At 59.9% G+C, this 57,671-nt stretch carries 39 protein-coding genes (1 of these 39 cut by a window edge); 30 read left to right on the forward strand and 9 right to left on the reverse strand.

The features are described 5' to 3' along the window. Positions 1-13: 13 nt before the first annotated feature. The 7 genes from PYK22_RS00700 to PYK22_RS00730 all read left to right on the forward strand — a co-directional run bounded on the left by PYK22_RS00700 (position 14) and on the right by PYK22_RS00730 (position 12,643). The gene (locus PYK22_RS00700) at positions 14-1,567 is read left to right on the forward strand and encodes a sensor histidine kinase (RefSeq protein ID WP_041973166.1); all 1,554 of its coding nucleotides are present in this window, start codon (positions 14-16) and stop codon (positions 1,565-1,567) included. 153 nt (positions 1,568-1,720) lie between these two features. Further along, entirely contained in the window at positions 1,721-3,019 is a 1,299-nt protein-coding gene (locus PYK22_RS00705) for a TolC family protein (protein WP_041973169.1), read from the forward strand. A 21-nt stretch (positions 3,020-3,040) separates the two neighbouring features. Then, positions 3,041-4,354: an efflux RND transporter periplasmic adaptor subunit gene (locus PYK22_RS00710; RefSeq protein ID WP_157770587.1), complete on the forward strand. Its 1,314-nt coding sequence runs from the start codon at positions 3,041-3,043 to the stop codon at positions 4,352-4,354. Between the two features lie 58 nt (positions 4,355-4,412). Continuing rightward, a complete protein-coding gene (locus PYK22_RS00715; protein WP_211197565.1) occupies positions 4,413-7,487 on the forward strand; it encodes an efflux RND transporter permease subunit in 3,075 nt (1,024 codons plus the stop codon). Positions 7,488-7,508: 21 nt separating this feature from the next. Beyond that, the gene (locus tag PYK22_RS00720; RefSeq protein ID WP_157770588.1) at positions 7,509-8,096 is read left to right on the forward strand and encodes a DUF4337 domain-containing protein; all 588 of its coding nucleotides are present in this window, start codon (positions 7,509-7,511) and stop codon (positions 8,094-8,096) included. 394 nt (positions 8,097-8,490) lie between these two features. Then, positions 8,491-11,955, forward strand: a complete 3,465-nt coding sequence (locus PYK22_RS00725) for a glycosyltransferase (protein ID WP_099606143.1) — start codon at positions 8,491-8,493, stop codon at positions 11,953-11,955. Between the two features lie 118 nt (positions 11,956-12,073). Further along, a complete protein-coding gene (locus PYK22_RS00730; RefSeq protein WP_041973177.1) occupies positions 12,074-12,643 on the forward strand; it encodes a DedA family protein in 570 nt (189 codons plus the stop codon). A gap of 39 nt (positions 12,644-12,682) precedes the next feature. Here the strand turns inward: PYK22_RS00730 and PYK22_RS00735 are convergent, their stop codons facing one another. Together PYK22_RS00735 and PYK22_RS00740 are read right to left on the reverse strand one after the other, a co-directional pair. Next, positions 12,683-13,840: an RNA-guided endonuclease InsQ/TnpB family protein gene (locus PYK22_RS00735; RefSeq protein WP_157770589.1), complete on the reverse strand. Its 1,158-nt coding sequence runs from the start codon at positions 13,838-13,840 to the stop codon at positions 12,683-12,685. 202 nt (positions 13,841-14,042) lie between these two features. Beyond that, positions 14,043-14,633: a hemophore-related protein gene (locus PYK22_RS00740; RefSeq protein WP_041973179.1), complete on the reverse strand. Its 591-nt coding sequence runs from the start codon at positions 14,631-14,633 to the stop codon at positions 14,043-14,045. Positions 14,634-14,786: 153 nt separating this feature from the next. Here PYK22_RS00740 and PYK22_RS00745 point away from each other — a divergent pair, with 153 nt between their 5' ends. The 11 genes from PYK22_RS00745 to PYK22_RS00795 all read left to right on the forward strand — a co-directional run bounded on the left by PYK22_RS00745 (position 14,787) and on the right by PYK22_RS00795 (position 26,829). Next, the gene (locus PYK22_RS00745) at positions 14,787-16,196 is read left to right on the forward strand and encodes a chromate transporter (protein ID WP_041973180.1); all 1,410 of its coding nucleotides are present in this window, start codon (positions 14,787-14,789) and stop codon (positions 16,194-16,196) included. Positions 16,197-16,594: 398 nt separating this feature from the next. Then, entirely contained in the window at positions 16,595-17,605 is a 1,011-nt protein-coding gene (locus tag PYK22_RS00750; protein WP_041973612.1) for a zinc-dependent alcohol dehydrogenase family protein, read from the forward strand. A 75-nt stretch (positions 17,606-17,680) separates the two neighbouring features. Then, on the forward strand, positions 17,681-18,730 hold the full coding sequence (locus PYK22_RS00755; protein ID WP_041973182.1) for an NAD(P)-dependent alcohol dehydrogenase: 1,050 nt from the start codon (positions 17,681-17,683) through the stop codon (positions 18,728-18,730). Positions 18,731-18,799: 69 nt separating this feature from the next. Then, positions 18,800-19,786 (forward strand): aldo/keto reductase, encoded by a 987-nt coding sequence (locus PYK22_RS00760; RefSeq protein ID WP_041973184.1) that lies wholly within the window; start codon positions 18,800-18,802, stop codon positions 19,784-19,786. Between the two features lie 92 nt (positions 19,787-19,878). After that, the gene (locus tag PYK22_RS00765; RefSeq protein WP_041973615.1) at positions 19,879-20,808 is read left to right on the forward strand and encodes an NADP-dependent oxidoreductase; all 930 of its coding nucleotides are present in this window, start codon (positions 19,879-19,881) and stop codon (positions 20,806-20,808) included. Between the two features lie 54 nt (positions 20,809-20,862). Continuing rightward, positions 20,863-21,927 carry an NADH:flavin oxidoreductase/NADH oxidase gene (locus tag PYK22_RS00770; RefSeq protein WP_041973186.1) on the forward strand — a complete coding sequence of 355 codons (1,065 nt, stop codon included), beginning with the start codon at positions 20,863-20,865 and terminating at the stop codon, positions 21,925-21,927. Positions 21,928-22,096: 169 nt separating this feature from the next. Then, complete coding sequence (locus PYK22_RS00775) at positions 22,097-22,789, forward strand: HAD family hydrolase (RefSeq protein WP_041973188.1); 693 nt, start codon at positions 22,097-22,099, stop codon at positions 22,787-22,789. Between the two features lie 431 nt (positions 22,790-23,220). Then, positions 23,221-25,137 carry a glycoside hydrolase family 88 protein gene (locus PYK22_RS00780; RefSeq protein WP_041973191.1) on the forward strand — a complete coding sequence of 639 codons (1,917 nt, stop codon included), beginning with the start codon at positions 23,221-23,223 and terminating at the stop codon, positions 25,135-25,137. Between the two features lie 49 nt (positions 25,138-25,186). Beyond that, positions 25,187-25,717, forward strand: coding sequence for a cupin domain-containing protein (locus PYK22_RS00785; protein WP_157770590.1), 531 nt, complete (start codon positions 25,187-25,189; stop codon positions 25,715-25,717). Between the two features lie 510 nt (positions 25,718-26,227). Continuing rightward, a complete protein-coding gene (locus PYK22_RS00790; RefSeq protein WP_041973621.1) occupies positions 26,228-26,455 on the forward strand; it encodes a DUF433 domain-containing protein in 228 nt (75 codons plus the stop codon). Then, positions 26,452-26,829, forward strand: coding sequence for a DUF5615 family PIN-like protein (locus PYK22_RS00795; RefSeq protein ID WP_041973193.1), 378 nt, complete (start codon positions 26,452-26,454; stop codon positions 26,827-26,829). The genes PYK22_RS00790 and PYK22_RS00795 overlap by 4 nt, the downstream gene beginning before the upstream one ends. 78 nt (positions 26,830-26,907) lie before the next feature. On the opposite strand, the gene PYK22_RS00800 is transcribed toward PYK22_RS00795, so the two are convergent. The 7 genes from PYK22_RS00800 to PYK22_RS00830 form a co-directional block, all read right to left on the reverse strand. Continuing rightward, positions 26,908-30,093: a TonB-dependent receptor gene (locus PYK22_RS00800; RefSeq protein ID WP_041973195.1), complete on the reverse strand. Its 3,186-nt coding sequence runs from the start codon at positions 30,091-30,093 to the stop codon at positions 26,908-26,910. A gap of 207 nt (positions 30,094-30,300) precedes the next feature. Beyond that, a complete protein-coding gene (locus tag PYK22_RS00805; protein ID WP_211197568.1) occupies positions 30,301-31,131 on the reverse strand; it encodes a rhamnogalacturonan acetylesterase in 831 nt (276 codons plus the stop codon). 1 nt (position 31,132) lies between these two features. After that, complete coding sequence (locus tag PYK22_RS17710) at positions 31,133-31,342, reverse strand: hypothetical protein (protein ID WP_041973198.1); 210 nt, start codon at positions 31,340-31,342, stop codon at positions 31,133-31,135. Continuing rightward, positions 31,339-33,459: a TIM-barrel domain-containing protein gene (locus PYK22_RS00815; protein ID WP_060635185.1), complete on the reverse strand. Its 2,121-nt coding sequence runs from the start codon at positions 33,457-33,459 to the stop codon at positions 31,339-31,341. Before PYK22_RS00815 ends, PYK22_RS17710 begins: the two co-directional genes overlap by 4 nt. A 28-nt stretch (positions 33,460-33,487) precedes the next feature. Further along, complete coding sequence (locus PYK22_RS00820; RefSeq protein WP_041973200.1) at positions 33,488-34,774, reverse strand: rhamnogalacturonan acetylesterase; 1,287 nt, start codon at positions 34,772-34,774, stop codon at positions 33,488-33,490. Positions 34,775-34,864: 90 nt separating this feature from the next. Continuing rightward, positions 34,865-37,492 carry a beta-galactosidase GalB gene (gene galB / locus PYK22_RS00825; RefSeq protein ID WP_211197569.1) on the reverse strand — a complete coding sequence of 876 codons (2,628 nt, stop codon included), beginning with the start codon at positions 37,490-37,492 and terminating at the stop codon, positions 34,865-34,867. A gap of 113 nt (positions 37,493-37,605) precedes the next feature. Further along, positions 37,606-40,905, reverse strand: coding sequence for a discoidin domain-containing protein (locus tag PYK22_RS00830; protein ID WP_060635186.1), 3,300 nt, complete (start codon positions 40,903-40,905; stop codon positions 37,606-37,608). Between the two features lie 193 nt (positions 40,906-41,098). On the opposite strand from PYK22_RS00830, the gene PYK22_RS00835 reads away from it, so the two are divergent. From PYK22_RS00835 to PYK22_RS00890, 12 genes are all read left to right on the forward strand, one after another. Beyond that, positions 41,099-43,285 carry a bifunctional rhamnulose-1-phosphate aldolase/short-chain dehydrogenase gene (locus PYK22_RS00835; protein ID WP_041973631.1) on the forward strand — a complete coding sequence of 729 codons (2,187 nt, stop codon included), beginning with the start codon at positions 41,099-41,101 and terminating at the stop codon, positions 43,283-43,285. Positions 43,286-43,312: 27 nt separating this feature from the next. Continuing rightward, positions 43,313-44,605 (forward strand): L-rhamnose catabolism isomerase, encoded by a 1,293-nt coding sequence (gene rhaI, locus PYK22_RS00840; protein ID WP_041973202.1) that lies wholly within the window; start codon positions 43,313-43,315, stop codon positions 44,603-44,605. Positions 44,606-44,740: 135 nt separating this feature from the next. Continuing rightward, the gene (locus PYK22_RS00845; RefSeq protein ID WP_041973204.1) at positions 44,741-46,234 is read left to right on the forward strand and encodes a rhamnulokinase; all 1,494 of its coding nucleotides are present in this window, start codon (positions 44,741-44,743) and stop codon (positions 46,232-46,234) included. Between the two features lie 119 nt (positions 46,235-46,353). Continuing rightward, positions 46,354-47,640 (forward strand): class II aldolase/adducin family protein, encoded by a 1,287-nt coding sequence (locus PYK22_RS00850; RefSeq protein ID WP_041973205.1) that lies wholly within the window; start codon positions 46,354-46,356, stop codon positions 47,638-47,640. A 20-nt stretch (positions 47,641-47,660) separates the two neighbouring features. Then, entirely contained in the window at positions 47,661-49,148 is a 1,488-nt protein-coding gene (locus PYK22_RS00855) for a sugar ABC transporter ATP-binding protein (RefSeq protein ID WP_041973207.1), read from the forward strand. A gap of 136 nt (positions 49,149-49,284) precedes the next feature. Then, positions 49,285-50,238, forward strand: coding sequence for an ABC transporter permease (locus PYK22_RS00860; protein WP_041973210.1), 954 nt, complete (start codon positions 49,285-49,287; stop codon positions 50,236-50,238). Between the two features lie 10 nt (positions 50,239-50,248). Then, complete coding sequence (locus tag PYK22_RS00865) at positions 50,249-52,309, forward strand: substrate-binding domain-containing protein (RefSeq protein WP_041973213.1); 2,061 nt, start codon at positions 50,249-50,251, stop codon at positions 52,307-52,309. 577 nt (positions 52,310-52,886) lie between these two features. Further along, the gene (locus tag PYK22_RS18270; RefSeq protein ID WP_408003157.1) at positions 52,887-53,360 is read left to right on the forward strand and encodes a peroxiredoxin family protein; all 474 of its coding nucleotides are present in this window, start codon (positions 52,887-52,889) and stop codon (positions 53,358-53,360) included. 132 nt (positions 53,361-53,492) lie between these two features. Then, the gene (locus PYK22_RS00875; protein WP_157770592.1) at positions 53,493-54,311 is read left to right on the forward strand and encodes a hypothetical protein; all 819 of its coding nucleotides are present in this window, start codon (positions 53,493-53,495) and stop codon (positions 54,309-54,311) included. A gap of 93 nt (positions 54,312-54,404) precedes the next feature. Further along, positions 54,405-55,832, forward strand: a complete 1,428-nt coding sequence (locus PYK22_RS00880) for a TonB-dependent receptor (RefSeq protein WP_157770593.1) — start codon at positions 54,405-54,407, stop codon at positions 55,830-55,832. Beyond that, positions 55,829-56,929, forward strand: a complete 1,101-nt coding sequence (locus PYK22_RS00885) for an outer membrane beta-barrel protein (RefSeq protein WP_456238926.1) — start codon at positions 55,829-55,831, stop codon at positions 56,927-56,929. Before PYK22_RS00880 ends, PYK22_RS00885 begins: the two co-directional genes overlap by 4 nt. Before the next feature lie 217 nt (positions 56,930-57,146). Next, positions 57,147-57,671, forward strand: partial view of an MBL fold metallo-hydrolase gene (locus PYK22_RS00890; RefSeq protein WP_041973225.1) — the 5' portion only. It continues 249 nt past the right edge of the window; the window shows 525 of its 774 coding nt (coding positions 1-525); the start codon lies at positions 57,147-57,149; its stop codon lies off the right edge, out of view.

Raw genomic sequence — 57,671 nt, forward strand, 5'->3', positions numbered from 1 at the left:
CGTCCGAGAGGTTATGCCGCTCTCTTTCCGCTCTCGTTTGACGGCTTGGTACATCGCCGTGCTCGCCACGTTGCTGGCGGGTGCCGCAACGCTCATCATCCTCATCTTGCAAGGCATGGCCGAGCGACGGCTCGACGCCACGCTTTGGGTGTTAGGTGCGACTGAAGCGGAAGGCGTCGTTGCGCGGTTGCGTGACCGTGGTTTGCGCGCTCCCGATGATGCGACGGTCAGCGACATAGATTACCGCATGCTTCCCGGTTACGGCGCTTTTCGTATCCAGAAGTATGTCACGGTTGTCAATCGCGAAGGCCGCATCGTCGATTTCTCGATCAACCTGCCGAAGCCTCTGCCGATCAGCGATGAGTTGGTGCGACGGGCGATGCGCGGCGAGATCGGCTATCAGACGGCGGATGTCCCTGACGTTGGGCGTTTGCGCATGATCTATATCCCTGTCTTGCGCCCGCAGTTCGAGCCGTTCGTCGTCATCGTCGCCGTCCCGACCGAATTCGTCGGGGCCGAAATAGGTACGCTCTCGCGTCGAATCGCGGCGATCATCATCGCCGTGCTCGTCTTGGCTGGAGTGAGCGGCTTGCTTCTGGCGCGGCGGGCGCTGCGTCCGATTAGCGAGATCTCGCTTGCCGTGCAGCGCCTCACCGAACGCAATTTACATGAGCGGCTGCCTGAACCGAGGACCGGCGACGAGATAGACGAACTGGTCAAGGTGTTCAATCAACTGCTCGCGCGCCTCGATCATGCTTTCGATGCGCAACGTCGCTTCACTGCCGATGCTTCCCATGAACTTTGCACCCCTCTTACCGTCTTGAAGGGCGAGACGGAAGTTGCTCTGCTCGAACGGCGCACGCCGGAAGAATATGAGGCTCTCCTGCGGAGCAACCTCGAAGAGATCGAGCGCCTCTCGCGGTTGGCGGCCAACTTGCTGTTGCTCGCTCGTTCTGATGCCGGAGAGCAGCAGATCGTCAAAGATCTGATTGTTCTCAACGACCTGATCGCCGAGGCGTGTGCGCGCCTTTCGCCGCTCGCCAAAGAACGCGAGATCGAAGTTTACGTCAACGCCCCGCAGCTTATCCTGCTCGAAGGAGATCGTCTCGCGCTCGAACATGTGATCATGAACCTGCTGAGCAATGCGCTGCGCTATACGCCGCGCGGCGGGCAGGTTTCGATCGAGGCGGCTTTGACGGCGGATGGTTTTGCGCGGCTCGACGTATGCGATACGGGGATCGGCATCCCCCCTGAAGCTCTGCCGCATATCTTCGAAAGGTTCTACCGCGCCGACAACGCGCGCGCCCGCGAACCTCAGGGCTCCGGATTGGGACTGGCGATCTGCCAAGCGATCGCTAAAGCCCACGGCGGGAGGATCGAGGTCGAAAGCGAGTTAGGTAAGGGGTCGCGTTTCACGCTCTTCATCCCACTGGCACCGGCTCTTCACTCAGCGCAAACCCATGAGGGGAAGGGATGCGCTTCGGTGTGTGCGGCGCAAGAGGAACGGATCGCTGAATCGCCGGCGCGCCGATGGATGAAAGTTTTTTCATCTCTTCTTCATCTTTGACTCATCTTCAGCCGGTTAAACTGAAAAACTTAACTGAGCGGCATTAGCGCGAAGCTTGGATTTTCGGGGCAGCGTGTGGGTCAGAAGATGCGTTCTGCGAGCGGAAAGGGAGAGTTTGCGTCTCGGGACGCCAGGTTCTGCTTTTGCGTGTTGATGGTTCTCTTCCTTGAGATGGGGGCTGCCGCGCAGTCAGTGCCGACGAAATTATCGCTTGCGGCGGCGACCGATCTGTTGATGAAAAGGAATCTGGCCGTACTGGCGGCGCGATATAACGTCGATGCCGTGCGCGCGCAACGCATCGCGGCTGGGTTGCGCCCCAACCCGACGCTCAGCGTCAGCGCGACGCAATTGACCATCCCGCGCCTATTCGCGAATCCATCGCTCGCTCTCAGGACGGGCGATAACGTCGCGGCGAATTCGACCTATACGGTCGAAGTGGACCAGTTGATTGAGCGGGGGAATAAACGCGGATTGCGCGTCGCACAAGCCGAACTGAATGTCCGGGTCGCCGAAGCGCAACTAAGAGATGCTTTGCGTCAACAACTTTTCCAACTTCGGCAAGCTTTCTTTAGCGCCGTCCTCGCGCGCGAGAATCTGCGCGTCGCGCGTGAGAACCTCGCGCACTTCGAGCGGACGGAGCAGATCCTACAGGCGCAGTACAGGGAAGGGTACACGGCGGGCGTTGATCTGCGGAGAATCGAGATTCAGAAATTTGAGTTGGAGCATGAAGCGGCGACCGCTGAACAGGGCTATCAACAAGCTGTGCGCGATGTTCTGAACCTGATCGGCGTCGGAGATGCGCCATCGAATGCTAGCGTGCAATTGACCGGCGGGCAGTCGGCGAACGATGCGGATTTGCAGATCATTGATGGAGATCTCGATGTCATCCCGGTGCTTCTGTGGATAGACGATCTTCGCCAGATGGCGCTCGCCAACCGGCCCGATGTACAAGCGGCGCGTCTTGCCGTCGATGCCGCCAAGATCGGGGTGCAATTGGCCGCCGCCCAGCGCGTGCGCGATGTGACGATCGGAGGGCAATATGCGCGCAACGGGAGCGATAACACCGTCGGCATAGTTTTGAGCGTCCCGCTAAAGGTTGGTCCGCGTGCGCAAGCGGCCATCGAACAAGCGACGGCACTCGAACTGCAGGCGGAAGCGCAGTTGAGGCAAGCTGAAACGCAAGCTCTGACCGATGTTGAAAAGGCTTTCATCGCCTACCGCACGAGCCGCGATCGTTTGCGCGCTTTCAGCAGCGATGTTCTGCGTGCTGCCGAAGATGTCCGGCGGACGGAAGAGATAGCTTATCGCGAAGGTGCGAAGGGCTTGCTCGATTTCCTCGACGCGCAACGCGCCTACAATCAGGTTCGCCTCGATTACAACCAAGCGCGCTACGATTTCCTGATGAGCCTCTATCAACTCGAGTATGCGACCGGAACTTCGATCGTGAAGTAGAAGATTCGGCGAGGTATGGATATGAGCCAAGGCGTGATCGAACCGGAAGTGGAACGCGAGGCCCCCTTCGATCAGGAGGAGCGGCGGGACATCGCAGATACAGGGCGAAAGCGGGCGAGAAAACGCCGTGCGATGAAGTTGATAGGATCGCTGGCGCTCTTTTTGCTGTTACTCGCGATCACATGGTCGGTGTTGCACCGGCGACCGGCGGCCAGGGAGCGAGCGACAGAGAAGGTCGAGGTGGGGCCGGCTTCAACGGTCAAACTCGCGCCGGCCCAACTGGCAAACGTCGCGACGGAGATCGTCTTGCGGCGGAGCATGTCACAAGAGATCACCACGCCGGGCAAAGTCGCCATCCGGCGGATGACGCCGGTCTTCTCGCAATTTTCCGGTCGCCTCGTTCAACTGAGGGCTGAGATCGGCGATCACGTGCGAGTTGGGCGAGTGCTTGGCGTGATCGACTCGCCCGACATCATCGGGCTGGAATCCGATTATCAACAGGCGTTCGCTTCGCTTTCGACGGCGCGCACTTCGTTCGATCTGGCGCGCCGGACTAGGGAACGGGCCGAGCGGCTTGCGAACGTCGATGCCATTCCGAAGCGCGAACTGCAGCAAGCGCAAGCTGACGAAGCGCGCGCCGCGGACGATTTAAGGCGCGCGCAGGCGGCGCTCATCGCTGCGCGCGAACGGTTGCGGAACGCTGGCGTAAGCGAGGCGGAGATCGAGCGTCTCGAATCAGGAGCGCGCGCGGTGTCGCGGCTCGTCCCGCTCGTCGCTCCGATCAACGGAGTCATCATCGAAAGGCACGTCGGACTGGGCCAGATGGTTCAATCAAACGGCGGCGATCCGCTCTTCATGATCGCCGATCTATCGTCCGTTTGGGTCAACGCCGATATCTATGAGGATCAGCTAACCTACGTGCGCGTCGGGTCTCCGCTCAAGATCAAAGCCGCGGCCTATCCGGATCGCATCTTCAACGCGCGCGTCGATCAAATCGGTAGCGTCGTGGACCCCGAAAAGCACACGATCCCGCTCCGCTGCGTCGTCGCTAATCCGGGCGAGTTGTTGAAGCCGGGGATGTTCGTGACGGTCATCCTGCGCACGGCGACGTTGGAGGACGTTCTGACTGTGCCGAACACAGCGATCGTGACAGAGGGCGAGCGCCACATCGTCTTCGTCGAGACTTCGCCCGGCGAATTCGTCAGACGCGAAGTTCAAGTGGGCGAGGAACGAGAAGGGAGAGTGATCATCAGATCCGGTTTGCGCGAAGGGGAGCGCGTCGTCACCAACGGCAGCTTGCTGCTCGATGCCGAAAGGCGAATGGAGGGGAGTTGAGACGCGGGTCGCGGACTTGCGCGTTTGCGAGGATGTGATCGGTTGAGGTGAGCGAAACGTGATCGCACAGCGGATAGTCGCCTTTGCTCTTCGGCAGAAGTTCCTGATCGTCGCCTTAAGCTTCTTGATCGCGCTCGGTGGCGCGCTCGCTTTCCGCGCTCTGCCGGTGGAAGCTTTCCCGGACGTCATCGACACGCAGGTGCAGATCATTACGCAGTGGCCCGGACACGCCGCTGAAGAGGTCGAAAAACAGATCACCTTCCCGATAGAGACCGAGGTCAATGGCACTCCACGGCTGGCCGTTCTGCGTTCGATTTCGCTCTTCGGTCTTTCGATCGTCACCGCGACCTTCGAAGATGGAACGGATGACTATTTTGCGCGCGCGCAGATCGTCGAGCGTTTGCAGAATGTGACTTTGCCCGAAGGCGTCCAAGCGCAATTGGGGCCGCTCGCGAGCGCTACCGGCGAGATCTATCGTTATACGATTCAGGCGCCGCCCGACATGCCGCTCATCGAAGTCAAGGCGTTGCAGGATTGGACGCTTGAACGCGCCTATCGGTCCGTCCCCGGAGTCGCCGACGTGGTCAGTTTCGGGGGCGGGACGAAACAGTTCCAGGTGCTCGTCGATCCGGCAAAGCTACGTCGCTTCGGATTGACGCTCGGGCAAGTCTTTGCCGCCGTCAAAAACGGCAACGGCAATGCGGGTGGGAATTTCATCCAACACGGGGCCGAAGAGTACGTCGTGCGCGGTATCGGATTGATCCGCGACGAAGATGATATCCGCAACATCGTCATTACGGCGCGCGACGGCACGCCGATCAGGGTTGGACAGATCGCCGAAGTGCGCGTCGATGCTGGCGTGCGGCGCGGCATCGTCGGTCGAGACGACAAGCCCGATGTCGTCGAGGGGATCGTGTTGCTGCGTCGCGGCGAAAACGCGCTCGAAACCCTGAAGCGCGTGGAGGCCAAGACCGAAGAGTTGAATGCCTCTCTGCCCGCCGGCGTGCGCATCGTGCCGCATTACGATCGCACGGAATTGATCAACCGCACAGTCCATACCGTCGAACGCAATTTGATCGAAGGGGCGCTGCTCGTCGTGTTGGTCCTCTTCATCTTCCTCTTCGACGTGCGCGCCGCTTTGGTCGTTGCCGTCGTCATCCCGTTCGCGTTGCTCGTGGCCTTTGGCCTCTGCTACCTGTTCGGCATCCCCGCTAATTTGATCAGTTTGGGGGCCATAGATTTCGGCATCATCGTCGATGGCGCGGTCGTCATGGTCGAGGCGATCTTCGGGAAACTGGTCCATGAACCGAGCGATGAGCGAAGTATAGATGAACGCATCACCGAGGCGGCGGGCGAAGTTGGCATCCCCATCCTCTTCTCGCAACTGATCATCATCCTCGCGCTCATCCCCATCTTCACCTTGCAGCGCGTTGAAGGGAAGCTCTTTCGCCCGCTCGCCTTCACGATCTCGTTCGCGATGTGTGGAGCGCTCCTCTGCTCGCTCACGCTGATCCCCGTGCTTTGCTCGCTCGTCTTACGTCGGACGCAGGAGAGGGCCAATCCTTTGATGCGCATCGCGCAGCGGATTTACGCGCCGGTGCTCCGCTACTCGCTCCTGAATCGGGCGGCGACGTTTGCAGTCATCATCAGCGCTGTGCTGATCGGCGCGATCGTCTTCTCGCAATTGGGAACCGATTTCTTGCCCAAACTTGACGAAGGGGCGATTTGGGTGCGCGCTACCATGCCGAATTCGATAAGCCTGGCGGCGGCGGCTGAATTGACGCCGAAGATGCGGCAGATATTGCGTTCCTTCCCAGAGGTGAAGACGACCGTCACACAACTCGGACGTCCCGACGATGGAACCGATCCGGCGGGCGTCAACAATGCCGAAACCTTTGTCGACTTGCGCCCGAAAGATGAGTGGCGGCCAGGCATGACGAAGGAGAAGCTGATCGCCGAGATGGAGGCGAAGCTGAAGACCATCCCCGGCGTCATCTACGATTTCTCGCAACCGATCACAGATAACGTGGATGAAGCGGTTTCGGGAGTCAAAGGGGCGCCCAACTCGATCAAGATCTTCGGCGATGATCTTGGCGAACTGCAGCGACTTGCCAACGAAATCAAAGCCGCCATCGCCGACGTTCCAGGTATTGCGCAGCTTTCAGCCGATCAACTCGCCGGACAGGCGCAATTGCAGATCGAGATCGATCGCGCACGCGCCGCGCGTTACGGATTAAACGTCTCTGACGTTCAAGATGTCGTCGAGACGGCCATCGGCGGCAAGGTTGCTTCCCAAGTCGTGCAAGGCGAACGCCGCTTCGATCTGGTCGTTCGTTTGATACCGGAGGCGCGAATCGACGTCGAGAGCATCGGCAGCATATCGGTTGCAACGCCCGACGGACAACAGGTGCCTTTGCGCGATATCGCTAATCTCGTCGTCAAGCAGGGGTATACGTACATCAATCGCGAGGCGAATCAAAGGCGCACCGTGGTCCGCTTCGACGTGCGCGGGCGTGATTTGGGAAGCGCGATCGCCGATGCGCAGCGCGCCGTTCGCGAGAAGGTGCGCATCCCGCCCGGTTATAGGATAATCTGGTCCGGTCAGTTCGAAAATCAGCAGCGGGCTGTCGCCAGATTGAAGGTGATCTTGCCGGTCACGGTCTTGATGATCTTCATGGTGCTTTACGCTGCCTTCAACTCCGTTGAAGATGCGCTCATCATCTTGCTCTGCGTCCCGTTTGGCGCTGTGGGCGGAGTGCTTGCGCTCGAGTTGACCGGGCAGACGCTCTCGGTTTCAGCGATCATCGGCTTCATCGCGCTCTTTGGGTTCTCTGTCCTGATCGGGATGTTGCTCGTATCAGCTTTCAACCATAAAAGGCGCAGAGCCTTCAATCTGCGCGAGGCGGTGATGGCTGGCGCGCGCCAGCAATTGCGCCCAGTGTTGATGACGGCGAGTTTAGCGATGCTCGGATTGCTTCCGGCAGCCGTTTCGACCGAACCGGGCTCCGAAGTGCAGAAACCGCTCGCGATCGTGATCATCGGCGGTTTGTGCACGGCGACCGTCTTGACATTGATCGCTATGCCGCTCATCTATGAATTGGTCAAGCGACCGCGTAGAACGCAGAGTCGATAAATGGCATAGGCTATGGATGAGATGGAGATCAGAGAGGTAAGCGTCGAGCGAGTAGCTGAAGAGGTTCAAGAGGAGGTTCTACGCGAAGAGCGCACCTCGTGGAAAAGAGGGCTTGCCCTTTCGACGGCGCTCTTCGCCGTGCTGACGGCGATCGCCGCTTTGCAATCGGGTAGCTTGGCGAATAAAGCGCTGCTCGAGATGGATGAGGCGGTGCTCAAACAGACGCAAGCTGCCGACCAATGGGCCTACTATCAAGCTAAGAGCGTCAAACAAACGGTCCGCTTAAGCGAAGCCGAGCTTTTGACCGGGATGCGGGTCGCAGGCGAAGAGGTCGATAATGCGCGCAAAGAGGCGGCGCGTTTGCGCGCTGAGCAAGAAGAGATCCAACGCGAGGCGACCGCTCTGGAAGCGGAACGCGCGCGGCTCGAACGCGAAGCCGAAGCGAACCTCGAACGTCACCATCACTTCGCTCTGGTCGTGACCGTATTCCAAGTCTCGATCGGGCTCGCCGCGATCGCCGCGCTCGTCGAACGCCGTATGTTGTGGTTCGCTGCGCTTGCGGTCGGGATCGCGGGGTTGGTCCTGCTGATCGCCGGTTTTATGCGTTGATCGAGCGGCAACTGGTTCCCGTCTCCCAAGTGGATCAGCAGGGATGGAAGCCCCGCGGTTTGCGCCACCTCCGAAAATCTAATCATCACCGCTTCATACCATGCGCTTATGAGGATGGTTTCATGGCTCCCTAGACTGTGGCATTGTGGACCGGGAAGCAAAGACGCCACACGCTTCGAGTAGATCGCGAGGCGAAGATCGTTGGATGGAGCCGCGTCCGCCGATTGGCACGAAGTTTGCTCAAGAGATTATGCGCGGCATCGAGTTCTTGGCGATGTCGCGCGCGAAGATGAGGAGAGGGATGAAAGAATGGGGGAAGAGGCTTCTGCTCTCTTTCCCCATTGATTTGCCGGGCTGAGCGTTTGGCGCATGCAAAAAGGGGGCAGATTGACCTTTGATTGAGGGCGAATACCCGATCTTCTATGATCCGCGAGAAAGGCGTTGGCGGCGCGTGCGCCTTATCGGGTTGATCTTCGCCGTTTCGAGCACACTGTTAGCCGCATTGTTCATCGCCAGCGTGCTCGTCAATCCGATCCTTCCGCAGCTCGAACTTCATCCGGCGAGGGCTTTACCTCAGATGCCGGATACGAAGTTGAAGCCTCCACGCCTGATCCTCACGCGCCGCGAAGCGCGCGCTCATCGTGCTGTCCGTGAGCTTAAAGGGGCGTTGCGGAAGACCAAATATGTGCCTGGAGCATATCCTGCGCGGATCGTTACGTTGCCATCGCGCGTGGCGCTCAGCGCAAGTTCGAGCTCCCCGCTCGCCATCGGCTTTTACGTCAATTGGGACGATTCGAGTTACGCTTCGCTCAAGCGTAACTTAAACGATCTCGATTGGCTCGTCCCGGCTTGGTTTAAACTGACGGAAGGTGCGGATGCGGTCAGAGTCGAAATCGATCCGCGCGCTCTCGATCTCATTCGCCGCGAGCGACCGCAACTGGCCGTGTTACCGCTGATTCAAAATTACAGCGAAGATCATTGGGATGGCGCGCTCGTCGCGCGCGCGGTCGCTACGGAAGACGGACGTAGAAAGCTGATCAGCGCGCTTGTCGATCTGCTGGAGCGCAATGGTTTCGCTGGACTCGTCGTGGATTTCGAAGAGGTTCCAGCGGGCGCGCAGGCTGATCTTTTGCGCTTCGTGCGCGCTCTGCACGCTGAGTTGGGCGCGCGCGGTCTGACGTTAGCGCAAGCCGTCCCTTTCGATAATCCCGATTGGGACTATCAGGCTTATCAGGCGGCGACCGATTACTTGATGCTGATGGCTTATGACGAACATTGGGCGAGCGGCGCGCCCGGCCCGGTGGCGAGTCAGCGTTGGTTCGAAAAGACGCTCGCGCATAGGATGCGCGAATTAGATCCAACGCGAACGGTCATCTGCCTTGGGAATTATGGTTACGATTGGTCGGATGGTGATACGGAAGCGACGGAGTTGACTTTCCAAGAAGCGGTGCTCGCGGCGCGCGATTCCACTGCGCACATCGCTTTCGACCGCCAGACGCTCAATCCCTCTTTCACCTACGAAGATGAAGACGGCGCAGCCCATACCGTTTGGTTCCTCGATGCCGTCACCGCCTACAACCAGATGCACACCGCCGGTCAATACCATCCAGCCGGTTTCGCTTTATGGCGTTTGGGATCAGAGGATCCTTCGGTATGGAATGTTTTCGGGCGGACCAAAAGATCCTTCGATGGGGCGGAATCATTGCGCCTGATCCGCTACGGCTACGACATAGATTTCGAAGGAGTGGGAGAGATCTTGCAGATCGAAGCTGCGCCGCAGGATGGCGAGCGCGATCTGCAAGTGGATGCGCAAACCGGTTTGATCGTCAAGGAAGATTACACGGCCATCCCTTCGAGCTACGTTATCCGGCGAGTCGGAGATCGCCCGGGATACGTCGCTTTGACTTTCGATGATGGGCCGGATCCGAAGTGGACTCCGCTCATCCTCGATATCTTAAAGCGCGAGGGGGTGCCGGCGACCTTCTTCATCATCGGCGAGAACGGACAGGCGCATCCTGACCTCGTGCGCCGCATCTTCCAAGAGGGGCACGAGATCGGCAATCACACATACACGCACCCGAATCTCGGTGAAGTCCCGGCTCGTATCACGGAGCTTGAGCTGAACGCGACCGAGCGTTTGATCGAAGCGCTCACGGGACATTCGACGCTGCTATTTCGTCCGCCATATTTCGGCGATGCGGAACCAACCACGCCAGATGAGATCGAACCGATCGCCGTCGCTAAGCGTTTGGGCTACATTACGGTGGGGCTACATGTCGATCCGGAAGATTGGAAGTTGACCGATGAGGACGGGCATCGGCGGACCGCCGCGGATATCGCCCGCGAGACGATCGAAGGGGTCACCTCCTCAGACCCTGAGCGGCGCGGAGAAGTGGTCCTGTTGCACGATGGCGGAGGCGACCGGTCCGAGACGGTCAGGGCGTTGCCGGAGATCATTCGCGAGCTGCGGGCGCGAGGATACCGCTTCGTTACCGTCTCTGAGTTGGCGGGGCTGAAAAGGGAGCAGACGATGCCACCCATCGCCGAGCGGCGTGATCTGTTCGCCTACGCTGACGGCGTCGCTTTCGCGCTCCTTTCTGCTGGCGGCTGGCTATTGCACTGGCTTTTTCTCATCGGGATCGCGCTCGGACTGGGACGCTTGCTGTTCATCGGCGCGCTCGCCTTCGCGCAATGGGTGCGAGCCCATCGGCGCGAGCGCCAACGCGCGGGAATCGCCTACGAGCCCTTCGTCTCGGTGCTCGTCCCGGCGTATAACGAGGAGCGAGTCATCGTGCGCACGATCGAGAGCTTGCTCGCTTCGAACTACCCATCTTTCGAGGTGATCGTCGTTGATGACGGATCGAGCGATCGAACTTACGAGGTTGCGCGCGCGCGGTTCGCCTCCGAATCGCGTGTGCGCGTCTTTCGCAAGGGGAATGGCGGCAAAGCAGATGCGCTCAACTTCGGCTTGCGACGTGCCCGCGGCGAGATCATCGTCGCGCTCGATGCTGACACGATCTTTGCGCCCGAGACTCTGCGCGCGCTCGCGCAGCGCTTCCACGATCCGCGCATCGGCGCGGTCGCGGGCAATGCCAAAGTCGGCAATCGCATCAATCTCATCACGCGCTGGCAGGCGCTCGAATATATAACTTCACAGAATTTGGATCGGCGCGCGTTCGCTTCTTTGAATTGCATCACCGTCGTGCCCGGGGCTGTCGGGGCGTGGCGGCGCGAGTTGATCGCACGCGCCGGAGGTTTTTCTGGCGACACGCTTGCTGAGGATCAAGATCTGACGCTGCGCATCAGGCGGCTCGGGTGCAAGATCGGTTACGAGGAAAGGGCCATCGCCTGGACGGAGGCGCCCGACACCATTCGCGGTTTAGCGCGCCAACGCTTCCGTTGGTCATTCGGCACGTTGCAGTGCATGTGGAAGCATCGCGATGCGCTCTTCCGTCTACGCTACGGCGCGCTCGGTTTCATCGCGCTGCCGAACGTATGGATCTTCCAGATCATCTTCCCGCTCATCTCACCGGTGATGGACCTGGTCCTGATCTGGGACCTCGTTTCGGCGTTACTCGATCGCTTCGCACACGGTGCTGAATACGCCTCCTCTTCGTTGCAACGAACGCTCTTTTACTACGCGCTCTTCCTCGCGCTCGATTGGATCGCTTCAGCTTTCGCTTTTCTGCTCGAAAAGCGCGAGCAGTGGGGATTGCTCTGGTGGCTTTTCTGGCAGCGTTTCGGTTATCGTCAGATGATGTACTACGTCATGCTGAAATCTGTGCTGACGGCGTTGCGCGGTGCGCTCGTCGGTTGGGGGAAGCTCGAAAGGAAAGCGACGGTCGAAGCGCCGTACTAAGAACGCCCCGCTCGAACGTGCCGCGTAATAATGGGGCTTTCGGTTGAAAGTTCATGATAGGGAGTTTCGCAAATCAAGGGCTTGCCGTCGAATACCTGGTCCTTTCGGTTGAAAGTTCATGATAGAGAATTTCTTGATCAACTACGGTCTAATTGCGGTCTTCCTCATCGCTACGGTCGAGGTGGACGTCGCGCCAATCATGGCTGGGGTCGTCGCTCATCTGGGATATTTCGATTTCTTCGCCGCGACGTTGGTGGCCGCTTGCGGCGCGTTCGCTAGCGACAGCGCCTGGTATTGGCTCGGTCGTTGGCGCGCCGATTCGATACGCGCTAGCCGCCTCTATCAGCGAACGGGCGCGCGTGTCGAACGACTCATCCGACGATTCGGTTGGTGGCAGTTGCCCGTATGCCGTCTGTTCTACGGGACGCGCGTCGTGACGATGACTTTCTTTGGAATCCAACGCCGCCCTTTTCGGGCTTTCTTGCTCGTGGATGCGGCGAGCTGTCTGTTCTGGTCAACGTTGCTGACAGGCTTGGGGTTTATACTGAGCGGAAGCGCGGAGTTGATCATCGGGCGCCTCAAGCGCGTCGAACTCTGGCTGCTTCTCATCTTGCTCGTGGTCATCTCGGGAGCCATAGCGATTCAACGACTGGTCCAGCGCGGCGAAAAGAAGCTGATTGGTGAATGATGGGTCAACTACCCCACGGCTGAAGCCGGGGGCTTGCACCTAGCCCGCTTGCGCGGGCTGGCACGCGAGGCCGGTTGACGGCGGCCCGCCAGCGGCAGGCATGCCACCGCTGGCAAGGTACTTCCGGGCTATATTGCGGGCAGCGTTGAGATCGGCGTTTAGCTCGAACCCGCAAGCCCGGCACAGAAACCGTGATTGGGAGCGTCGATTTCGACGATGGACATGTCCGCAACGGGAGCACATCTGCGACGTGTGACGGGGATCGACACCCACAACCTTGCACCCCTTAGCTGCTGCCTTGTATGCCAGGAAGCTTCTGAGTCGCGCGAAGCTCCAGGAGTGCAGGCGACGGCGCGATTCCCTGCCGCGCTGCTTAGTGCGGGTGCGGATGTCCACCAAGTTCTCCACGACGATCACGGTGCCGGGCTGGACGGAATCGACGATACGCCGACTGAGTACGTGGTCGCAGTCGCGCCGGAAGCGGTTGACCTTCCCGGCCAGCTTACGCAGGTGCCTCTTGGCCGAGCGGGTGCCTTTGCGCTGGAGACTGCGACGGAGCCGGAAGTACCGGCGCTCGATCTCCTTCCAGCGGCGTTTCCCAAAGAAGCGATTGTGGGAGCAGACGGCAGGGCGCGAAAGGCCCATGTCCACCCCAACGACATCTCCAGACGGCTGAAATTCCACGTCCGGGATCGTAACGACGACATGCAGCCAGAATCGGCCCTTGCGGTAGATCAGGTCGGCGCTATCGAAGCCGACGGCTCGGCCCAGGGTGTGCTGAGCGTGGGGGTCGGCGGCGAATGGCACTTTGAGTCGTCCGGCTACCGAAGACAGGCTGACGATGCCCTGCGGAAACTTGATGGAATAGGTGCGTGCGTCGTAGCGAATCGGTGTGAGGACTGCATTTGGACAGGACGCCTTGCGCCCCTTCTTTTTCCGCGCGAGAACGGACTTTATCGCCTCCGTCGCCCGGACACGGGCCGCGATGACCAACTGCGCGGGGAGGCTGGGAAATCGCTCACGCAGACCGTGGTACGTGGCGTGGTGCAGCCGGACGCCGTTCTTCTCCCTATTCTCCCAGCCATAGGCCGCAACGGCGTTGAAGCACGCTGTGTGTTGGCGCAGCGTCTGCAGGAGGGCACTGGCCTGTTCGGATGTTGGGCCCAGTCTAAGCCGGATAGTCCGCTGCATGTTCATATAGTACAACATTTTGCAAAAAGAGGAAAGCGGCGCCTCCTCCCCATGCCTAAAGGCAGGGGTCTCCGCGCCGCCAGGAACTGATGAGAGGTCGAAAATGAGGCGGGTCGAAAGCGTTGGGCTTCGTAAAACCCAACAGTGTGCTCCACCGTGAGAGGTCGAAAATGAGGCGGGTCGAGAGGATCGACCCGCCTCTCGGCCTTTAGGTGGAGCGTTTCGCAGTTCTCTTGATCCTCTCGTGCCGCTCAAAACGGCGCTCGCGGCGCATGAACAGGCGTGGGTTTTCGGCGACCTCTTTACGCACACCCGGGTGTTTGGCGAGGAAATCGTTCAACGCCGGATGATTTGCCAAGTAGTTCTGATCATCGATGAGCTTCGGGTTTTTCCTGAGATCCTCAGCGATTTCGGGATGCGCGTCGAGAAAGCGGTCGAAGTTGCGCAGCTCTTGTCGCGTGATGTCTCCGCCGTGGCGCTCGAAGCGGCGCTCGCGCAGCATGAAATAGCGCGGCGTCTCTTTCAGCTCCTCGCGCACGCCCGGATGTTTGGCGAGAAAGTCACGCAGCGCCGGATGGGCATCCAAGTACTGTTGGTTATTGACGAGCGTCGGATCCTTTTGCAGATCCGCATCTATTTCCGGATGGACGTCGAGGAAACGATCGAAATTGCGCAACTCGCGCCGTGTGATATCAGAGTTGCGTTGCCCGTAGACTTGCTCGCTGGCTGCGAGAGCGAGCAGCGAGAGGGCGAGCGACATAGCGAGCATAAAGGTCTTTTGCCGGATCTTAAGGACCATTCTCTTCGGCTCCTTTCAAGATGAAGGATTTCGCGCGAAGATAAAGATCGGAGAGGGTGGGGAGAAGGGGATTCGACCGTTTGGCGACGGTCACTCGTTTAGACGATCGATCTGTCTGAATGGTTGAAAAATCTTCTCCGCGGGGCGAGAGTAATGGAACAGCCCGTTTCTGAGGTCGAGAGGGTTAGGGAATTGAAAGGGCGCGCCGGTCGCCTCGGCGCGCGCGTGCGCTATGGGCGGCGGAAACTCAGACGCCTTTCGCGCACGGCGACGCTCGGTGGATTGTTCCTTTCGTTTCTGCGAATAGGAGCTATCGGGTTCGGCGGCGGCTTGGCCGTGCTTGCGCAGATCCGAACCCTCGTCGTCACCAAACGGCGTTGGTTTACCGAGAGGGAGTTCGCCGAAGCTTTAGCATTGGCGCAGAGCCTGCCCGGAACGAGCGCTGGCAATGCGGTCACGTACGTCGGGTATCGCCTGTTGGGTTGGCGCGGCGCGGCGGTGGCGATGAGCGGATTCATCTTGCCTTCGATGGCGATGATGATCGGACTGGCGATCCTCTATCGCCACTTTCGCGCGTTGCCTGATACGGATCGGCTCTTCCACGGCCTTAATGCGGCCGTCGTCGCGCTTATCGTCGTGACCGCATGGCAGATGGGCAAGGCCATTCTCCACAAACGCTGGCAGAGGTGGTTGGCTATTTCGGCCTGTCTGGCTGTCGTGTTCTTCAAAGCGACGGTCATCGAGGTTGTACTGTTGGCCGGGATTATCGGGATCTACGTCGATTCATATGCCGAGAGGCGATGGCAGAAGTGGCGTCGCATCAGACGGTTGGCCGAAAAGCGGCGCGCGTTGTTGGCAAGATATGAGGCCGATGGCATGATCAGCGGGTATTTGACGATGCCGCTCGCTGAACTTGAGGCGCGGCGTTCCAAAGCGAAGGAGCCATCTCCGCAAGAGACCGGGCGGAGAACGGGCGAAAGAGCGCGGGCCGCGGCGACCGCATCGCTTCTCCTGCTTTCGCTTTTCACCAAGCTAACCCTTTTGCTCTCCTTGGCGGTCGCTTTTCTGCGCATCGGCGCGGTCGCTTTCGGCGGCGGTTTCGCGATGATACCGTTGATCGAAGCGGAAGTGGTCGAAGCGCGCCATTGGTTGACGCGGCAAGAGTTTGCCGACGCTACAGCGCTCGGGCAGATCACGCCTGGACCGGTATTGATCTCGGCGACTTTCATCGGTTATCGCGTGGCTGGAGTGATCGGTGCGCTGGTGGCCACTTTCAGCATTTTCCTGCCGGCCTTTTTGATGACGATCCTCGCCGGATCGAGTTTGCGACGGTTCCGCTCGAATCGGCAGGTTCAGGCGTTCTTGCGCGGCGTGGCTCCCGCGGTCGTCGGATTGCTGATCGCTTCGGCGTGGAGCATCGGGCGCGCGGGGATACATACGTGGATCGGGGTGAGCATTGCGGCATTGGCCATCATCGTTCTGTTGCGATTTCGCCTGAACGCGGCATGGATCGTCTTCGGCGCCGGACTGTTGCGTTTCTTGATAGGCCTTATCTTGTGGTGACGATCGGTGGCTTGGAATTTCGGCGTAGCGCCGCGCCCGTTGGGCGGCTCGAATTCGGGATGATAGGAGCGCGCAAAAAAGAGGGCGCTAATGCGCCAGCCAGATGCCTCTGGCCGTTGACAATTGTAATGACGCTGGTTACAATTCATGGCTCTCGCATTTTCGGGGCGTTTGGTCTTCAGTGGGAGGCGCAGAGATGATCAGTCTGAGGTTGGCGGGCGAATGTGGCGGTAAGCAGCGAAAGCGCGCTCCGCTTGTGTGGGGTGAAGAGGCGAGGAGTATGCTTTTCGATTGGGCCTAAGAACCGAAGAGGGTCGCAGAAGATCATGATCGCGCGTGAAAGCGTTGGCGTTCACGCGCTTCTTTGTGGTCGAAAATTTGAGCGCAGGAGGCACGAGATGAGAGCTTACGAGGTTAAAGCTTTCGGCCTTGAGAATCTCAGGCCGGTGGAGATCGATGAACCGCGACCCGCGGAGCACGAGGTCGTCGTCAAGTTTCATGCTGCCTCGCTGAACTATCGGGATTTGATGTTCGTCAAAGGCATTTACAACCCGAAGGCGAAGCTCCCCGCCGTGCCGCTTTCGGATGGCGCGGGCGAGATCGTGGCCATCGGGTCAGGGGTCACGCGCTGGAAGGTCGGCGATCGCGTCTGCCCGATCTTCGTGCAGGAGTGGATCGAAGGGCCGCCTTCGGCGCAGAAGAACCGGACTTCGCTCGGCGCAGGTGACCGGCCCGGCGTTTTGCGCGAGTATGGCGCATTCGATGAGAACGCGCTGGTTCGTATCCCGGATCACCTCTCTTACGAGGAGGCCGCGACGCTACCTTGTGCGGCAGTAACGGCGTGGAACGCGCTCGTTGTCTCCGGGCGATTGCGCGCGGGCGAAACCGTTTTGACGCTCGGCACCGGAGGCGTATCGATCTTCGCCTTACAGTTCGCCAAGATGCACGGCGCGCGCGTCGTGATCACGTCGAGCAGCGATGAGAAGCTCGAACGGGCGAAGGGTTTGGGGGCGGACGAAACGATCAATTACCGCCGTGATCCCGAATGGGATAAGGCTGTGCTGCAGTTAACAGAAGGGATCGGCGTCGATCACGTCATAGAACTCGGCGGCGCTGGCACGCTCGCGCAGTCGCTCAACGCGGTGCGCGTCGGCGGGCACGTCGCGCTGATCGGCGTGTTGGCAAGCGGCGCTGGAGTCGATCCGCGCCGCATCTTGATGAAGAGCGTGCGCGTGCAAGGCGTCTTCGTCGGGTCGCGTCTGATGTTCGAGGAGATGAACCGCGCCATCGAGATCAACGATCTCCATCCTGTGATCGATCGCGTCTTCTCGTTCGAAGAGGCGCGCGAGGCGCTACGGTACATGGAGAGCGCCGCGCACTTTGGGAAGATCGTCATCAAGTTCGGTTGAACGTAACGCCTGAGCTGTCAGAAGATTGGTCCAATTCGATTTCACGATGGAAACCAAAGTAAGGAGGATAAGGAAGTGCCGTTACCAACGCGAGGGTATGCGGTCAAGAGCGCTTCCGCGCCGCTCGAACCATTCGATTTCACGCGGCGCGACGTGGGAGCGCGCGACGTTTTGATCGAAATCCTTTATTGCGGCATCTGCCATTCGGACATCCATCAAGCGAGGAACGAGTGGGGAAATTCGATCTACCCGATGGTGCCCGGCCATGAGATCGTCGGTCGCGTCGTGCGCGTCGGAACTGAGGCGACGCGCTTTCGCGAAGGCGATATGGTGGGCGTCGGCGTCTTCGTCGATTCCTGCCGCGAGTGTCGAAGTTGTCGGGAGGGATTAGAGCAATATTGCGAAAAGGGTTTCGTCCCGACTTACAACGGGTATGAGCGCGATGGCAAAACCCCGACCTACGGTGGGTATTCGACCGCGATCGTCGTCGATGAAGCTTACGTTTACCGAATCCCCGCTGGGCTTTCGTTGCCGGGCGTCGCGCCGCTGCTCTGCGCCGGGATCACGACCTATTCGCCGCTTAGATATTTCGGCGTCGGTGCGGGACAGCGCGTCGGCATCGTCGGTTTGGGCGGACTGGGCCACATGGGCGTGAAATTCGCCGCGGCTTTTGGCGCCGAGGTGACGGTCTTTAGCACGTCGCCAGCTAAGGAGCGGGACGCGCGGCGGTTGGGCGCGCATCACTTCGTCGTCACGCGCGATGCGCAAAATCTCGCGCCGCTTGCCAGCAGCTTCGACCTCATCCTCGATACGGTCTCGGCGCCGCACGACATCAACGCGCTTTTGAACCTGTTGCGACGCGATGGCGTGCTGGTGCAGGTGGGCCTGCCGGAAAAGCCGTTCGAGGTGAACCCGTTCTCGTTGCCCGCGGCGCGGCGGAAGCTAGCTGGATCGAACATCGGGAGTCTGCGCGAAACGCAGGAGATGCTCGATTACTGCGCCGCGAAGGGGATCGAAGCCGATGTCGAAGTGATCCCGATTCAGCGGGTGAACGAAGCCTACGAGCGCGCGCTCAAGGGTGACGTGCGCTACCGCTTCGTCATCGATATGGCAAGCTTGAGGTGAGGGCTAAAAATCGACACGGGCGGGAGTGAGCTTCGCCCAGGTCTTTTGAAAGATGCGCGGAGGGAGAATATGCGGAAGCGTCGTTTGGGTAGTCAAGGTTTGGAGGTTTCAGCGATCGGTTTAGGCTGCATGGGGATGTCGGACTTCTACTCCGGGCGCGATGAACGAGAGGCGATCGCCACGATCCATCGCGCTCTGGAGTTAGGGATAGACTTCCTCGATACGGCCGATATGTATGGGCCGTTTACCAACGAGGAGTTGGTCGGGCGCGCCATTCGCGGGCGGCGCGATCAAGTGATCATTGCTACCAAATTCGGCAACGTCCGCAGCGCGGACGGTCAATTCCTCGGCGTCAACGGTCGCCCCGAGTATGTGATCGCCGCTTGCGAAGCTTCGTTGAAGCGGCTCGGCGTCGAGGTGATCGATCTCTACTATCAGCATCGCGTCGATCCGAACACGCCCATCGAAGAGACGGTCGGGGCGATGGCGCGATTGGTCGAACAGGGCAAGGTGCGTTATCTAGGTTTATCAGAGGCTGGGCCGGCGACGATCCGTCGAGCACATCGCGTCCATCCGATCACGGCGCTGCAATCGGAGTATTCGCTCTGGAGCCGCGATGTGGAAGATGAGGTGCTCGATGTCTGTCGGGAGTTGGGCATCGGTTTCGTCGCTTACAGTCCGCTCGGGCGTGGTTTTTTGACTGGGCGTTTCAAGACGTTCGATGATCTGCCGGAGGATGACTCTCGGCGCAATCATCCGCGCTTTCAGGGCGAAAATTTTCAGAAGAACCTCGATCTGGTCAAGCGCGTCGAAGAGATCGCGGCGGAGAAGGGATGCACGCCGGCGCAGCTTGCGCTCGCTTGGGTGCTGGCTCAAGGCGAAGATATCGTGCCGATACCGGGAACGAAGCGGCGGCAGTATCTCGAAGAGAACATCGGCGCACTCGATGTCCGACTGACGGAAGATGATTTGCGGCGGATCGAAGCGGTCTTCCCCAAAGGCGCCACGGCTGGTGCGCGTTATCCTGAACAGGCCATGCGCTATATCGGTCTGTGATGCGCCGACACTCTAGCTTTCGGCAACGAATAGAGCGCGAAAACGTTCGCGCCAGGTGATAAGGTTCATCGAGGGAGGGGATCATGGAGATGATGAAGGCAGTCCGCATTCACCGTTTCGGCGGACCGGAAGTCTTGACGTACGAAGACGCGCCGCGCCCGCAGATTGCTAGCGACGAGTTGCTCGTGCGCGTGCATGGGGCAGGCGTCAATCCGGTCGATTGGAAGATTCGCGAAGGGAGACTGCAACAGTTCTTGCAGCATAAACTGCCTTTGATCTTGGGTTGGGATTTCTCAGGCGTCGTCGAAGAGGTGGGCAGCGCCGTCGAAGGGTTTAAGGTCGGCGACGAGGTTTACGCGCGCCCCGACATCCGGCGCGACGGCGCCTATGCCGAGTTCATCGCCGTGCGCGCTCGCGAAGTGGCGCTGAAACCGAAAACGCTCGATCACATTCACGCTGCTGCCGTGCCGCTCGCTTCAATCACGGCGTGGGACGCGCTCATCAAAACGGCGCGGCTCGAAGCCGGGCAGCGCGTGCTGATTCACGCGGCGGCGGGCGGTGTGGGCCATTTCGCCGTGCAGTTCGCGCGCTGGAGAGGAGCTTACGTGATCGGGACGGCATCGGCGGCCAATCACGATCTGGTGCGCGAGCTAGGTGCAAACGAGATGATCGACTATCGTGCGGAGCGTTTCGAAGAGAAGGTGAAAGATGTCGATGTCGTCTTCGATACGGTGGGCGGCGATGTTCAGCGCCGTTCGTGGGGCGTGTTGAAGAAAGGCGGGATGCTCGTTTCGATCGTCGATCGGCCATCGGAGAAGACGGCTGAGGAGTACGGCGTGCGCGCCGCTTACGTCTTCATCGAGCCGGACGCGGAAGTTTTAAAGCAGGTCGCCGAATTGATCGATGCGGGCGTAGTCAAACCCGTCGTTGAGAACATCTTCGCGCTCAGCGAAGCGCGGCGAGCACACGAGCTGAGCCAGAGCGGGCACGTGCGAGGGAAGATCGTCCTTCGCGTTGCTTGAACGGCGGATCGCATCTGCCGATCCTTTGGTGCTATTTCCGGAGAGGTTGCGAAGATGAGCGAACTGTTCTCTCGATTCAGGTCGCGTGATGTTGAGTTCCGTAACCGCATCTTCGTGTCGCCGATGTGTCAGTATTCGAGCCGCGACGGGTTGCCGAACGAGTGGCACCTGGTCCATCTCGGGAGTCGGGCCGTCGGCGGCGCCGGATTGGTGATGGTCGAAGCGACTGCGGTGTCACCTGAGGGGCGCATCTCGCCCGGCGATACGGGCCTGTGGTCGGATGATCACGCGCAAGCGTTTCGTCCGATCGCGCGATTCATCCGCGCTCAAGGGGCCATCCCCGGAATACAGTTGGCCCATGCCGGACGCAAAGCTTCCACCGATCTTCCGTGGCGCGGCGGACGTCCTTTGCGCGAATCTGAAGGCGGATGGCAGACGATCGGGCCAAGCCCCATCCCCTTCGCCGAAGGTTTCCCGCCGCCGCGCGAGATGAGCGAGCGAGACATCGAGACGGTCATCGCGCAATTTGTCGCCGCCGCGCGGCGCAGCGTCGAAGCCGGATTCGAGGTGATCGAGATACACATGGCGCACGGTTATCTCTTGCACGAATTCCTCTCGCCGCTTTCGAACCATCGCCTTGATCGTTACGGCGGCGATTTCGAAGGGCGCACGCGCTTCCCGCTGCAAGTGGCGGTGGCCGTGCGCGAAACTGTCCCTGCGTCACTTCCGGTCTTCGTGCGGATTTCGGCGACCGACTGGGCCGAAGGCGGATGGGATCTTGCGCAATCGGTCGAGTTCGCGCGTCGTTTGAAGGACGTTGGAATAGATCTCATCGATTGTTCGAGCGGCGGACTCGTCCCGAACGTGAAGATACCGGCAGGACCGGGTTATCAGGTCCCATTCGCGATGGAGATACGCCGCCAAGTCGGCATCCCGACGGGCGCCGTCGGAATGATCCGTAATAGCTGGCAGGCCGAACAGATCATCGCCAACGGCGAGGCCGATGTGGTCTTTCTGGCACGCGCGATGCTGCGCGACCCCTACTGGGCGCTCCATGCGGCGCGCGAACTCGGCGTTGATATCGAGTGGCCCGTCCAGTACGCGCGGGCGAAAGATTAAAGATTGATCTTGAGTGCCGAAAAGAGGCTCGATGCGCACGGGCGTCGCATCCGCAGCGAATTGGACGACTGTCGCGCGATTCGTCGCCTGGCGCTAACTCTTTAGCTCGAAGCAAAGAGCCTGAGAGAAGATGTCTTCTCTCAGGCTCATACTCGTTGCGGAGTGGAAGATGAAGCGAAAGGCTGAAAGTTCTGGACCAGCATTCCTCTTCGATCTCGACGGCACGCTCATCGATAGCGTCTATCAGCATGTGCTCGCGTGGCGCGAGGCGTTGGAAGCTGGCGGCATCCGTCTCGCCGTCTGGCGCATACATCGCCAGATAGGGATGAGCGGCGGTCTCTTCATCAATGCCCTTTCGCGTGAGACGGGACATCGCGTCTCAGCGGAAGAGGCCGAACGGTTGCAACGCATCCATGCGGAAGCCTTCGCCCGCTACGCATCGCAGGTGCGCCCGTTGCCCGGCGCGCGCGAATTGCTCGAGCATCTCACGCGCGTTCGCATCCCGTGGGCGATTGCGACCAGCGGAAGGCGCGAGAGCGCGCGCCTCTCTTTGGAATTGCTCGGCGTCGGCGCCGATGCCGTGATCATCACGCGCGATCAGGTGCGACATGCGAAGCCCGATCCTGACCTTTTCATCGCAGCTGCTGAGCGGTTGGGCGTGGATGTTGCCGACTCAGTCGTTGTCGGTGACAGCGTCTGGGATCTGTTGGCCGCGCGACGCGCGCGCGCGCTCGGCATCGGGCTTCTTTCAGGAGGCTACGGGCGCGATGAACTCGAACGGGCCGGCGCGTATCGCGTCTACGACGATCCAGCCGATCTGTTGCGCCATCTGGATGAAGTCGGCGTCAGGGCTTTGGATTGAAGATCAGCATTTAGTCGCTTCGGACCTGCGGCTCTCGGGGCCGGCGAATCCTTTCGAGGCCTGGCGGGCCTCCCCTACCACTTAGTTAGCTCCCGCTCGGGATAAAGAAGAGCTCTGCGGGCCAGGCGCCCGAGCGCAAGCAGATCGTTGCGCTTTAACTCAAGACGGGGCCGTGGCAATTCGACTTTTGGTCTGCGAAGATGCGCGCTTTCATCTAAATTGGTCTATTTATCTCGAATCATGAGGTCGAGTCGCCCCGATCTTCGATCTCCGAAAGGCGAAGTCGCCGGACTAAATCGGCTCCGTCGGAGATGCGATGGCCGGCTGGTTGTGATCCCAACTTGCTTTGGTCAAACATTTGAATATCATCATGGACGAGCAAGTTTGACCATCAGCGAGATCCGAGATCTTCAAAACGGCAGGGAGAGCGCATGAGAGCAAAAGTTCTATCTTGGCTTATCCTCGCGCTGTGCTTCGTGGCGAGCGCGCGGGCGCAGACTATCTCCGAACGCATGGCCACGTCGGCGATGCAGACGCTTTGGCGTGATGCAGCGAAAGGGGAAGATGGCGCGCCGGCAAGGTGGACCTACGAACACGGCGTCTTTTTGAAGGGTATCGAGCGCGTGTGGCTCGACACGGGAGATGGGAAGTATTTCCGTTACATCGAGCAGGGAATAGATCGTTTCATCAGCGACGATGGAACGATCCGTACCTACAGACTCGACGATTACAACCTAGACAATATCATGCCGGGGCGTCTCTTGTTGACGCTCTACAAGGTGACAGAGCGCGATAAGTACCGCAAAGCAGCCGCGCTTTTGCGCGAGCAATTGCGGACGCATCCGCGGACTTCCGAAGGCGGTTTCTGGCACAAGAAGATCTATCCGTATCAGATGTGGCTCGACGGGTTGTATATGGCCGAGCCTTTCTATGCTGAGTATGCGGCCACTTTCGACGAACCGGAAGCTTTCGATGACATTGCCAAGCAGTTCATCCTGATGGAGCGGCACGCGCGCGATCCGCAGACCGGGTTGCTCTATCACGGTTGGGACGAATCGCGCAAGCAGCGTTGGGCCGATCCTCAAACGGGCCATTCGCCGAACTTCTGGGGGCGCGCTGTCGGCTGGTACGCGATGGCGCTGGTTGACACTTTGGATTACTTTCCGGCGAATCATCCCAAAAGAGGGGAGCTCGTTGCGATCCTCAAACGCTTGGCCGAAGCGATCGCAAAATATCAAGATCAACCGTCGGGCTTGTGGTATCAGGTGCTCGATAAGGGGGGCGAACGGGGCAACTATCTCGAGGCTTCGGCCTCTTGCATGTTCGTCTACGCTCTGGCCAAAGGCGTGCGGCGCGGTTACTTGCCGGCCTCGTATCTCGATGTCGCGCGCAGAGGCTATCGGGGGATCCTCGCCCGCTTCGTCAAAGAGGATGCGAGCGGACGCCTGAATCTCGAAGGGACGGTGAGCGTCTCGGGCTTGGGCGGCAATCCCTATCGTGATGGAAGCTACGAGTACTACTTGAGCGAGAAGGTCGTGACCAACGATCCGAAGGGGATCGGCGCTTTCCTCATGGCGAGCGCTGAGATGGAGATCGCCGATAAAGCTGCAGTAGGCCGCGGCAAGGTCGTCACGCTGGACTACTACTTCAACAACGAGTGGAAACGCGATGGGCTGGGCCGCCTCGTCACTTGGCACTACAAGTGGGAGGAGATGGCCAACGGCGGCTTTTCGCTCTGGGGACACATCTTCCGAACTTTCGGCGTGGAGACGCGCGCGCTTCGCGAAGCGCCGACGCGCGAGCGTTTACAAGGAACTGACATCTACATCATCGTCGATCCGGACACGCCGCAAGAGACGCCGAATCCACACTACATCGAGCGTCCGCATATCGAGGCGATCGAGGAGTGGGTCAGATCGGGCGGCGTGCTCGTCCTTTTGGGAAATGATGTCGGCAATGCCGAATTCGATCATCTCAACGAGTTAGCCGGGCGTTTCGGCATCGAGTTCAACAAGGACAGTCGCAACCGCGTGCCGGACGGCGACTTCGATGCCGGAAAGATCGTCGTCCCTGCGAGCCATCCGATCTTTCGGACGGCGCGCAATCTCTTCCTGAAAGAGATTTCGACTCTGTCGGTGCGTCCTCCGGCAAGGCCCGTGCTCGAAGATAAAGGCGACGTGATCATGGCCGTCGCGAAACACGGAAAGGGAACGGTCTTCGCGCTCGGCGATCCTTGGCTTTACAACGAATACGTGGATGGAAGGAAGTTGCCGCCGCGGTTCGACAACTACAAAGCGGCGCAAGATCTGACCCGTTGGTTGATCCAGCAGGCTTCGGAGCGCAAGTAAGCAGCATCGCGCAGAACAATCATCGCATAAATTCTGATGGAGAGAGAGAATGAGATTAAGAGGCGGACGAGTAGCAAAGGCTGTCTTCATCATGATGCTTTGGGCGGCGTGTAGTTGGGCACAAGGGGGAGCGGCGCGCGGGCCGCGTTCTCCAGCACGCTCTCCGCTGGTCCTCTCCGGTCAATCTTTGAGCGATCTGGAACGAAAGATCGCCGGAGCCAACCGGACCGAAGAGCTCTTTGGCGGAGAAGGGATGCAGTTGCGCGTCGCCGTGCAGCATGAGAAGGACAAGCCGGCTGGGCCGGCCGAAGTTCATGACGATTCGGACGATGTTTACTACGTTCTCGATGGGGCGGCGACGCTTGTGCTCGGCGGCGCGCTCGACTCGCCGCGCGAGGTCGAGCCGGGCGAGTGGCGCGGCGCGCGCATCATCGGCGGTCAAACTTTCGAGGTGAAGAAGGGCGATCTCATCATCGTCCCGCGCGGCACGCCGCATCAGCGCAGCACGGTCGGCAAGGACTTTTCGATGATACTGATCAAAATCTTCGCTTCGCCGGTTCGCGCGGCGGGCACAAGATAGCTTCACGTCCGTAAGGGAGCGCGCCCCCGAACGAGGATCTTCGGGAGCGCACTTCGTTTTAGCGTTCAAAAGATCGAACTGGGTTTGGCGCGATGGTCCGGCGTCGGCAGGCGCGTGCGGCTGATGGTGCTGAAGATTGCGCTGACCGGTCCGTGAGGTTCGTCTCCTCGGCTGTAGAACCGCTGCGCGGTGCCCGTCGCTTCGCTTGCGGGCGTTTCTCCTCCCAACGGCGCCGATGTGCGTGGTGTAAGTCCAGCTCGCTCCAGCAGATCGATTCTGATTCTCGCGCAAGAGAGCGGCGCAACAGCATCATCAGGTTTCAGTTCTTGTTTGGTTGGTGCGGGAGTCCCGCTTTGAAAGCGATCGGTTTTCGAAAAAATGGCGCTATGAGTTCGTTCCCTTATCGGCGACGGAAGAAGTTCCGCTTTGAAAGCGATCGGTTTTCGAAAAAAATGGTCGATGTCTGTGTTACCATGGGGTCATGTGGGGTGGAGCGGATAGGAGGAGATGATGAAGTTTGCGCGAATCACCACTGATCCGAATCGGATGGGCGGAGTCCCGTGCATTCGAGATTTACGAATTCCGGTCGCGACGATCGTCGCGATGGTGGCTGACGGGATGAGCGAACAAGAGATTCTCGAGGCCTATCCTGATCTGGAATCCGAGGATATACGCGAAGCGCTCCGCTACGCGGCCGAGGCCGTGCAAGAGCGCGAGCTGCCCTTGAGGGTGTCATGAGGTTGCTCGTCGACAACGCATTGTCCCCTCGCGTTGCCGAAGGGTTGCGTCAGGCTGGGTTCGATGCTGTGCACGTTCGGGATTATGGATTGCAGACCGCCGATGACGCCGAGATCTTCGAACGAGCGGCACGTGAAGATCGCATCATCTTATCTGCCGATACGGATTTTGGCGCGTTGTTGGCTCGATGGGCGAGCGCGAAGCCATCGCTCATCCTTCTACGGAGGATCTCAGAGCGCAGACCCGAAGAGCAGGTCCGCCTGCTTCTGGCGAATCTGCCCAGCATAAGTGATGATCTTGAGAAAGGATGCGTTGTGGTTATCGAGGACGCCCGAGTGAGAATCCGCAAACTACCTATTGCTGGGAACGACTGACCGTTTGAGGATGAGGAGCCTAACAAGCAGGCGAGCGCGCTTCCGAGAAGACTTCGGAAGCGCGCTTCGTCTTAGCGTTCAAAAGATCAGCTTTAGCGCGAACTGGATTTGGCGCGATGATCCGGCGTCGCCCGTCGGCAGGCGCGTGCGGCTGATGACGCCGAAGGTCGAACTGCCGACTTGCGCGACGTTGCCCGGCGGGCCGAAGTTCGCATGGTTGAACAGATCGAAGAACTCCGCGCGGAATTGCAGGCGCGTGCTTTCAGTGAAGTTGAAGTTCCTGATGACGGAAAAGTCCGTGTTGTTGAAGGCTGGACCGATGATCGTGTTGCGCCCAAGGCTGCCGAAATGGAAGACGGTCTGCCCGTTAACCAACGCTGCTGGAAGCGCGAAAGCCGCTCCCGTGGGGCAAACGCTCGGCGCGCGCGGATCGCACACGGTGTTCGTGAACCATTGATTGGGACTTCCGATGACCTGTACCGGACCGATCAGATCGGGCCTGATCGTCGCCACGCCGGTAAACGACGCGATGTTAGCTCCGCCGATAGACGTCCCAGCGATGGGAAGCGGGTTGCCGGCGACGATGTTGATCGGATTGCCGCTTTGCGCTTGGACGATCGTTGCCAATTGCCAGCCTCTGACTAGGAAATTGCGCTGGAAAGGAAGTTCATAGATGGCGCTGATGACGAAACGGTGGCGCGCGTCGAAGTCCGAAAGACCACGATCAGCGCGCACGTTGTAGCTGTTCTGCACGACCGTGCCTTGCGAGTTGAGGGAGTTGTAGTCGAGCGACTTCGACCACGTGTAGGAGGCGTTGAATTGCAGGCCGCGCGCGAATCGCTTGTTCGCCGTCGCCCACAGCGCGTTATAACTGGAATTGCCGGAGCTTTCGTTCTGCAAGATGTTGCCGAGCGCGACGCCCGGGAGGATTGGGCTCGCGGATGAAACGGTCGGATAGGGGCGCACGCCGTTGATGAATTGATTGATGTTGCGTTGCAGGCGAAGATGCGTGCCTTTCGATCCGAAATAACCGACCATCACGCCGAGGCCCGGCGTAACCTCGCGTTGTACGTTCAGGTTCCACGATTGAACGTAGGCATTGACGAAACCGTGATCGACCGTCACGGGCACGAGGCCCGTCGCGCGCGCGGCATTGAGGAGATTGGCGTAGCTCGTCGTTCCCGGACCGGAGAAGGCAACGCGCGTCGCCAGCGGTGGATTGGATGCCGTTGGCGTGACGAGGTTGGTCACTGGTTGGTCCACCAGAATGGCGTAGGCGAGGCGCACGCTGGTCCGCCCGTCTTTGAACGGATCCCACGCCAGTCCAACTCGCGGCTGAAAGTTCTTGTTGTTGGTTTGGTAGACTTGATCGATGTCTGATCCGACGCGGCGAAGCGATCCGGTTCGCGGGTCGAAGACGACGAATCGGTCATACCTTTCCGTCGGCGTCATGTTCCAGTCGTAGCGCAAGCCGAGTTCGAGCGTCACATTAGGGAGCCACTTGTAGTTGTCTTGGACGAAAAGGCCAAAGGCGCCTTGCGCGATGCTGCTCGAGGGCGCGCCGAGCGTGACGCCGAAAGTGCTCGCGGCGCCGCGACTGAAATCGGCGATGCTGTTGAAGCCGATCGTCCCGACGTCGCGGTTGAAGTTATTGTTATAAAATCGCCGCCATTCGCCGCCGAATTTGAACGAGTGATTGCCGCGCAAGTAGCTCAGCGTATCGGAAACGACGAAGGTCGTGTCGCCGCGTCCCTGCGGGAAGCCGGCAGGCCCTCCAAAATTGAGTCCAATCCCGCCGATGGTGATCTGCGGAAGGCCCAAGGGCTCGTTTATTCCGTTGCTGATCCCGAAACTGGCCGGGTTAAGCTGCGCGTTCGGTTGGAAGGTGATGAAGATGCGGTTGAAGCCGAAACGGGCCTCGTTCACCGTGTTCGCGTTGAAAGTGTGGGTTAGATTAAGCGTCAGTAGTTGACGGCGCGAACGGCGTGTGTCGCCGAAGCCGGGGATCGTATTGCCTTGCAGCGTCGGCTCGATGCGCAGATCGCGTTGGAAAGCATAATAACCGTGAAGGCGGTCTTGCGGCGAGAGGTTATGGCTTATATCGAGCGTCCACTGGTCCAGATCTACCGGCGCCGTGGCTGAACCGATGAAACGCCCTTCGCCGCGCGGTCCCGTCGCGTTCGCCCGCGGGATCAGGTCAAGTAGCTTGCGCGAGGTCGGATCGGTGACTTGCGCGCGCTCGTCATCGCGCAGAACGCCGCTGTTGATCGTCAACCCTTGGCGCTGTCGGAGCCCTTCGTAGCTGAAGAAGAAGAAGGTCTTGTTCTTGCCGCGATAACCGAAGACTGGACCGCCTTCGCCAAAGCGCGGCAAGTAGATGGGGCCGCCGAGCGCAACGCCGAACTGATTGCGTTTGAACGGCGGTTTGTTCGCCCCATCGAAAAAGTTGCGCGCATCGAGCGCGTCGTTGCGCAGGAACTCGAAGATCTCGCCGTGAAATTCGTTCGTGCCCGATCGCGTCGCGATATTGACGACGGCGCCGGAGTTGCGCCCATATTCGGCGCTAAAGGTCGAATTATCGGCTTTGAACTCCTGCACGGTGTTGATCGACGGCTGGAAGGTGATCTGATTCTGCACCATGTCGTTGAGGTTGATGCCGTTGATCTGGAAATTGACCGTATCTTCGCGATTGCCCGCCGTGTTGAAAGCGAAAGAGCCTTGGCCGCGCACCGGAGCCGTCAAAAATCCGTTCTGCGGCGGCGCGACCGAGCCGGGAAGCAACAATCCGAGGTCCACGAAGTGTCGCCCGTTAAGCGGGATATCTTGCACCGTGCGCTGATTGATGACGGTGCCGACCGAAGTGGTCGCCGTCTCGATGGCCGGAGCGTCGGAACTGACGGTCACTTCCTGCGTGACGCTTCCAACTGCCAGTTGAAAATTCTGCACAACCGTGCGCGCCACCTCGATAGTCACTCCGTTGACGACTTGCGTTTGAAAGCCCTGCGCCTGCACTTCGATGCGATAGGTGCCCGGCGGCAGCGCGGCCACCTGGTAGTTGCCCTCAGCATCGGTCTGCGCTGTGCGTTCAAGACCAGTCGCTTCGTTGCGCACGGTGATGCGCGCGCCGGATATAACCGCGCCCTGTTGGTCCGTCACCGTCCCTTGCAACGTGGCGGTCGATTGGGCATATGAATGAACGCTCAGGGCGGAAAATAGGGCCGCTAAGAAGAAACAGACTTTCCACGCGAAGTTGTGATCAGACATTTCCCCTTTGTACCTCCGAGTTGAGATCCGATCATCGACCGGGACTCTTCGCAAGCTGGAAGCGTGCAGATTGCGGTTGGCGTTGGACGTTCAAGCGGATGATAGCATGCGGGATCCTGTTTCGAAAGAACCGATCCCGCGATCTTCTCTCAGATTCAGTTCCGTTCGGCTTCCAGAGCGCGACGGTCGCGCAGCTAGCCTGTCATTTCAGTTTCGAAGCTCAGCGCTGTCCGCTTTGAATGCGGGAACGCCCTTGGCTTTGGCGGAGAAGAACCGGCAAAGCTCGCAACGCTTCAACCCTTTCAATCCCGAAATGACGCACTCGGCGTTCAATTCGGCTCCGGCTGGCGTGGTGTGCGTGTGCTCGTCAGCGAAGAGCGCGTTCACTTTTTCAGGGCCCATCTTCTCGTAGCGTCGCGCGATGATCTCGTTGAGATCGACGAACGGCACACCTTCGGCGCGCGCCACTTGTTTGGCCCATAGCCCATAATCGCGCGAGGCGCGCACTATCTGCCCATCTTTCCAGATCTTGCGCGGGATGGGCGAAAGGACGATGGGCGTTGCGCCCTTCGCCTTAGCGTCGCGGATGTATTTGCGCAAGTACCAGCCATAGGTGTGGACCACCTCGTGCTTCTTCGTCAGAAGGTTATCTATCTCGATCGTCTCTTCGCCGATGCCGCGGATCGTGCCGCGCGCGCGTTGCGTGTCGTTGATCGGACCAGCATCGTTGTGACCGAACTGCATGAGGACGAAATCTCCCGGCTTGAGTTGCGCGAGGATCTCGTCCCACCGCCCCTCGGTCAGGAAGGTGCGACTGCTGCGCCCGCCGATGGCGCGGTTGACGACGTTGATCTTCTGCGGATCAAAGTATGCTGCGATCGGATCGCCCCATCCTTGCTGGCCCGGCGTGGTCGTTCTCACGGTCGAATCGCCGATAATGAAGAGGGTCGGAAGGCGCGGGTTGACCTTCTCCTGCTGTGCCGCCGTAACGACGGAAAAGATGATGACGAAGAACGAAATCAAGAATGCTCTCCGCATTTTAAGATTCCTCCTTTTCGGTGATCTTGGCGCGGTCATGCCGCGCGTTCAAGTTCTGTCGATCTGCGGTCGTGAAAAAAGCCGTCTTGTAAGGCGCGCATTTCGACCCGATGTGGTTCAGGCGTCGCGCCGGTTGCAGGCGAGCGGCACAAGCCGCCTTGTAAGGCGCGCCGCCGACCCTTCGAATTCCGACAGCGCGCTTCCTGCTCATTTTGGCTCTCGGGTGAACCACGCTTTCACCTCCGCTTCCAGCGCCTTCAGATCGGGTCGCCTTTCAGCGATGGCGAGCGATTCGCGGTATTCACGTTCGAGATCGCCGAGGTCGAGTTTCGCGCCGTCGCGGATGAAGATCGGGATCTGATAGAGTTCAGCGCGCACTTTGATCGTCTGTCCACCTTCGTAGACTTTTTCGGGATGCCACGCATCACGCCATTTCGCGCCTCGCGGCAGATAGACCTCTTGCACTCGTCGCCCTTTCTCCCAGATGGGCGAGACCAGAATGTCCGGACCGTAAAGATAGGTCCACCAGTTGGTCCACGCCTCCGGCGCGCGCGGATCGATGAGGAAAAGCGGCCTGACGATGGGCATCCCGGTTTCGTGCGCTTCGCGGGCGCAAGCGTAGCTATAATCCGCCAGCTTCTCGTGCAAACGTGCATAGAGCCGCCAGATGGCGATCAACGTCGTGTCGTAGCTCGGTTGGCGCGGCAGATTCCAGAACCCGACGTTGCGCGTCGGTCCGACCTCCATGATCGGCGTAAAAGCGCTGAAAGCGAGCCAGCGACCGCAGACCTCCTGCTCTAGCAATTGCTGGTTATAACCGCAGGTGTCCGATCCCCAGTTCGGATAGCCCATCACAGCGGCGCGTTGCACGGCGATGATCGAAGCGCGCAAGCCTTCTTGCGTCCCGCCGATGTCTCCGCCCCAGAAGACGCCGTAAGGCGAGCTGCCCGTGTAGGCGGCGCGCGGCATCAGGATAAAATCGTCGCCACGATGTGTGCGCGCTACGTCGTAGGTCGCTTTGAGATAGAGCACCGGATAGATGTTGCGGTTCTGGCGGATCGAGCGGCCATCGAAGACGCGCGATGGGCCATCATCTGGGATATCCTCTTCGCCGCGGTCGAGCTTGAAACCGGCAACGCCGAGCCGTAAGAGTTTCTCGACGCCGCTTTGCCAAAAAGCTTTCGCCTGTGGGTTAGTGAAATCGACGAGCGGGTAGTTGTTCCCGTTAGGCGGGCGCTTCTGGTCCGGGAGGTTGTAACCCTTGGCCAGCGCCTCTTCGGCCATCTTGCCTTGAAAGAACGGGCCGATCCAAAGGACCGTTCGGATCCCTTGTTCGTTCAACCAGCGGACCATGGCGGCGAAATTCGGGAGCCGTTTCGGATCTATCTCGAAATCGTCGTATCCCCACAGCCCTGTCCCCCACGGGCGATCTATCCAGTAGACGCCGCACGGGATGCCGAACGCCTTCATCATCAAGATGTCTTCCATCACTTCGGAGTTGAACGGTCCGGTGACGGGCGTCCCATCGTAATAGGTTGCGCGGTGCGTGTGCTCATCGCGCCAGCGCCATGGAGCGTAGATCCAGCGCGGCGGTAAAATAGGTGGTCCAGCTTCGAGCGCGTGCGCGCGCACGAGTCGCGCTGGATCGCGCGCCGTGTAGATCTTCAGCTCGAGCGCCGGACCCTCGAACTCGATGCGAACGCGCCTGGGATCGCTCGCCGCGAAGTCGAAGCGACCGGGCCACTCGCTCCGAACGAACACGGCGTAGCCGCGCGATGAGAGGTAGAACGGAGCGTAAACAGAAGTGGTCGGCTTGAGGATCATCTCAACCTGCTGACCGCGCAAATCCATCGCCGCCCGTAGACCCGGCGCCCACGAAGCGGCCTGTGGGCCATCGACGACGCGCTCCATCAGACCCGTATAGTACTCGTCGGGAGCGGCTTCGATGCTCAACCCCCACTTGGCGATGTCGGACGCAGGCGCGGCGCTCATGCGTAAAAGGAAATCATCCCCTTCCCGCTCGACCGAAAGCCTGACGGCGCGCCCATCGGGCATCTTCGCTTCGCTCGCTCCGCGGTCGCGCGCGCGGGCCGTAAGCTCCGCGGGGAGCGGGAAGCGTTCGCCGCCCTTTGTTTCGTAGAAAAAACCGTCGAGCAGAAGAGAACGATCCTTGCGTTCGCTGCGCGCATCGAGTTGATCTGAGCGCAAGACGAGCGCGGCGCCGCTCCTTTCGATTTGCGATCGCGCTTCACCGCACACGAACGCGAGAAGCAATAGAGCGTAAACTTTTGTCATCATCATCATCTCTTCGGTCGAAATCAGTTTCATCACTGCGTTTGCTTCTCTTCCTCTAACGTCAATTGCCCAAAGGTTTCGGCCCGAGCTGCGTTGGGCTTGCCGGCAGCTTGAAGCTCTCCGGCGGATCAGGATGATGCGGATCGAACGGGCGAACGTCGTTGGCCAAATAACGGACTAAATCCAGGTCGCTCCGCCTGATCCCTTCGATGACGGCGCGCGCAAGCTCGTATGCCCCGTAGGCGTTATGATGCGTATTGTCGCCCTCTTTGAAAGCGAGTTTAGAGCGTTCTGGCCCGAGCGCTTCGTAAAAAGCTTCGCTCATGGCGTTCAAATCGATCAGCGGCACGTTGAGCTCGCGCGCCACTTGGCGCATCGCCTTCGGGTAATCGCCGTGCGAGTTGATTATCTTGCCAGTCGCATCGAACGTTCGACGGTGGACCGGCGTGATGAGCACAGGGATCCCGCCGCGTTGGCGCGCCCTTTCGACGAAAAGGCGCAGCGCTTCTTTGTAGGTCGTAAACGGCCCGCCGCCTTTCTCCTTCTCATCGTTGTGGCCATATTGGATGAGCAGATAATCGCCCGGCTTCATCGCGCTTAGTACTTTGTCGAGCCGATGCGCGGCGAGCGAGCTGCGAAGCGATTCACCCGATTCGGCGTGATTGGCGATGGCGATTGCGGGACCGAAGAAGCGCGGAAGCATCTGGCCCCAACTGCTATATGGTTCGAGCGGTTGATCGCAGACGGTCGAATCGCCGAGCAGAAAGACGGTCGGAACATCGGCGCGGCTTATCTCGAGCGCGGCGATAGCCGGATGCTCGCCATTGAATTCGAGCGTCAATCTCTCGTCCCACGCCCACGCCTCGATCTCTTTTTCGCGCTCTTTCAATCGGACCTCGCCGTCGCCTGTGATGTGCGGCGTGCGAACGTTTACGACGAACTCTCGCGTCTGAAATTGGCCCGGAGCGGTCTCGACCCGTTCGAGCATCAAGCGGCGCAATTCGGCTTTGACGGTCGTCGCCGTCGCCTCCCTGGCATCGCCGAGGATGATCTTCACGCGATAGTTGCCTTCGGGAAGCGCGACCGAAAAGAAGAATGGGCGATCACTCGTGCAAAGATCACGGCGCAGATCATCTGGTCCACCGCGGTCCAAGCATGAGATGTGCGCTCCGGGTTCAAATCCATAACCGCGCCTCTTGCTGTACACGGTCGTCGGCAGAACTTGCGTATAACCGGAAGCGACCGGACCGGAACCGAAATCGAATTTGAGATGGAGCGGTCGCGTCGAAGCGCGGGCTTCGGCGAATGTGCTGGCGAGAAAGATGAACGCGATAAGAATGGTGCGCATCCTTTTGCTTCTCAAGGTAGAGCGCTTCCGTCTCGGCGCGAAGCTCGAAAGGGCAGCGCCTCGTTTTTGAGGCGCTGCCGCGTCTTAAAGTTACGGGGTCGCTGTGATCACCGTCGCAGCTTCTGCCAGTCCTTCCGCTTGGGCGCGCACGCGGATCGTGCCAGCGCGCCCCGTCGAGCGCACGATGACGAGGCAGAGGCCATTGAAGGCTCTCATCTCGTTCGCTTTAAACGGCATGTGGCTCGTCGCGTCGCCGTTCGCGACGGCGACGATCTCGCCCGGCCCGTCAATATGGAAGCGTATGAGATTGTGCGTGCGCGGGACCGTCAGTCCATCGCGGTCGGTGATGCGGACGGTGATGAAAGCGAGATCCTTGCGATCGGCGCGAATCCGCACGCGATCCGGGTTGAGAGAGACTCGCGCGGCTGGCCCGGTCGTGCGCACCGTAGTTTCGGCCCATTTCCGTCCGTTCTTGTAGGCGACGGCGCGCAAGCTCCCCGGCTCGTATACGACATCATCCCACCGTAACCGGTACTGGCCCGGCCCTTTCTTGCGCCGCCCGAGCGAGCGCCCGTTCAAGAAAAGCTCCACTTCGTCGCCCGACGTGTAAACGTGCACGGGCACGTTCTGACCGATTCGTTCGGGCCAGTTCCAGTGCGGCAGGATATGGACCATCGGAAGGTCTGGACGCCAGCGGGCTTGGTAGAGGTAGAAGCGATCCTTGGGGAAACCGCAAAGATCGATGATCCCGAAGTAGGAGCTGCGCGAGGGGACGCTGATCTTGCCACGCTCGCGCAACTCGCGCTCGGCACGCGCGCGCAATTCCGCGTCGGTGAAGGCGAGCATGGTGGTCGAGTCTCCGCCGTAAGGCGTCGGCTCGCCAAGATAGTCGAACCCGGTCCAGACGAATTCGCCTGCGACGAACGGATATTGATCTTGCGCCGCAAATTCGGTGTCAGGCGTCGTCGCCCAAGGTGGCGCGTAAAGGTCGTAGGAGCTGACTTGAAAATTGAAGAACCCTTTGCTTTTGTCGTCCGAAACAGGGAAGAAGTATTCGCCGCGGGAGCTGACGGTCGAAGCCGTCTCCGAGGCGACGAGCGGTATGTTTGGATTCGCTCGCCTGAACTTCCCGTACTCCATCGGTTTGTAGTTGTAGCCGAAAACATCGACTATCTTCTGAAAGCCGTTATAGCCGGCTTCCGTGAAGTTGCACGCTGCCGTCACGGGGCGCGTCGGATCTTCTTCGTGCGCGATGCGGACAAGCTCCGTGGCGATCTGGATGCCTTCGGGAGAATTCTGTTCGAGTATCTCGTTGCCGATGCTCCAGAGGATGATCGACGGATGGTTCCGGTCGCGTCGGAGTTGCGCGCGCCAATCCTTCTCGTGCCAATCATCGAACAGCAGATGGTAATCGTTCTCTTTCTTCCCGCGACGCCAGCAATCGAAAGCTTCATCCATCACGAGGAAACCCATGCGATCGCAGAGATCAAGCAGTTCCGGCGCCGGCGGATTGTGGCTCGTGCGGATGGCGTTAGCGCCCATCTCTTTGAGCAGCTCAAGCTGGCGTTCGAGAGCGCGCACGTTAAGCGCCGTGCCCAGCGGTCCGAGATCGTGATGGTTGCAGACGCCCTGAATCTTCACCCGCTTGCCGTTGAGCAAGAAGCCTTGTTGCGCATCGAAGCGGATCGTGCGCACGCCGAACCGCGTCTCGTACTCATCGACGGGGCGACCGTTCGCGATGACGGTCGTCACCGCGACGTAGAGATTCGGGTTCTCGATGCTCCACAGCTTGGGCGCGCGTATCTTGGCTTGCGCGACCGCGCTACCGTTCGCGCCGGAAGCGACGCTGATCTCGACCGGTTGCGCGACGGCGACCGTTGCCGGAAGCGGTCGGCCATCGGCTCCGAGTTGGTGAATGCGCGTCCTGATGGTGACAGCGGCGGGAGCGGGCGACGCGTTCGCGACCGTCACTTCGACGTTGACGGTGGCCGAGGTGGGCGAAACTTCCGGCGTCGTCACGTATGTCCCCCAGTGAGCGACATGCACGGGCCCCGTCTCGACCAGCCAGACGTTGCGGTAGATGCCGCCTCCCGGATACCAGCGCGAGCTTTCCGGCGGATTGTCCAGCCGTATGGCGAGGACGTTCTCGCGGCCCGGCTCAATGTATGGCGTCAGGTCCAAAGCGAACGAAGCGTAACCGTAGGGCCAGCCGCCGACGAACCGGCCGTTCAACCACACAAGCGCGTAGGCCATCGCGCCGTCTATCTCCAAAAGGAAACGCCGACCGTCGCTGGAGCGCGGGACGGTGAAATGCTTTCTATACCAACCGACTCCCCACCATGGGAGTTTGCCCGATTCTCCCGGATACTCCTGCTTGAAAGGTCCTTCGATCCCCCAATCGTGCGGGAGTTCGACCGGCTGCCAGTCGCGATCGTCGAAATCTGGGCGCGTGTAGGCGACCTCTTCCCCCAGATTGCCGCTCGGTCGCTCGCGCCTTTTCGTCGGATCGCGCGTAAATTCGTTGCCCGTCGCCAGCACCCACTCTTTGATCCGCGCGTAACTTAAGACGCCTTCCGCTCCGGGCGGATCGCCCTTGCGAAATCGCCAATCGGAATTGAAAGACACGCGCTCGCGTAAAACGGCGCCCTCTGCGCCCACGATGAGCAGAGCGATGACGAAAGCCGCTCGCCAGATTTTGGATACCGTCTCTTTCTTCACTTTTGAGCGCTCCTCCAACGTGACGATGGATCGAAAAGCGATCTCGAACAAAAACGATTCCGCGCCGTTTTGTCAAGATGTTCGCTCGCTGATCATGAGCGACGCGCGCGCCGTCAAGGGCGAGTGGCGCGCCGCGGCATCGGGCGATCGGGCGCTTCATCCACATCTGGACTGGCGGAGCGCTGGCGTTGGTAGCGAATCGAACCGTCGCCGTTTTCGCCAAGCGGTGGTCCGGCGTAGATGACGGCCAGTTCCGCGAGCGCTGCCGTCTGGTCATCGGCGAAGCCGGAGAGCGCAACCAGTTTCAGATGGCGCGTCGTGATCGTTTGCGCGAAAGCGATCCGCTGCGGCGCGAAGGTCGAGACCAGTTCGCCGCGCTTCACCTCATGCCAAGTCGCCCCATCGTCGCTCGCCAAAAGTAGATACTCGCGTATGTCGCCCTCGTGTTCGCGGTGATTCTGACGCGGCATAATGACGACTCCCGAGATGGCGGTCGGCGATGGGAAGCGGATCACTAGTTCGTGTGGATAAGGGTGCCGAGAGGAGAACCAGTACGTGTTCGGATCGCCATCTATCGCGCGAGCGGCATCGCCCTCGTCGGCGTGGGCTGTCGCGCCGAGTTTGCTCATGATGCGCGTGTCAAAGAGCAGCCCGCGTATGGCTGAAGCCGCGACGCTCACGCGCGGCTGAAAACGCGCGCTCGCCATGTAATCGAGCAATGAACGGCGCAGTTGACGCGCCGCCGGGCGCTCCGCCAGACGATCGATGAGGTCGATGGCGCTCACCAGCAAGCGACCGCGCCCGACGCGGCATTCGAAGATCACGCCGAGTTTGTAGTTCCGGTTCCAATCATCTATCGCGTAGACGACGGGTTCGAGTTCGCGCGGCAGCGAGTCGAGATTGATGGCGCGCACGCCGCGGATGAGATCCGCCCATTGCCAATCGAAATATGAGCGGGTCGGAAAGCGCGCGAAGGCCGGATGGCGTTCATCTATCCAGAGGCCGAGCATCCGACTCCAAGCCGGATTCATCTGCCGGTTCCAGAAGATCGGCACGACGTCGAGCGGCGGGCTGGTCCAGTCTAGATCGGCGACGCGCGGGATGAAGAGCACTTTGCCGCCTTCGGCAAGGCGCGTTTCCGCTTCTTCCCATGATCGCGTGATCAGAATGTCGCGCGGTGCGGTTGTGTCCACGCGCGCCGGATAGATCCAGAAATCCCAATCGTTCTCCGCTTGCGTGCCGCGCAATCCGACGATCAGCCGATAAGCGCGCGGCGCCGGAAACTTCGCCAGCTCAACCTCGATCTTGCCGAGCGGGATGTTCTTGCCGATGGGGATCGTGCGCTTCGGCCATTCGCCTTGCGCGACGATCTTGCCGTCGGAATCGGCGATCTTCCAATAGGGCGTCGCCTTTTCGAGCGGCGCCGGCCCATAATGGGCGATCTCCACATCAACCGCGAAAAGATCGTCGGTCGTGAAGACGCGACTTGGTAAACGGGCGAGCGGCACCGTCGGACCGCAGAAGCGACGGAACTCTTCCGCCGTCACATAGCCTTTCTGCTCCCAGAACGGATCGAGCACGCCGACGAGCGCCGTGCCTTGGCCCAAATAGTCATGCAGATCGAGCAGTTGAAAGCCGCTCAGCCCGGGCGTGCGCAAGTTGGCTTCGATCTCCTCTTTGTAGCACGCGAGTTGAAAGCGCCCGGAGGCGAAGGCGAAATCCTTGTCTTTCGCCAGAAGCCCATGCGCCGCCATCGACGCGCGAAAGATCTCGTAGTTGCCCGGGCGCAGATAGCCAGTGAACTTCTTGATCACGTCGTAATCTGGATAGGCGCTCCATTGACCCAGTTCATGCACGATCACGGGCACGTCAACGCCGCGCAACGAACGCGAGTAATCGAGCCCGAACCAAGCCGACGGGCCGCGCAGCATGTTCGGCCCGATGCGATGAACGGCCAAGTAATCGGCTCCCTTGACCGGTCCGGGCGCATCGATCAAAGACCACCCGGTGCCGGTCGTGTAGAGCCGGCGCGGATCTTCGCGCCTGAAATGCTCGACCCAGCGAGGCAAAGCCTCTTTCCATCTCCCGCTCGGCTCATTGCTCGGCGAAAGGAGCATGAACGATGGGTGATTCCCGTAAGCGCGAATCATCCGCTCGGTCTCTTCATAAAGCATGCGCTCCATCTCCGTGCCCGGGCTGATCGCGTTCCACATCCCGGCTTCCGGTTGCAGATAGAAACCTAGTTCATCCGCCGCGATGAAGGCCGCTTCCGGCGGACAGAAGGAGTGAAAGCGCATGTGATTCAGGCCCCAGGATTGACAGAGGCGGATGAGCCGCCGCCAGTACTCGACATCCGTCGGCGGATAACCGGTCAAAGGGAAATCCCCGCCGTGATGCGTCCCGCGAAAGATGATGGGGCGCCCGTTGAGCAAAAAGCGCGTGCCATCGGCGCGCAGGCTCCTCAGGCCGAAGGTCACTTGGCGCGTGTCGTCGGCCCCATCGCCCACAAGTCGCACGGTGAGCTTCTGCAACGCTGGGTTGAACTCATCCCACGTTTGCGCGTTCTGGTCCAACGCGATCTCAAGCTCGGCGCTCCCACCTTGGGCGCCCCACGAAGCCGGAACGCTCGCCCCGTTCACCGTGAGCGTGCCGGTGCCGGCCCGACCCGTGATGTTGCCGATCTGAACCTTGACGCGCGCTGAGCGCTTCTCGATATCGGGAAAGACCTGCACGTCGTCGAGCCACACGGGCGTCGTCGCCTGAAGCTCGATCCGCCCGACGATGCCGTTCCACGTCCCGCCCAGCGAATCGGAGACGCTGTGCGCGTCCGGGCGATAAGGCATGATCAACCGATTGTCGATGCGGATCGTCAAACGGTGTTTCCCAGTAGTTAACTGGCCGAGTTCGTAAACGTGCGGCGCGACCAAACTGCGGCAAGAACCGATCTCGCGATCGTCAAGCCAGACGGTCGTCTCCCAATGAGGCCGCTCCAGAAAGAGCGCGATCCGTTTCCCGGACCAGGCAGCGGGAATCTCTAGGTCGCGCTGATACCACGCCGGGCCAAGATAGTGGCGCGGCGGTTGCGCAAGAAAAGGCACGCGAACGTTGCCCGGTTGCGCCGCCGCCCGATACTCGGCGCGCAAGTACCAGTGGCGATCATAGAGCGACAGCACCCATGGCGTCGCCGTGCTGATCTCGTCGCCATAACCTTGCTCCTGAAGCGAGCCGGGAAGGCGGATCCGATCCGCAAGGTCGCGCGCAAACCAGCGCCCTTCGATGCCTTGGTCGTGCGGGTCGAGCGCGAATCGCCACGCGCCCGCCAGATCCAACCGCGCTTGGGCCGTCGAAGCGGATGCCGAAAGCAGGATCAGCGCGATGGATGCGAGAAACGGCGAAGAACGATAGGTCGGCATATCGATCCGTCATGAGGGGATGGTCGAGCTTAAAGATCATAATATCATCTTTCGAGATTATGACAAGTTCGCGCTCGCCGGTTCTGTGTTGAGATGATATCGTCATCTTATGATCTTGCAATTTCTCGCGCCTTGGCTATACTTGACCCTCGTTCAGCGAAAAGTCGAAGGGGGCCGAAACGGCTGGAGGATGATGGAGAGAGAGTTCAAGCATGTCAAATATCTGTGGCGCGACGAGGAGGTCGCCGGCCTTTCGCCGCTCGATCGGTTGGTCTATCGCTCAAATAAACTCGGCGAAGACATCACCCTGACCAACACGGGCGGCGGCAACACCTCGGCGAAGCTCATCGAGAGGGATCCGCTCACCGGCGAAGAGGTCGAGATCCTGTGGGTCAAGGGATCGGGCGGCGATCTCAGAACGGCCAAGCGCGACGGGTTCGCCTCGCTCTACTTGGACAAAGTGCGCGCGATGAAGGCGCTTTACCTTCGCCATCCGGAGCGCGGGCCGAAGACTCCCGTCGAAGATGCGATGTACCCGCTCTATGCGCATTGCGTCTACAATTTGAATCCGCGCGCCTGTTCGATCGACACGCCGCTTCACACTTTCGTCCCTTACAAGCATGTGGATCACTTGCATCCGAACGCCGTGATCGCGATTGCCGCCTCTGTCAATCAGGAGCGGCTGTGTCGCACAATTTACGGCGACGATGTGATCTACGTCCCGTGGCAGCGACCGGGTTTCGATCTCGGATTGAAGATCGAGCAGTTGATCAAGGATCATCCGCGCGCCCGCGGCGTCCTGCTCGGTCATCACGGCATGAGCTCCTGGAGCGATGATGACAAGACCTGTTACGAGACGGCGCTCGAGATCGTCGAGCGTGCGGCGCGCTATATCGCCGAGCGCGATCGCGGCGAGCGGACTTTCGGCGGTTTGAGGTACCGGCCCATCTCGGATGGCGAACGGCGCAGGATTCAGGTCGAGATCATCCCGTGGTTGCGCGGGCAGCTTTCGGTTGAAAGGCGTTTCGTCGCGACGGTGCAGGATGATGAGCGGGCGCTGTGGTTTGTCAACAGCGTCGAGGGGCCGCGATTGGCCGAACTCGGCACGTCATGCCCGGACCATTTCCTGCGGACTAAGATCAAGCCCCTATTTGTCGATTGGGATCCCGAAAGCGGCGACGTCGAACGCTTGAAGGGCTTGCTCGGCGAGGGGCTTGAGCGATATCGGCGCGACTATGCGGCTTACTATAACCGTTGTCGGCGTCCAGATTCGCCGCCGATGCGCGATCCCAATCCGACAGTGATCTTGATCCCCGGACTCGGCATGATCGCTTGGGGCAAGAACAAGAGCGAGTCGCGCATGACGGCGGAGTTCTACAATTGCGCCATCGAGGTGATGCGCGGCGCTGAGGCGATCGACGAATACGAAGCGCTCGATGAGCAGGAAGCCTTTGACATCGAGTATTGGTCATTAGAAGAGGCCAAGCTCCGCCGTCTGCCGCCGGAGAAGGAGTTAGATCGGCAAGTGGCCGTCATCATCGGCGCCGGTTCCGGCATCGGGCGGGCGGCGGCGCACCGTCTATCGAAGGAAGGGGCGCACGTCGTCTGCGTGGATTTGGATGAAGAGGCGGCCCAGCGCACGGCGCAGGAGATCGTCGCCGTGCGCGGCGAAGGGCTCGGCGTCGCCGGTTCAGGGATCAGCGGTTGCGGGCCGGCGATCGGTTTGCGGTGTGATCTGACGGATCGGCGCACGATCGCGCGCGCCTTTGAAGACGCGATCCTCGCCTTTGGCGGGATAGATGCGGTCATCGTCACGGCGGGCATCTTCGTCCCGCCGGACCGGGCCGGGCGCGTCTCGGATGAGGATTGGGCGCGCACCTTCGCCATCAACGTCACGGGCGCGTACATCGTCGCCGACGAAGCGCGACGGGTCTTCGAGCGGCAGAGTTTGAAGGGCGGGAGCATCGTTTTGACGACGAGCGCCAACGCTGTCGTCGCGAAGAAGGGAAGTTTGGCGTATGACGCGAGCAAAGCGGCGGCCAACCATCTCGTGCGCGAGTTAGCCGTTGAGCTTGCGCCGCTCGTGCGCGTCAACGCGGTGGCGCCGGCCACGGTCGTCCGTGGAAGCGCGATGTTCCCGCGCGATCGGGTCATCGCTTCGCTGGCGAAGTACGGGATTCCGTTTGATGAGAGCGAGTCAACCGATGTCTTGCGCGAGAAGTTGGCGAACTTCTACGCGCAACGGTCGTTGCTTAACGTGCCGATCGAGCCGGAGGATCAGGCCGAGGCGATCTTCTTGCTCGTCTCCGCGCGCCTTGGCAAAACGACTGGGCACATCATTCCGGTCGATGGCGGTTTGCAGGATGGGTTCTTGCGCTAGTGATCTTCGCGTCTTGGAGGAGACCGTATGGGATTCGAGATCGACGATGAGTTCATCGCGAAGCAGAATCGCAAGCTGGAAGCGGAGCTGGAAACCGATTATGCGCACCTCGGCGAGGTGTTGCGCCGCAGAGGGATCGATATCGAAGAGGTGACGAAGAGGGCGCAAGCGTTTCGCGTCGCGTTGCCTTCATGGGGCGTGGGCACGGGTGGGACGCGCTTTGCCCGTTTCCCGGGGCCGGGCGAGCCGCGCGACATCTACGACAAGCTGGAAGATTGCGCGACCATCTTCAAGCTCGTGCGCGTGACGCCGTCGGTTTCGCTTCACATCCCGTGGGATAAGGCGGACGATCTGCGCGCTTTGCGCGAATTTGCCTCTTCGCGCGGCCTCAGCTTCGATGCGATGAACTCGAACACGTTTCAGGACCAACCGGACCAGCGGCTCTCTTACAAGTTCGGTAGCCTCACGCATCCCGATCGCGCCGTGCGCGAACAGGCGATCGCGCACAACATCGAATGTATAGAGATAGGCCGAGCCTTGGGATCGCGCGCGCTGACCGTTTGGATAGGCGATGGGGGAAACTTCCCCGGGCAGATAGACTTTCGGCGCGCGCTCGAACGCTATCTTGAGAGCATGGGCGAGATCTACGCCGCCCTGCCCGATGATTGGCGCCTCTTTATCGAATATAAGCTTTATGAGCCGGCCTTCTATTCGACCGTCATCAATGATTGGGGGACGGCTTACTACTGCGCGTGCCGTTTGGGCGAGAAGGCCTTCTGTCTCGTCGATCTGGGGCATCATGCGCCGAATTCGAACGTCGAGATGATCGTCGCGCGCCTCGTTCAATTTGGCAAGCTCGGCGGGTTCCATTTCAACGACAGCAAATACGGCGATGATGATCTCGATGCGGGTTCGATCAAGCCTTTTCAGCTCTTCCTCATCTTCAACGAACTGGTCGCTGCCGAGCTTGAAGGGGCATCGGGATTCGATCCGAGCTACATGATCGACGAGTCGCACAACGTGACCGATCCTATCGAATCGTTGATGATGAGCGCGATGGAGATCGTGCGCGCTTACGTGCAAGCCACGCTCGTCGAACGCGAAGCGCTCCGCGAAGCGCAAGACGCTTGCGACGCGATCGCCGCGCTGGCGACGCTCAAGCGCGCCTTCAACACGGATGTGACGCCGATTCTGGCGATGGCACGGCGACGCGCGGGCGGCGCGATCGACCCGATCGCCGTCTATCGCGCGAGCAACTATCGTCAGCGCAAAGCGGAAGAGCGCCCGGTCAGCAAGGGGACGTTCGCTGGAATAGTCTGAGCGCATTTCAAAAGCGCGCCGGTCAGAGAAGCTTAAATCTTCAGGTCGTTCATGCGTGGCGCGCCAGCCGTTGCTAGAAGGGCGCGGGATGCTTTCGCTCATTGAACCTTTTCTGCTGATCGGCAAAGTGTGAAGATGGGTGAAGATGCGTTGCACATCGCCGTCGATCTCGGGGCCGGTAGCGGGCGCGTCTTCCTCGTCCGCTTCGGAGAGGAGGAGTTGAGGCTCGATGAGGTGCGGCGGTTCCACTATCCGCCGGTGGAGTCCGAGGGCCATTTGCGGTGGGATCTTCTGCGCATCTTCGACGAGATCAAAGCTGGAATCCATGCTGCCGCTTCGCGCGCGCGCCATTCGCATCGCCCCATCTCGAGCATCGGCGTTGATAGTTGGGGCGTCGATTACGGCCTTGTAGATGCCGATGGGCAATTGGTCGAGCTTCCGGTCTGCTATCGTGACGCGCGCACGCGCGGCGTGATGGAAGAGGTCTTCGCGCAGGTGCCGCGCGCCGAGATCTTCGCCCGCACTGGGATACAGTTCCTTCCGTTTAATACGCTTTTTCAGCTCTACGCGCACGCGCGCGAAGGGTTGCCGAAGGGCGCGCGCAAGTTGTTGTTGATCCCCGATCTCATTAATCTCTTTCTGACCGGGCGCGCGGCGAGCGAATGGACCAACGCGACGACGACGCAATTGGTCAATGCGCGCACGCGCGCATGGGATCGGGAGCTGGCGGAGAGGCTGGATCTTCCGGTCCAGCTGCTGGCTGAAATCGTCCCCGCGGGGACTGACTTAGGGCGATTGAAGAAGGGATTGGCCGATGAGCTAGGGTGCGGTGATGTGCGCATCGTCGCTCCGGCCACGCACGATACTGGAAGCGCGGTCGTCGGCACGCCGCTCGAAGAAGGCTGGGCCTATATCTCTTCGGGGACGTGGTCGTTGGTCGGCGTCGAACTGGACCAGCCATTGATCAACGACGATGTGGCGCGCTGCAATCTGACCAACGAAGGCGGAGCATTCGGGACCGTTCGCTTTCTGAAGAACGTGATGGGGCTGTGGATCTTCGAAAGGTGCCGCGCCGAGTGGGGCGGTGGAGATTACGGCGCGCTGCTTCGCGAAGTGTCGGAGATCGATGAGCCCGTGCCACTCATCTTCCCCGATGATGGGCGGTTTCTCAATCCGCCGAGCATGTTGGAGGCGATCCGCGCGCAGCTCGAAGAGACGGGGCAACGCGCGGCGTCGGAACCGGCGGTGGTTGCCAAGACGGTGCTCGATTCCTTGGCTTTGCGTTACGCTTCGGTTCTGCGCGTGATCGAGCGTCTGACCGGAAGGCGGATCTCCGGAGTGCGGATCGTCGGCGGCGGAAGTCGCAACGACTATCTCAATCAAGCGACGGCGAATGCGACCGGTTTGCCCATCATCGCTGGTCCGGTGGAGGCGACCGTCATCGGCAATGCGGCGGTGCAAGCGATCTTTGCCGGTCGTTTCCCTTCGCTCGCGGAAGCGCGGCGGCATGTTGCGCGGCATTGCGAGGCGAGGGAGTTTGCGCCGCGCGAGGGGTGGGATGAAGCGAGGCGCCTTTACGCCGAGGTCGAGGCGCGATACGAAATGGCGAATGAAAGCGCGGCGCGTTGAGCGCCATCGGTGAGGATCACCAAGCGATCGCTAGCTTGCGAGACAGGATCAGGCATCATCGGCAAGGGGATTGGCAACCCGCTTGCGACCGGAATGATTTTCGAGGCCGCCCGAGTTAAATGAGGAAGGAGAGTTTCATCCATCCGCGCGATGAGATCATGCGGACGATGGATCGCATCTATCGTTACCGCATGACGACGACATCCGGCGGCAACATATCTTTGCGCGAGGAGGATGGCGCGATTTGGATCACGCCCGCGGGCGTCGATAAGGGTAACTTGCGGCGCGAGGATATCGTTTGCGTGCGGCCCGACGGCAGCGTCGAAGGGCGCCATCGTCCATCGTCGGAACTCCCTTTTCATCGAAAGATCTACGAGGCGCGTTCGGACCTGCACGCCATCGTGCACGCGCACGCGGTCGCGCTCGTCGCTTTCAGCATCACGCGACAGGTGCCAAATACGCTCCTCTTTCATCAGGCGTGGCGCGTTTGCGGGCAAGTCGCTTTCGTGCCCTACGCGCTGCCGGGAAGCGATGAGTTGGGCGAGCGGATCGCGCGCGCGTTCGCCGCGGGAGCGGATTGTGCTGTGCTCGAAAATCACGGCGTGGTCGTCGGCGGGCGCGATCTTCAGCAAGCTTTCCAGCGCTTTGAGACTCTGGAGTTTGTCGCCAAGACGATCATCAAGGCGCGACTTCTCGGCGAGGTGCGCTATCTGGACCGGTCGGCGGCGGAACTCGGCGAACGGGTCACGCCGTTAGATGAGTTCGAGCGCGAACCGCCGACCAATCGCGAGAAGGAGTTGCGCCGCGAACTGGCTGAGTTCATGCGGCGCGGCTATCAGCAGCGGCTTTTCATCAGCACGGCGGGAAGCTTTTCGGCGCGCGTCGATGAGGATTCTTTCATCATCACGCCTTTCGAAGCGGATCGGCATGCGTTGCGCGCTGAAGATTTCGTCCTCATCCGCGGCGGCAAGTGTGAAGCGGGCAAGCGCCCGAGCCGGGCCAGCCGCAACCATCAGGCGATCTATGCGCGCCATCCCGAAGTGGGAGCGATTCTGAACGCTTCGCCTGTGAACGCGATGGCTTTCGGCGTCACCGATGCGCCGCTCGATTCGCGCACCATTCCGGAAAGTTACCTGTTGCTGCGCGATATCGCGCGCATCCCGTACGGCGTGCAGTTTGTCAGGCCAGATGATTTGGCCGCGCGTGTGAGCGCGCGCTCTCCGGTCGCGTTGCTCGAAAACGATGGTGCGTTAGTGCTCGGAAGAAGCATCCTCGAAGCTTTCGACCGGTTGGAAGTGTTGGAATCGACGGCTGAATCTTTGATCAACGGGCGATTGCTCGGCGCGATCGCGCCGATGTCGGATGAGACGATCGAGGAGTTAAAGCGGCGTTTCGCCCTCGCCTGAAGTTGGACCGGGTTGTTGCGATGAAGCCTTTGCTACAGGTTCGCGCCATCGACAAATCTTATGCCGGCGTGCAGGCGTTGCGCGATGCTCATCTGGAGCTGTTTGCGGGCGAAGTTCATGCGCTCGTCGGCGAAAACGGGGCCGGGAAATCGACGCTCATCAAGATCATCACCGGGGCGGTCGAGCCGGACGGCGGCGAGATCTGGTTGAACGGGCAGCGTGTGGCGGAGATTTCGCCGCGCCGCGCCAAAGAGCTCGGCATCGCCGCCATCTACCAGCAGCCGGCGCTCTTTCCCGAGTTGAGCGTTGCCGAGAACATCGCGCTCGGACTGGAAAGCGGTGGGTTGTTGGCGCGCGTCAATTGGCGCGCGCGGCGGCAGCAGGCCGCTGCGCTTCTCGCGCGAGTCGGGGCGCGCATCTTACCCGACCGCGAGGCTGGGGCGCTCACGATGGCCGAGCAGCAATTGGTTGAAATCGCGCGCGCCATCGGCGCACGCTCACGCATCCTCATCATGGATGAGCCGACCGCTGCGCTTTCTGAAGAAGAGACGCGCCATCTTTTTCGCGTCATCGGCGAACTTCGCGATGCAGGCGTTGCCGTCATCTACATCTCGCATCGATTGGAGGAGCTTTCGGCGATCGCGGATCGCGTCACGGTTTTGCGCGACGGGCGGACCATCGGAACCTATCGGATGGAAGAATTGGACCGCCAACAGTTGATCCGTTTGATGGTCGGGCGCGAGCTTTCGGCGGTCTTCCCGTGGCGCGCGCGCAAGTTGGGCGAGCCGGTCCTCGAGTTATGTGACTTCGGATCATCAACCGCGGGGATCGAGAACATCAATCTCACCGTGCATGCCGGAGAGATCGTCGGGTTGGCGGGGCTTGTCGGCGCTGGAAGGACCGAGCTTGCGCGCGCGATCTTCGGCCTTGTGCCCGCCGATCGCGGCGAACTGCGTTTGCGCGGCGTGCCCGTCAGGATCGGCGATCCGACGCAAGCTATCGCTTGCGGCATCGCCTATCTGCCCGAGGACCGGCAGCGTCACGGCGTCATCCCGGAGATGGCCATCAGCGCCAATATCACGCTCGCTTCGCTCGACGCGCTCGCCAGCCCGTGGGGGATGGATTTTCGACGTGAACGTGCGATCGCCGCCCATTACGTTCAGCGGCTCGGCATCAAGACGCCGTCCATCTATGCGCCGGTCCAGACGCTCTCCGGCGGAAATCAGCAGAAGGTCGCGCTCGGTCGTTGGCTGGCGACCGAGCCGCAGGTCATCATTCTCGACGAGCCGACGCAGGGCGTGGATGTCGGCACGAAAGCGGAGATCCACCGGTTGATGATCGAGTTGGCAGCGCAAGGCGCGGCGATCCTGATGATCTCTTCGGAAATGCCGGAGCTACTCGGGATGAGCGATCGCATCGCCGTGATGCGCGAGGGAACCATCGTCGCACAGCTTGCGCGCGAAGAGGCGACGCAGGAGCGCGTGCTCGCGCTCGCCTTGGGCCAGTAGCGCGCCACGTCGTCGGATGTGAAGTTCGTCCGTTCGCGCGGAGAACGTGCGGTCAGAGCGGGGAAAGCCCATTGCTCGCGTTCGGCGTTTCGGAAAAGGGGCGCGATCCGCGATCGGTTCGCGAAGCTTTCATTCGATGAAGAGCGTGATCTGGAGTCGTTACAAGCGTGAGTTGGCCGCTGCGGTCGCCTATCTCGCGTTGCTGGTCGCGGTCGGCGCGGTCGCGCCGTCGTTTTACAGCGCGGCGAACCTGCGCGATCTTCTCGTCAACAACGCGCCCGTGTTGATCGTCGCCACGGGGATGACGATGGTGATCATCGTCCGCGAGATAGATATTTCGGTCGGCTCGCAGTTCGCCGTTTGCAGCGTAGTTGCCGGGTTGCTCGCCAAGGCGGGCGCACCCATTCCGTTGCTCATCCCGGCGCTCATCGCGGTCGGGGCGGCGATGGGCGCGTTGAACGGATGGCTGATCGGACGCTTACGCATCCCTTCGATCATCGCGACGTTGGCGATGTACGTCGCTTGGCGCGATGCGTTGCGGTGGGCCACACAAGGGGCTTGGGTGCAGGGTTTGCCGGACGATTTTCAATGGTTCGGGTTGGGCCAGTCGCGAGGCCAATGGTTGATCGTCGCGGCGGCGATCGCGCTCCTTGTCTTCTTCGCTTGGGCATTGCGCAACTTGAGGGCGGGGCGCGCCCTCTACGCGGTCGGCTCGCAACGTGAGGCCGCGCGCCTTTTGGGCTTGAACCCTTCGGCGCTCGTCTTCGGCGTCTTCACGTTGATGGGAGCTTTGGTCGGACTGGCCGCATTGCTCAACGCCGTGCGTTTTGCCACCGTGCCGAGCAACGCCGGGACGGGGCTGGAGTTGAAGGCGATCGCCTCAGTGGTGGTCGGCGGCACGGCCATCTCGGGCGGGCGCGGCACGCTCATCGGCACGCTCATCGGCACGGCGCTTTTGGGCACGACGGGGACGGCGCTCACTTTCGCCGGCATCAATCCCTTCTGGGAGAAAGCGATGCAGGGAGCGATCATCCTCGTCGCTTTGATCTCGGAAGTCGCGCTGGGGCGTTTGACGCATGAACCTCGATAAGGTAGTTCCCATGCCGATTAAGACCGAAGGATCATGGCGCGCGCGCCTGTTCCCGAACAACGAGTGGGCGCTTGTACTCGTCATCGCGGTCGAATGCGCCATCTTCGGCGCGACGGGGAGGAACTTTCTCACCGCGGCCAACGGTTTCGAAGTGGCGCGGCTCGGCGTCGAACTCGGATTGATCGCTTTTGCGCTCACGCCGATCATCATCACGGGCGGAATAGATCTATCGGTTGGCTCGATGATGGCGCTCGCTGCCGTCGTCCTCGGCGGGTTGTGGCGGGACGGACATTGGCCTCTGCCTGCGGCTGTTTTGGCGGCGCTCGGCGTTGGGCTCGCGGGCGGCGGCTTGAACGCGCTGCTCATCGCGCGTTTCCGTTTCCCGCCGCTGATCGTCACGCTCGGCACCTTCTCGCTCTTTCGCGGCATCGCCGAAGGTTTGACGCGCGGCATCGAAAACTACAGCGGATTTGATCCGAGGTTCCTCTTCTGGGGGCAGGGTTATGTCGGCGGGCTCATCCCCACGCAACTTTTCGTCTTGGTCAGCGTCTTCCTCTTTTACGCGCACCTAGTGCATCGCACGGCATTCGGGCGTAGCTTGCGCGCCATCGGTTTCTCGGCGGAAGGCGCGCGTTACGCCGGGATCAGGGTCGCGCGACAGCTCGCTTGCTTGTACGTCCTGTCGGGATTCGTTTCAGCGCTCGCAGCCATAATCTACGTCGCGCACTTGGGGCAGGCGAAATCGGATGCGGGCACGGGATACGAACTGATGGCGATCACATCTGTGGTCATCGGCGGAACTTCAATCTTCGGCGGACATGGCACCATCTGGGGGACGGCGCTCGGCCTCTTCGCCATCGTCATCTTGCAGAATGGATTGCGTTTGAGCGGGCAACCCGCCGAACTCGCCGGCGTGCTGACGGGAGCTCTGTTGATCGCGACGATCCTCATCGATCGCGTCGTGCGACGCCCGAAGGCGCCGCAGGTCGCACAAATGAATGCGGAGGAGAACACGGAAGTGAGGAATTCGCAAATCGCCGTTTTAAGCATCGTCATCTTACTTGCGGCGTTGATCGTCGCCGGAAGCAATTGGTTTTTAATCAATTCGCTTCGCCGCGAACTGAGATCGGCAACTGGCGAGCGAGCGACGGCTGGGCCTGCCGCTCATCGCACCGTCATCGCCATGATGCCGAAGGCGAAGGGCGATCCATACTTCATCAGTTGCAAGCAGGGCGCGGATGAGGCGGCGCGCGAGCTCGGCGTCGAACTCCTTTGGGATGGGCCGACCGAACTCGATCCGGCGAAGCAGAATGAGGTGGTCGAGGCGTGGATCACGCGCGGAGTGGATGCCATCGCCGTCAGCGTCGAGAACCGCGTCGGCATCTCGACCGTGTTACGCAAAGCGCGCGAGCGCGGCATCAAGGTGTTAACGTGGGATGCCGACGCCGAACGCGATGCCCGCGACTTCTTCGTCAACCAAGCGACGCCGCAGGGCATCGGTTACACTTTGACCGACGAAGCGGCACGCATCCTCGGCGGTCGAGGCGAGTTCGCCATCATCACCGCGTCTTTGAGCGCCGCCAATCAGAACGAATGGATCAAGTACATCAAGGAACGACTGGCCCAGAAATATCCCGATCTGAAACTGGTGGCGATTCAACCGAGCGAAGGCGATCGCGACCGGGCTTTTGCCGAAACGCAGACCGTGCTCAAAGTCTATCCGAACGTGCGATTGATCATGGCGATCGCCGCGCCTGCCGTTCCCGGCGCTGCCGAAGCGGTCAAACAGGCGGGCCGCCGCGATGTGAAAGTGATCGGCCTGTCGTTGCCGAGCATGTGCCGGACGTACATCCACGAGGGCATCATCGAAAGCATCGTGCTGTGGAACACGCGCGATCTAGGGTATTTGACGGTTTATGCGGCGCAAGCGGCAGCCACGGGGCGGCTCAAACGCGGCGATCGTCAACTAGAGGCCGGACGCTTAGGCAGAGTCGAAGTCGCCGACGATGAAGTGCGTTTGGGCGCGCCGTTCATCTTCAACCGTGAGAACATAGATCGGTTCGATTTTTGAAGCCCATCGCAATTCGACGCGCAAAAGGGCGACGCAAACGCGGGAGCCCCGCCGAACCATTTGGTTCCCTGCTTGCTGAAAAGCAGTCAGGAGTAACTTCAATCGCCAAATGAAAAGAAGGGTCTTGACATCGGGGGGGGGGGGATCTGTTAACTTCTCGTCCGAGGTTTAAATTCCTCATCCAACCACAGGAGGTGAACAATGCTTAAGCTTTTGACCTCACTGCTGCTGGGAATAGTTCTGGCTGCGGCGACTGTTTTCGCTTGTCCCGACATGATCAGGGTGAGCGATGGGCAATCGGTACAGGTATGTACTCTATCAGCCCAATATTACATAAATGGCGTCGAGTTCTGCGAATACACTTGCAGCGCTCCGATCGTTGTTCAGGCACAATGAACTTAAGTGAAGAACGCTGTGGCGACCTCGTTTTACGAGGTCACGCTTGATTAAACGAGGTGCAGACGCAAAAGTGCTCGATAAGCGCGACCAAGTCCTCGGAGAGACGAGGCCGCCTTCGATCAAACGAGGTGTGGGATGTGTGGTCAAGCCTCCCACGCCTCGTATGTTGCGCGATGGTATGGCACGGCAATCTCTATTGATACCGCTCCTCGTTGCATCGGCATCTTTTCTATTCGCGTATGGTCTCTTTAGTCGATATAGACTCGAGGGAAAGCTTGACGCTTCTTCTCTTCTAGGAAAGCGCGTTTCGTCGATTCCTTTAAAAGATCTCCGATCGGGGGAAGATCTTGCCAGTCGATTGGAGAAGGGTGATGCCTTGCTAATCTACTTGTTACCCGGATGCGAGGCTTGCGAAAAGGAATTAGGATTTCTGATCGGTTCTTCAATCTTCAAAAATAGAGAGTTGCAAATCTACGGGGTGATGCTCCAAGACAGAGTTAGCGCCGAGCAATACGTCGAGGCGAACAGATTGAGTTTTCCGATTCTGCTAGATGAGGGTGGTAGACTTCGTCAGCGATCGGATCTAAAATTTTTTTCCGGCGAATCTGAGACTCAAAGATGGGGTTGTTTGCGAAGCCTGGTTCGGGTTTGAGCCCGATGAAGTTAAGCTCAAACGGCATCTTTTTCCATCTCGTTGCGAGTAGTCCGAGGGTGGGTGATGAAACCGAACGCGCGCTTTAAGTTCTTCGCACGATCCGTCGCAATCCTGCTAGTCTTCACCGCGATGTTGACGTTCGGGGAGCAGCGCTCTGCTCAACAGAAGGACGAGTCGAGTTCATACTTGAGAGCGGAACAGGTGCTCGAAGCGGCGCGACAAGCGACGCGGTTGAAAGCTATGGACATCAAGGGTTTGTCGCTTCGCACGCGAACGGAGATCTCTGAGCCTTATCCGGAAGATTTCCTGCGGTCCTATCCGCAGTTTCGAAACCAAAGGAATCAGATGATCACAGATGGCGAGTTGAGCATCAGCTTTCCGGATAAGATCCGGCAGAGGATGGAGATGACGTTCGTTTCGAACCAGCAGGTTCTGGAAAGAGTTCTCAATGGAGACCGCTATGCGCAAAGATCGGAGATCTACGTTGATGGGAAGCCGCTCAACTTCACGGCGAATAATCTGATTCAAAAGAGCGAACAGGAGAAGATCGCTGACTTCAAAAACAGCGCGTTTCTTATGATCTTTCCCATAACGCTTGAATACTCCTGGTATGCGCCGCTGCGATTCAAGTACGTCGGAGTGGCTGAGGCGAAGGAGGGGCGGGCTGATGTGATTGAAACCGCGCTTCCAAATGGATCTACATATCGTCTCTTCTTCGATCAGAAGACTCATCTTCTGTTGCTGATGAGTGAAATGTCGAAAGATGGCCGTGAGGCCGAACGCAGATATTTCTTCTCCGATTACCGGAACGTTGATGGGCTGCTGATCGCTCACAAGGTCACCGTCGAGAAGGGAAAGGAAGTAGTCGGCGAGCGCCAGATCAAGAGCGTGCAGATCAATCCGACGTTTAAGCCGGATCATTACCTTGTAAAGGGAAAGTCGAATTAAGGGCGCATGAGGCGCGCGTTCAGGCGGTTTCTCGGTCCCCTCTTGCTGGCTTTTTGTTTGGCCGCTCAGGCACAAGAACGGCAACAGACAGGGATGCTGCGCATTTTCGTCGTCGATCCAGCCCGAGCGCAGATCGCAGGTGCGACCGTGCGCCTTAAAAACGAGCGCGGCGAGCAGGTGGGTGAAACTAAAACTTCCGCAACACAACCGGCGGTCTTCAACAAGCTCGGGCCTGGGAACTACTTTTTAGAGGTCGAAGCTCCAAATTTCAAAGCTCGTTCGAGCGCGGTAGAAGTTAAACGCGGCGTAAACGATCTCACGATCGAACTCGAGATCGCTGAGCTAAAAGAGAGAGTCGAGGTTCAGCCCGATGCTGTGGAGCGCGCGCTCGATCCGAAAGAGGGGGCCTTGACGAACTTTCTATCTCGCGAGCAGATCGATGCTTTGCCCGACGATCCGCAAGAGTTGGAGCGGGTTTTGCGCGAGATCGCTGGCCAAGACGCAGTCATTCGCGTCGATGGTTTTACAGGCGGCAGGTTGCCGCCGAAGTCACAGATAGCTTCGATTAAAATCATCCGCAGCAATTTCGATGCGGAGTTCCATGAAGCCGGTACCCCGCTCATCGATGTCACAACTCGCGCTGGCGGCGCGAATTGGTACGGATCCTTAGCGGGGCGCTTCAATGATGAGGCATTGAACGCGCGCTATCCATTGGCCGCGCAGCGACGTCCAGCGCAGCTAAAAAACTTCGATGGATTCATCAGCGGTCCGCTCGTCAAGAACAAGACCTCGTTGACGCTCTTTGCCTTCGGCAATGACTCCTTCGATACCGCGGAGATCAACGCTTTCCTCCCGGGAGGCAGGTTCAGTGATGGGGTGCGGCGGACCAATAGATTCCTCTATTACTCCGTTCGGCTGATTCACAATCTGTCGCAAACCCACTCGCTCAATCTCAGTTATAACGGCAACGGCGTCAGGTTGGAGGGGCAAGGCGTCGGTGGATTGAATCTTCCCGAACGCGCTTTCAAGACCAACAGCTCGACTCAACAAATCAGATTCTCTGAATCCGGTCCGTTCGGGCGCTCTCTCTTCAACGAGCTCCGCTCTCAGTTCACCGACGATCTGTCGAAATCGCGCCCGGCCCATCGGTCGCCGGCGGTCAACGTGCTCGGCGCATTCAATGGTGGCGGCGCTGGAGTCGAAAACAATGATCGCCGACAGAATCTCTATCTCGCCGATAATCTGCTATTCGCTCTCGGCAGTCATGCCATGAAGATAGGCTTGCTGTTTGAACGGGAGAGCGTAAGGCGGACGTCTGCTGACGGCATCAACGGAGCTTTCACTTTCTCAAGTCTAGAAGATTTCTTGCGTGGGCGTCCGGCGATCTTCGTCCAGCGGCGCGCCGCGAGTTCTGTCGCTTTCGCGCAGAGTCAGTTGGGCATATTCGTTCAAGATGATGTGCGGTTACACAAGAGCCTATCGCTCGTTTTGGGCTGCGCTATGAGTGGCAGAGCGTTCTGAAGGATCGTGACAACTTCTCGCCGCGCATAAGTCTCTCTTGGGCGCTCGATAAGCGTGGGAAGGTGGTCCTTCGCGGCGGTGCGGGCGTGTTCTATGTGTGGTTGAATTCGCGAGATTACGCGACGATACTGAGCCGCGGGAGCGATCAACCAGGCGAAACGATCATCATAAACCCAAGTTTCCCCGATCCGTTTGCGTCGCTTTCCTCTTCACCCGAAAACCTGCCCAAAAACTTCTGGACCATCGCCCGGGATCTGAAGAATCCATCCATCGGGGTTTCGTCATTTGGCGTCGAGATGCGCCCGAGGCGCAATCTCACGCTGCAGGTGCTCTACCGTTTCGCGCGCGGCGTGCATCAGTTCCGAAGCAGAGATGTTAATGCGCCGATAGGCGGAAGAAGGCCGAATCCGTCTTTCGGCCAGATCATACAGATTGAGTCATCGGCCTTTTTCGCCCGGCACGCACTCGAAGTCAACGTCAGCGGCGGATTCACGCCCAGATTCTCCTATGCCTTGAGCTACACTTTAGCGAAAGAGATCTCCGATGCCGATGGCATCTTCAGCCTCCCTTCGAATAGCTACGATTTGAGGCGTGACCGCTCGGTTTCAAATTTGGACCAGCGGCATCGCTTCTATGCTTTCGGCAGTTGGAAGATAAGAAACGGCCTGACCATCTCGGTTAGTTGCCGTGCCGCCTCTCCGCTGCCCTATACGGTGACGACAGGGAAGGATGATAACGGCGATGCGATATTCAATGATCGTCCGCCCGGAGTCGGGCGCAACAGCTTGCGCGGTAGTTGGCAGCGACAATGCGATGCGAATCTCGGTTGGACGATCTACTGGGGAGAGCGAGATGCGGCTGATTCCGGGACTGGTCCACGAACGCTGATTTTAAGCGGGAGCGAAGCGGCGGCGGGGACCTTCGACGTAAATTCGAAAAAGAGATTCTCGCTGCGCTTTTACGCCGCCGCGACCAATGTCTTCAATCAAACAAACCGTCAAAGCTTCATCGGCGTGTTGACCTCACCTCTTTTCGGTCAGGCGATCGCCGCCGATCAGCCGAGACGAGTTGAGCTCGGGATGAGATTCAGTTTCTGAATCCTTATTACAATCACGCGAGCCATTCGGCGCTTCTCGCTATATCGGAACGATGTTCATGCCTTCGGGGCTGGATGGGCCGCAGGATGCAGCGCCGCTAGTTGGCTGGGGCGTCCACCGGCTTCTTCTTGGCGGGTGACGTTCGCGCGCGGGATTTGGTATAAATCCCGTTTGTCGATTCGCCGCTCCAATCGCTCCGATCGAGAGAGAGAAGCCGATGAGTTTTCATGTGCGCGTTTTGAAGATGGGAGAATGTGAAGTGGCTGGCCCGGAAGTTTACTGGATGAGCCACTGGCATGAGTGGGTGAAACTCTACTTCTGGATGGTCCTGATTCAAGGCGATGGGATCACGGCGATCATCAACACCGGACCGCCGGATGATCTCGGCGAACTCAACGCGCGGTGGAGCGCGACATTTGGCGAGCGCGGCAAACTCGTGCGCGCCGAAGATGAGCGCCCGCTCGCTGCGCTCGGCGCGCTCGGCATCCGGCCCGAGGATGTCGATTACGTTTTGATCACGCCGCTGCAGATCTACGCGACGGCGAACATACAGCTTTTCAAAAACGCGCAAGTGTGCATCTCGAAGCGCGGATGGATCGAAGATTTCCATGCCGAAAAGTTCCCGCTTCACGTCCCACGCCACCTGCGCTTGTCGGATGAGACTTTGCGTTATCTGTTGTTCGAGGGGCGCGAGCGCCTGCGCCTCGTCGAGGACGAAGATGAGATCATCCCCGGCATCAGA

It is taken from the genome of Pyrinomonas methylaliphatogenes (assembly GCF_000820845.2).
Lineage (GTDB): Bacteria > Acidobacteriota > Blastocatellia > Pyrinomonadales > Pyrinomonadaceae > Pyrinomonas > Pyrinomonas methylaliphatogenes.

Excerpts from the sequence above, each read along its gene's own strand:
- PYK22_RS00745 (WP_041973180.1), top strand. The coding sequence starts at position 14,787 with ATGGAACAGCCCGTTTCTGAGGTCGAGAGGGTTAGGGAATTGAAAGGG.
- PYK22_RS00830 (WP_060635186.1), bottom strand. The coding sequence starts at position 40,905 with ATGCCGACCTATCGTTCTTCGCCGTTTCTCGCATCCATCGCGCTGATC.
- PYK22_RS00805 (WP_211197568.1), bottom strand. The coding sequence starts at position 31,131 with ATGCGGAGAGCATTCTTGATTTCGTTCTTCGTCATCATCTTTTCCGTC.
- PYK22_RS00730 (WP_041973177.1), top strand. The coding sequence starts at position 12,074 with ATGATAGAGAATTTCTTGATCAACTACGGTCTAATTGCGGTCTTCCTC.
- PYK22_RS00705 (WP_041973169.1), top strand. The coding sequence starts at position 1,721 with ATGGTTCTCTTCCTTGAGATGGGGGCTGCCGCGCAGTCAGTGCCGACG.
- PYK22_RS00710 (WP_157770587.1), top strand. The coding sequence starts at position 3,041 with ATGAGCCAAGGCGTGATCGAACCGGAAGTGGAACGCGAGGCCCCCTTC.
- PYK22_RS00795 (WP_041973193.1), top strand. The coding sequence starts at position 26,452 with ATGAGGTTGCTCGTCGACAACGCATTGTCCCCTCGCGTTGCCGAAGGG.
- PYK22_RS00735 (WP_157770589.1), bottom strand. The coding sequence starts at position 13,840 with ATGAACATGCAGCGGACTATCCGGCTTAGACTGGGCCCAACATCCGAA.
- rhaI (WP_041973202.1), top strand. The coding sequence starts at position 43,313 with ATGGGATTCGAGATCGACGATGAGTTCATCGCGAAGCAGAATCGCAAG.
- PYK22_RS00785 (WP_157770590.1), top strand. The coding sequence starts at position 25,187 with ATGAGATTAAGAGGCGGACGAGTAGCAAAGGCTGTCTTCATCATGATG.
- PYK22_RS00845 (WP_041973204.1), top strand. The coding sequence starts at position 44,741 with ATGGGTGAAGATGCGTTGCACATCGCCGTCGATCTCGGGGCCGGTAGC.
- PYK22_RS00850 (WP_041973205.1), top strand. The coding sequence starts at position 46,354 with ATGAGGAAGGAGAGTTTCATCCATCCGCGCGATGAGATCATGCGGACG.
- PYK22_RS00820 (WP_041973200.1), bottom strand. The coding sequence starts at position 34,774 with ATGCGCACCATTCTTATCGCGTTCATCTTTCTCGCCAGCACATTCGCC.
- PYK22_RS00720 (WP_157770588.1), top strand. The coding sequence starts at position 7,509 with ATGGAGATCAGAGAGGTAAGCGTCGAGCGAGTAGCTGAAGAGGTTCAA.
- PYK22_RS00770 (WP_041973186.1), top strand. The coding sequence starts at position 20,863 with ATGAGCGAACTGTTCTCTCGATTCAGGTCGCGTGATGTTGAGTTCCGT.
- PYK22_RS00765 (WP_041973615.1), top strand. The coding sequence starts at position 19,879 with ATGAAGGCAGTCCGCATTCACCGTTTCGGCGGACCGGAAGTCTTGACG.
- PYK22_RS18270 (WP_408003157.1), top strand. The coding sequence starts at position 52,887 with ATGGCACGGCAATCTCTATTGATACCGCTCCTCGTTGCATCGGCATCT.
- PYK22_RS00700 (WP_041973166.1), top strand. The coding sequence starts at position 14 with ATGCCGCTCTCTTTCCGCTCTCGTTTGACGGCTTGGTACATCGCCGTG.
- PYK22_RS00790 (WP_041973621.1), top strand. The coding sequence starts at position 26,228 with ATGAAGTTTGCGCGAATCACCACTGATCCGAATCGGATGGGCGGAGTC.
- PYK22_RS00740 (WP_041973179.1), bottom strand. The coding sequence starts at position 14,633 with ATGGTCCTTAAGATCCGGCAAAAGACCTTTATGCTCGCTATGTCGCTC.
- PYK22_RS00760 (WP_041973184.1), top strand. The coding sequence starts at position 18,800 with ATGCGGAAGCGTCGTTTGGGTAGTCAAGGTTTGGAGGTTTCAGCGATC.
- PYK22_RS00775 (WP_041973188.1), top strand. The coding sequence starts at position 22,097 with ATGAAGCGAAAGGCTGAAAGTTCTGGACCAGCATTCCTCTTCGATCTC.
- PYK22_RS00860 (WP_041973210.1), top strand. The coding sequence starts at position 49,285 with ATGAAGAGCGTGATCTGGAGTCGTTACAAGCGTGAGTTGGCCGCTGCG.
- PYK22_RS17710 (WP_041973198.1), bottom strand. The coding sequence starts at position 31,342 with ATGAGCAGGAAGCGCGCTGTCGGAATTCGAAGGGTCGGCGGCGCGCCT.
- PYK22_RS00835 (WP_041973631.1), top strand. The coding sequence starts at position 41,099 with ATGGAGAGAGAGTTCAAGCATGTCAAATATCTGTGGCGCGACGAGGAG.
- PYK22_RS00750 (WP_041973612.1), top strand. The coding sequence starts at position 16,595 with ATGAGAGCTTACGAGGTTAAAGCTTTCGGCCTTGAGAATCTCAGGCCG.
- PYK22_RS00800 (WP_041973195.1), bottom strand. The coding sequence starts at position 30,093 with ATGTCTGATCACAACTTCGCGTGGAAAGTCTGTTTCTTCTTAGCGGCC.
- PYK22_RS00815 (WP_060635185.1), bottom strand. The coding sequence starts at position 33,459 with ATGAAACTGATTTCGACCGAAGAGATGATGATGATGACAAAAGTTTAC.
- PYK22_RS00880 (WP_157770593.1), top strand. The coding sequence starts at position 54,405 with ATGCTGCGCATTTTCGTCGTCGATCCAGCCCGAGCGCAGATCGCAGGT.
- PYK22_RS00855 (WP_041973207.1), top strand. The coding sequence starts at position 47,661 with ATGAAGCCTTTGCTACAGGTTCGCGCCATCGACAAATCTTATGCCGGC.
- PYK22_RS00780 (WP_041973191.1), top strand. The coding sequence starts at position 23,221 with ATGAGAGCAAAAGTTCTATCTTGGCTTATCCTCGCGCTGTGCTTCGTG.
- PYK22_RS00865 (WP_041973213.1), top strand. The coding sequence starts at position 50,249 with ATGCCGATTAAGACCGAAGGATCATGGCGCGCGCGCCTGTTCCCGAAC.
- PYK22_RS00875 (WP_157770592.1), top strand. The coding sequence starts at position 53,493 with ATGTTGACGTTCGGGGAGCAGCGCTCTGCTCAACAGAAGGACGAGTCG.